Origin of the sequence: Streptomyces sp. DT224 (assembly GCF_049844595.1) — a bacterium.
Classification (GTDB): Bacteria; Actinomycetota; Actinomycetes; order Streptomycetales; family Streptomycetaceae; genus Streptomyces.
In genome coordinates, this window is sequence record NZ_JBNCLI010000009.1 from 273,997 (window position 1) to 329,485 (window position 55,489).

General features: G+C 71.4%; 54 protein-coding genes and 1 pseudogene (2 of these 55 running past the window's edge). 30 read left to right on the plus strand and 25 right to left on the minus strand.

Going from position 1 to position 55,489, the window contains the following annotated elements; genetic code table 11:
• Both mqnC and ACLQ2N_RS23865 read left to right on the plus strand, forming a co-directional pair.
• A protein-coding gene (gene mqnC, locus ACLQ2N_RS23860; RefSeq protein ID WP_425816173.1) for a cyclic dehypoxanthinyl futalosine synthase crosses the window boundary here: on the plus strand, nt 1-91 show its 3' end. Its footprint begins 1,109 nt before the window's first position; 91 of the gene's 1,200 nt are visible here — the last part of the coding sequence; the start codon falls outside the window, past its left edge; the stop codon is at nt 89-91.
• A 7-nt stretch (nt 92-98) separates the two neighbouring features.
• Nucleotides 99-563 carry an imidazolonepropionase-like domain-containing protein gene (locus tag ACLQ2N_RS23865; protein ID WP_425816174.1) on the plus strand — a complete coding sequence of 155 codons (465 nt, stop codon included), beginning with the start codon at nt 99-101 and terminating at the stop codon, nt 561-563.
• Between the two features lie 36 nt (nt 564-599).
• Here the strand turns inward: ACLQ2N_RS23865 and ACLQ2N_RS23870 are convergent, their stop codons facing one another.
• From ACLQ2N_RS23870 to ACLQ2N_RS23885, 4 genes are all read right to left on the minus strand, one after another.
• Entirely contained in the window at nt 600-1,274 is a 675-nt protein-coding gene (locus ACLQ2N_RS23870) for a DUF3152 domain-containing protein (RefSeq protein ID WP_425816175.1), read from the minus strand.
• Between the two features lie 113 nt (nt 1,275-1,387).
• Complete coding sequence (locus ACLQ2N_RS23875) at nt 1,388-2,134, minus strand: DUF3152 domain-containing protein (protein ID WP_425816285.1); 747 nt, start codon at nt 2,132-2,134, stop codon at nt 1,388-1,390.
• Nucleotides 2,135-2,246: 112 nt separating this feature from the next.
• On the minus strand, nt 2,247-3,140 hold the full coding sequence (locus tag ACLQ2N_RS23880) for a hypothetical protein (protein WP_425816176.1): 894 nt from the start codon (nt 3,138-3,140) through the stop codon (nt 2,247-2,249).
• A gap of 11 nt (nt 3,141-3,151) precedes the next feature.
• Nucleotides 3,152-3,661: a SigE family RNA polymerase sigma factor gene (locus tag ACLQ2N_RS23885; protein WP_425816177.1), complete on the minus strand. Its 510-nt coding sequence runs from the start codon at nt 3,659-3,661 to the stop codon at nt 3,152-3,154.
• A 134-nt stretch (nt 3,662-3,795) separates the two neighbouring features.
• Between ACLQ2N_RS23885 and ACLQ2N_RS23890 the strand changes: the two genes are divergently transcribed.
• Nucleotides 3,796-4,488, plus strand: coding sequence for a demethylmenaquinone methyltransferase (locus tag ACLQ2N_RS23890; protein ID WP_425816178.1), 693 nt, complete (start codon nt 3,796-3,798; stop codon nt 4,486-4,488).
• A 170-nt stretch (nt 4,489-4,658) separates the two neighbouring features.
• Nucleotides 4,659-6,962 (plus strand): zinc-ribbon domain-containing protein, encoded by a 2,304-nt coding sequence (locus ACLQ2N_RS23895; protein ID WP_425816179.1) that lies wholly within the window; start codon nt 4,659-4,661, stop codon nt 6,960-6,962.
• A gap of 3 nt (nt 6,963-6,965) precedes the next feature.
• Here the strand turns inward: ACLQ2N_RS23895 and ACLQ2N_RS23900 are convergent, their stop codons facing one another.
• A complete protein-coding gene (locus ACLQ2N_RS23900; protein WP_425816180.1) occupies nt 6,966-7,484 on the minus strand; it encodes a GNAT family N-acetyltransferase in 519 nt (172 codons plus the stop codon).
• A gap of 97 nt (nt 7,485-7,581) precedes the next feature.
• On the opposite strand from ACLQ2N_RS23900, the gene ACLQ2N_RS23905 reads away from it, so the two are divergent.
• On the plus strand, nt 7,582-8,865 hold the full coding sequence (locus tag ACLQ2N_RS23905) for a geranylgeranyl reductase family protein (protein WP_383297847.1): 1,284 nt from the start codon (nt 7,582-7,584) through the stop codon (nt 8,863-8,865).
• A 108-nt stretch (nt 8,866-8,973) separates the two neighbouring features.
• Here the strand turns inward: ACLQ2N_RS23905 and ACLQ2N_RS23910 are convergent, their stop codons facing one another.
• Nucleotides 8,974-9,807 carry a C40 family peptidase gene (locus tag ACLQ2N_RS23910; RefSeq protein WP_425816181.1) on the minus strand — a complete coding sequence of 278 codons (834 nt, stop codon included), beginning with the start codon at nt 9,805-9,807 and terminating at the stop codon, nt 8,974-8,976.
• Nucleotides 9,808-10,576: 769 nt separating this feature from the next.
• On the opposite strand from ACLQ2N_RS23910, the gene ACLQ2N_RS23915 reads away from it, so the two are divergent.
• From ACLQ2N_RS23915 to recQ, 15 genes are all read left to right on the plus strand, one after another.
• Nucleotides 10,577-10,936, plus strand: coding sequence for an NADH-quinone oxidoreductase subunit A (locus tag ACLQ2N_RS23915; protein ID WP_003967084.1), 360 nt, complete (start codon nt 10,577-10,579; stop codon nt 10,934-10,936).
• A gap of 18 nt (nt 10,937-10,954) precedes the next feature.
• Nucleotides 10,955-11,509 carry a NuoB/complex I 20 kDa subunit family protein gene (locus tag ACLQ2N_RS23920; protein ID WP_073964532.1) on the plus strand — a complete coding sequence of 185 codons (555 nt, stop codon included), beginning with the start codon at nt 10,955-10,957 and terminating at the stop codon, nt 11,507-11,509.
• Nucleotides 11,506-12,216, plus strand: a complete 711-nt coding sequence (locus tag ACLQ2N_RS23925) for an NADH-quinone oxidoreductase subunit C (RefSeq protein ID WP_425816182.1) — start codon at nt 11,506-11,508, stop codon at nt 12,214-12,216. The genes ACLQ2N_RS23920 and ACLQ2N_RS23925 overlap by 4 nt, the downstream gene beginning before the upstream one ends.
• Nucleotides 12,216-13,538 carry an NADH-quinone oxidoreductase subunit D gene (locus tag ACLQ2N_RS23930; RefSeq protein WP_425816183.1) on the plus strand — a complete coding sequence of 441 codons (1,323 nt, stop codon included), beginning with the start codon at nt 12,216-12,218 and terminating at the stop codon, nt 13,536-13,538. The genes ACLQ2N_RS23925 and ACLQ2N_RS23930 overlap by 1 nt, the downstream gene beginning before the upstream one ends.
• A gap of 29 nt (nt 13,539-13,567) precedes the next feature.
• On the plus strand, nt 13,568-14,383 hold the full coding sequence (gene nuoE, locus ACLQ2N_RS23935) for an NADH-quinone oxidoreductase subunit NuoE (protein ID WP_425816286.1): 816 nt from the start codon (nt 13,568-13,570) through the stop codon (nt 14,381-14,383).
• Nucleotides 14,383-15,747 carry an NADH-quinone oxidoreductase subunit NuoF gene (gene nuoF / locus ACLQ2N_RS23940; RefSeq protein ID WP_425816184.1) on the plus strand — a complete coding sequence of 455 codons (1,365 nt, stop codon included), beginning with the start codon at nt 14,383-14,385 and terminating at the stop codon, nt 15,745-15,747. The genes nuoE and nuoF overlap by 1 nt, the downstream gene beginning before the upstream one ends.
• The gene (locus tag ACLQ2N_RS23945) at nt 15,744-18,251 is read left to right on the plus strand and encodes an NADH-quinone oxidoreductase subunit G (protein WP_425816185.1); all 2,508 of its coding nucleotides are present in this window, start codon (nt 15,744-15,746) and stop codon (nt 18,249-18,251) included. The genes nuoF and ACLQ2N_RS23945 overlap by 4 nt, the downstream gene beginning before the upstream one ends.
• A complete protein-coding gene (gene nuoH, locus ACLQ2N_RS23950) occupies nt 18,248-19,651 on the plus strand; it encodes an NADH-quinone oxidoreductase subunit NuoH (protein ID WP_018101342.1) in 1,404 nt (467 codons plus the stop codon). Before ACLQ2N_RS23945 ends, nuoH begins: the two co-directional genes overlap by 4 nt.
• Entirely contained in the window at nt 19,644-20,342 is a 699-nt protein-coding gene (nuoI, locus tag ACLQ2N_RS23955; protein ID WP_425816186.1) for an NADH-quinone oxidoreductase subunit NuoI, read from the plus strand. The genes nuoH and nuoI overlap by 8 nt, the downstream gene beginning before the upstream one ends.
• Nucleotides 20,339-21,166: an NADH-quinone oxidoreductase subunit J gene (locus ACLQ2N_RS23960; protein ID WP_425816187.1), complete on the plus strand. Its 828-nt coding sequence runs from the start codon at nt 20,339-20,341 to the stop codon at nt 21,164-21,166. Before nuoI ends, ACLQ2N_RS23960 begins: the two co-directional genes overlap by 4 nt.
• Complete coding sequence (gene nuoK, locus ACLQ2N_RS23965; RefSeq protein WP_018101339.1) at nt 21,163-21,462, plus strand: NADH-quinone oxidoreductase subunit NuoK; 300 nt, start codon at nt 21,163-21,165, stop codon at nt 21,460-21,462. The genes ACLQ2N_RS23960 and nuoK overlap by 4 nt, the downstream gene beginning before the upstream one ends.
• A 14-nt stretch (nt 21,463-21,476) precedes the next feature.
• Nucleotides 21,477-23,423 (plus strand): NADH-quinone oxidoreductase subunit L, encoded by a 1,947-nt coding sequence (gene nuoL / locus ACLQ2N_RS23970; RefSeq protein ID WP_425816188.1) that lies wholly within the window; start codon nt 21,477-21,479, stop codon nt 23,421-23,423.
• A 4-nt stretch (nt 23,424-23,427) separates the two neighbouring features.
• Nucleotides 23,428-24,999, plus strand: coding sequence for an NADH-quinone oxidoreductase subunit M (locus tag ACLQ2N_RS23975; RefSeq protein WP_425816189.1), 1,572 nt, complete (start codon nt 23,428-23,430; stop codon nt 24,997-24,999).
• Entirely contained in the window at nt 24,996-26,660 is a 1,665-nt protein-coding gene (nuoN, locus tag ACLQ2N_RS23980; RefSeq protein WP_425816190.1) for an NADH-quinone oxidoreductase subunit NuoN, read from the plus strand. Before ACLQ2N_RS23975 ends, nuoN begins: the two co-directional genes overlap by 4 nt.
• Before the next feature lie 343 nt (nt 26,661-27,003).
• Nucleotides 27,004-29,088, plus strand: coding sequence for a DNA helicase RecQ (gene recQ / locus ACLQ2N_RS23985; protein ID WP_425816191.1), 2,085 nt, complete (start codon nt 27,004-27,006; stop codon nt 29,086-29,088).
• Nucleotides 29,089-29,107: 19 nt separating this feature from the next.
• Here recQ and ACLQ2N_RS23990 read toward each other — a convergent pair whose 3' ends face one another.
• The 10 genes from ACLQ2N_RS23990 to ACLQ2N_RS24035 form a co-directional block, all read right to left on the minus strand.
• Entirely contained in the window at nt 29,108-29,716 is a 609-nt protein-coding gene (locus ACLQ2N_RS23990) for a Uma2 family endonuclease (RefSeq protein WP_425816287.1), read from the minus strand.
• A gap of 85 nt (nt 29,717-29,801) precedes the next feature.
• Nucleotides 29,802-32,525, minus strand: coding sequence for a fumarate reductase/succinate dehydrogenase flavoprotein subunit (locus ACLQ2N_RS23995; protein ID WP_425816192.1), 2,724 nt, complete (start codon nt 32,523-32,525; stop codon nt 29,802-29,804).
• A gap of 22 nt (nt 32,526-32,547) precedes the next feature.
• Nucleotides 32,548-33,294: an ABC transporter ATP-binding protein gene (locus ACLQ2N_RS24000; protein ID WP_425816193.1), complete on the minus strand. Its 747-nt coding sequence runs from the start codon at nt 33,292-33,294 to the stop codon at nt 32,548-32,550.
• Nucleotides 33,291-34,151, minus strand: coding sequence for an ABC transporter permease (locus tag ACLQ2N_RS24005; RefSeq protein WP_425816194.1), 861 nt, complete (start codon nt 34,149-34,151; stop codon nt 33,291-33,293). The genes ACLQ2N_RS24000 and ACLQ2N_RS24005 overlap by 4 nt, the downstream gene beginning before the upstream one ends.
• Entirely contained in the window at nt 34,148-35,515 is a 1,368-nt protein-coding gene (locus ACLQ2N_RS24010; protein WP_425816195.1) for an ABC transporter substrate-binding protein, read from the minus strand. The genes ACLQ2N_RS24005 and ACLQ2N_RS24010 overlap by 4 nt, the downstream gene beginning before the upstream one ends.
• Before the next feature lie 15 nt (nt 35,516-35,530).
• Nucleotides 35,531-35,758 (minus strand): 4Fe-4S dicluster domain-containing protein, encoded by a 228-nt coding sequence (locus ACLQ2N_RS24015; protein WP_018101329.1) that lies wholly within the window; start codon nt 35,756-35,758, stop codon nt 35,531-35,533.
• A gap of 41 nt (nt 35,759-35,799) precedes the next feature.
• Complete coding sequence (locus ACLQ2N_RS24020; protein ID WP_425816196.1) at nt 35,800-36,570, minus strand: GntR family transcriptional regulator; 771 nt, start codon at nt 36,568-36,570, stop codon at nt 35,800-35,802.
• Between the two features lie 182 nt (nt 36,571-36,752).
• On the minus strand, nt 36,753-37,985 hold the full coding sequence (gene fahA / locus ACLQ2N_RS24025) for a fumarylacetoacetase (protein ID WP_425816197.1): 1,233 nt from the start codon (nt 37,983-37,985) through the stop codon (nt 36,753-36,755).
• 160 nt (nt 37,986-38,145) lie between these two features.
• Complete coding sequence (locus ACLQ2N_RS24030; RefSeq protein WP_425816198.1) at nt 38,146-40,140, minus strand: CocE/NonD family hydrolase; 1,995 nt, start codon at nt 40,138-40,140, stop codon at nt 38,146-38,148.
• 9 nt (nt 40,141-40,149) lie between these two features.
• A complete protein-coding gene (locus ACLQ2N_RS24035; RefSeq protein ID WP_425816199.1) occupies nt 40,150-41,649 on the minus strand; it encodes a peptide MFS transporter in 1,500 nt (499 codons plus the stop codon).
• Nucleotides 41,650-41,805: 156 nt separating this feature from the next.
• Between ACLQ2N_RS24035 and ACLQ2N_RS24040 the strand changes: the two genes are divergently transcribed.
• From ACLQ2N_RS24040 to ACLQ2N_RS24060, 5 genes are all read left to right on the plus strand, one after another.
• On the plus strand, nt 41,806-42,816 hold the full coding sequence (locus tag ACLQ2N_RS24040; RefSeq protein ID WP_425816200.1) for a polyprenyl synthetase family protein: 1,011 nt from the start codon (nt 41,806-41,808) through the stop codon (nt 42,814-42,816).
• 236 nt (nt 42,817-43,052) lie between these two features.
• Nucleotides 43,053-44,291 (plus strand): LolA family protein, encoded by a 1,239-nt coding sequence (locus tag ACLQ2N_RS24045; protein WP_425816201.1) that lies wholly within the window; start codon nt 43,053-43,055, stop codon nt 44,289-44,291.
• Nucleotides 44,292-44,370: 79 nt separating this feature from the next.
• The gene (locus ACLQ2N_RS24050) at nt 44,371-45,306 is read left to right on the plus strand and encodes an ATP-binding cassette domain-containing protein (protein WP_425816202.1); all 936 of its coding nucleotides are present in this window, start codon (nt 44,371-44,373) and stop codon (nt 45,304-45,306) included.
• Nucleotides 45,293-46,234 carry an ABC transporter permease gene (locus ACLQ2N_RS24055; RefSeq protein WP_425816203.1) on the plus strand — a complete coding sequence of 314 codons (942 nt, stop codon included), beginning with the start codon at nt 45,293-45,295 and terminating at the stop codon, nt 46,232-46,234. The genes ACLQ2N_RS24050 and ACLQ2N_RS24055 overlap by 14 nt, the downstream gene beginning before the upstream one ends.
• A 192-nt stretch (nt 46,235-46,426) precedes the next feature.
• Nucleotides 46,427-47,017: a TetR/AcrR family transcriptional regulator gene (locus tag ACLQ2N_RS24060; protein WP_425816204.1), complete on the plus strand. Its 591-nt coding sequence runs from the start codon at nt 46,427-46,429 to the stop codon at nt 47,015-47,017.
• 21 nt (nt 47,018-47,038) lie between these two features.
• Here the strand turns inward: ACLQ2N_RS24060 and ACLQ2N_RS24065 are convergent, their stop codons facing one another.
• From ACLQ2N_RS24065 to ACLQ2N_RS24075, 3 genes are all read right to left on the minus strand, one after another.
• Nucleotides 47,039-47,929 (minus strand): NmrA/HSCARG family protein, encoded by an 891-nt coding sequence (locus tag ACLQ2N_RS24065; protein WP_425816205.1) that lies wholly within the window; start codon nt 47,927-47,929, stop codon nt 47,039-47,041.
• A 120-nt stretch (nt 47,930-48,049) separates the two neighbouring features.
• Nucleotides 48,050-48,475: a MarR family winged helix-turn-helix transcriptional regulator gene (locus ACLQ2N_RS24070; protein ID WP_425816206.1), complete on the minus strand. Its 426-nt coding sequence runs from the start codon at nt 48,473-48,475 to the stop codon at nt 48,050-48,052.
• A gap of 233 nt (nt 48,476-48,708) precedes the next feature.
• A complete protein-coding gene (locus ACLQ2N_RS24075) occupies nt 48,709-49,539 on the minus strand; it encodes an HAD family hydrolase (RefSeq protein ID WP_425816207.1) in 831 nt (276 codons plus the stop codon).
• 130 nt (nt 49,540-49,669) lie between these two features.
• Here ACLQ2N_RS24075 and ACLQ2N_RS24080 point away from each other — a divergent pair, with 130 nt between their 5' ends.
• A complete protein-coding gene (locus tag ACLQ2N_RS24080; protein ID WP_425816208.1) occupies nt 49,670-50,206 on the plus strand; it encodes a hypothetical protein in 537 nt (178 codons plus the stop codon).
• Between the two features lie 71 nt (nt 50,207-50,277).
• On the opposite strand, the gene ACLQ2N_RS24085 is transcribed toward ACLQ2N_RS24080, so the two are convergent.
• Complete coding sequence (locus ACLQ2N_RS24085) at nt 50,278-50,931, minus strand: GNAT family N-acetyltransferase (RefSeq protein WP_425816209.1); 654 nt, start codon at nt 50,929-50,931, stop codon at nt 50,278-50,280.
• 221 nt (nt 50,932-51,152) lie between these two features.
• On the opposite strand from ACLQ2N_RS24085, the pseudogene ACLQ2N_RS24090 reads away from it, so the two are divergent.
• Nucleotides 51,153-51,875: pseudogene (locus ACLQ2N_RS24090) on the plus strand (IS200/IS605 family accessory protein TnpB-related protein); the annotation flags it as partial.
• 6 nt (nt 51,876-51,881) lie between these two features.
• On the opposite strand, the gene ACLQ2N_RS24095 reads toward ACLQ2N_RS24090, so the two are convergent.
• Nucleotides 51,882-52,091 (minus strand): DUF397 domain-containing protein, encoded by a 210-nt coding sequence (locus tag ACLQ2N_RS24095; RefSeq protein WP_425816210.1) that lies wholly within the window; start codon nt 52,089-52,091, stop codon nt 51,882-51,884.
• A complete protein-coding gene (locus tag ACLQ2N_RS24100; protein WP_425816211.1) occupies nt 52,088-52,924 on the minus strand; it encodes a helix-turn-helix domain-containing protein in 837 nt (278 codons plus the stop codon). The genes ACLQ2N_RS24095 and ACLQ2N_RS24100 overlap by 4 nt, the downstream gene beginning before the upstream one ends.
• Nucleotides 52,925-53,029: 105 nt before the next feature.
• On the opposite strand from ACLQ2N_RS24100, the gene ACLQ2N_RS24105 reads away from it, so the two are divergent.
• Both ACLQ2N_RS24105 and ACLQ2N_RS24110 read left to right on the plus strand, forming a co-directional pair.
• Entirely contained in the window at nt 53,030-53,269 is a 240-nt protein-coding gene (locus tag ACLQ2N_RS24105; protein ID WP_425816212.1) for a hypothetical protein, read from the plus strand.
• Nucleotides 53,266-53,430 carry a hypothetical protein gene (locus ACLQ2N_RS24110; RefSeq protein WP_425816213.1) on the plus strand — a complete coding sequence of 55 codons (165 nt, stop codon included), beginning with the start codon at nt 53,266-53,268 and terminating at the stop codon, nt 53,428-53,430. The genes ACLQ2N_RS24105 and ACLQ2N_RS24110 overlap by 4 nt, the downstream gene beginning before the upstream one ends.
• A gap of 183 nt (nt 53,431-53,613) precedes the next feature.
• Here the strand turns inward: ACLQ2N_RS24110 and ACLQ2N_RS24115 are convergent, their stop codons facing one another.
• From ACLQ2N_RS24115 to ACLQ2N_RS24125, 3 genes are all read right to left on the minus strand, one after another.
• The gene (locus ACLQ2N_RS24115; protein WP_425816214.1) at nt 53,614-53,919 is read right to left on the minus strand and encodes a hypothetical protein; all 306 of its coding nucleotides are present in this window, start codon (nt 53,917-53,919) and stop codon (nt 53,614-53,616) included.
• Between the two features lie 37 nt (nt 53,920-53,956).
• Nucleotides 53,957-54,280, minus strand: coding sequence for a hypothetical protein (locus tag ACLQ2N_RS24120; RefSeq protein WP_425816215.1), 324 nt, complete (start codon nt 54,278-54,280; stop codon nt 53,957-53,959).
• 407 nt (nt 54,281-54,687) lie between these two features.
• Nucleotides 54,688-55,146, minus strand: coding sequence for a carboxymuconolactone decarboxylase family protein (locus ACLQ2N_RS24125; protein ID WP_425816216.1), 459 nt, complete (start codon nt 55,144-55,146; stop codon nt 54,688-54,690).
• Nucleotides 55,147-55,233: 87 nt separating this feature from the next.
• On the opposite strand from ACLQ2N_RS24125, the gene ACLQ2N_RS24130 reads away from it, so the two are divergent.
• Nucleotides 55,234-55,489, plus strand: the beginning of a protein-coding gene (locus ACLQ2N_RS24130) for a sigma-70 family RNA polymerase sigma factor (protein WP_425816217.1). The gene runs 596 nt beyond the window's last position; 256 of the gene's 852 nt are visible here — the first part of the coding sequence; its start codon is at nt 55,234-55,236; its stop codon lies off the right edge, out of view.

Here is a 55,489-nt window from a genome sequence, read left to right on the forward strand (position 1 = left end):
GGTCGACGAGCGCGTCGTCTCGCACATCTCGTCCGTCGCGATCGAGGGCGGCACCGCGCACCCGGAGCTCAAGCTCCTCGGCGCCAACTAGCCTGCCGATGCTCACCCTCCACACGGCCGCGACCGGCCCCGCCGTCCTCGTCGAGGGCCGGCTGGTCGCGGCCGTCGGCGGGTACGAGGACCTGTCCGCCGCGCATCCGTCCGCCCGGGTACGGAGCTGGCCCGGCGAGATCCTGCCCGGCCGGGTGCGGCACGGGGTGCGGGCCCTGCTGGAGGACACCTTCCACCCGGACGCGTATCTGCCGGAACGTCCGGACGACCGGGGCGAATCCCTGCGGCGCGGCATCCACACGCTGCTGGGCGACGGGGTCACCGCCGTCGTCGACGACCTGACGGACCCGGCCGCACGCGCCGCGGTCGACCGGAGCGGCCTCGTCCGGGTGGCCGCCGGCCACCGTCCGGCCCTGACGGTGGGCGGCCGGGCGGATCTGGCCGTGATCGACGCGGACGGCGTGTGCGTGGCGACCGTGCTGGCCGGTCGACTGGTGCACCGGCGGCGGTGACGTACCGCCCCGGGGCCGGCGGCGCCCGGCCGTGCGTCAGGGGACCGAAGGCCCGCCCAGGTAGTGCCCCTCGGAGTCGTACGGCCACGCATTGGCGACGCAGCCCTTCAGGCCGTAGATCTGCTGCATCATCGCGGGCGCGGGGCGGCCCTTGCCGGGGCAGGTCTCGTGGCCGTGTCCGAGCCAGTGGCCGACCTCGTGGTTGATGATCAGGGCCCGGTACTCGGCCAGCGGGCCGTCGAACTCGGGCGAACCCGTCTGCCAGCGCTTCAGGTTGACCATCACGACCGTACCGACCCGGCAGTTCACCTCGCCGTGCGTGTCGAGCCCGCTCTCGCCGCAGACGCGGTCGGTGGTCTCCGGCGTGGCGATCCGTATGACCAGCCCCGCCGGGCCCTTCGCCACCTGGCGGAACCGGTGCTGCCCGTGGTGCGCCCAGCCCCGGGGCGCGGCCAGGATGCGGGCGACGACGGCGGCGGCCTGGTCCGCGTCGAGCCCGGATCCCTCCTCCACCTCCACCCGGTAGGCGCTCCCCGCCCCGCCGTCGGTGGCGGCGGCGCGGGCCACGGTGAAGGCGGCGGGTGCCGGCCCGCGCGCGTCGTTCCAGCGGAGGCCGACGACGGCGGCGGCCGCGAGTACGACGGGGACGACGGCCAGCGTGAGCAGCCTGCTCCGGCCGCTCTCCCGCCGGCGCCCTTTCCTTCCGGGCATCCGTAACCCTCCCCAGCGATCGGTGATCCGTCCCCCGCTGTAGGACCGGTGATCGAGGCGATTGGTTCAGTCCACATCCCTATGGAGTCGTGGTGAGGCCGCCCGGAGAATCGTTACGGCACTGAGGGGCCGCCCAGGTACGCCCCGTTCTCGGCGTACGGCCAGGCGTTGGCGACACACCCCTTGAGCCCGTAGATCTGCTGCATCATCGCGGGCGCGGGGCGGCCCTTGCCGGGGCAGGTCTCGTGGCCGTGGCCGAGCCAGTGGCCGACCTCGTGGTTGATGATCAGGGCGCGGTAGTCGTTCAGCGGGCCGTCGAACTCGGGCGAACCGGTCTGCCAGCGCTTGAGGTTGACCATCACCTTCTCGCCGATCCGGCAGTTCACCTCGCCGTGCGTGTTCATCCCGCCCTGCCCGCAGATCCGGTCCGTCGTGGCCGCCGTCGCGATGCGGACGACCAGTCCGGCCGGGCCCGAGGCCACCCGGTGGAACGTGCGCTTCCCGCCCTCCCCCCAGCCGCGCGGCGCGGCGAGGATGTCGGCGATCCGGTCGGCGGCCTCCTCCGGGGCGACGCCCGAGCCGTCCTCGACTTCGACGCGGTACGCGTACTGCCCGGAGGACGACGTGTCGGCGCGGGCGACCGTGAAGGTGCCGGGGCCGGAGGCGGGGACGCGTACGCGGGTGGGGCTGGGGGAGGGAGAAGGGGAGGCGGACGGGGAGCGGGACGGCTTCGGGCTCCGGCTGGGCTTCGCGGCGGGCGTGGGCGAGGCGGGGGACGCGGCGGAGGCCGAGGGGGTACGTGCGGCGGCGGACGCCGGGGCCCCGTCACCGCCCGCCCAGCGGGGCGCGAGGACCACCACCACGCCGATCAGCGCCGCCGGTACGGCGACGGCGGCCCCTATCCGTACGCGGCTGCGCCGCGCCCGTCTCGCGCGCCGGCGCCCGCCTCCGCCATGTCGTCCCCGCCTGCTCTCAGCCCCCACGGACAGAGCCCTCCTTCGATTCCATCGGACGTTCGTCCGCGTACGCGACCATTTCGATGAACTGCGCGTCCCGGGCGACGGCCAGCAGGTCGTCGGCGGTGACCGGGGCCGACACCATCGCGTCGGTGTCGCCCCCCACGGCGAGCGTGACGCGGCTGTGCCCGTACCTGAAACGCACGGTGACCCCAGTGATCGTCTTTCCCCCCTCGGCGTTCCCGGCCGCAGTGATCGCCTGGGCCATGATGCCCCCTGGCAGTGACACCTCGTCGCACCGGAGGTGCTTCACCGCGACATCGAGGCAGGCGCGGTCCGCCCGGGCCGCCTTGCCGGTGGCCAGCGGGCGGACCGAGAAGGTGAGGGGGAAGACGGGGCTTTCCGCCCCGCCCTGGTACCGGTTGACGGCGATGTCGACCGGACGGACCGGGGCGAGCGCCTTGGGCAGCAGCGTTTCCAGCACCCCCGCCGCCTCGTTCTGGAAGACCTGCTGCCGTGACCGCTCGTCGTCCGGCAGGTCCGCCATGGAGGTCTCGCCGGCGCTCGGCTCGATGTGTACGGGGGGACGGACCGGGACGGCCGTGAACGTGGGGTCCGGGGTCGGCGAGGTCTGCGAGGCGGCCGACCACTGGCGCACCGGCTCCCCGCCCCCGTTCCACACCGGCAGGGCGGCGCCGAGGACCCCCAGGCCGACGACCGCGGCCGCCGCCGCACCCATGGCGGCGCGGGCCCGGACGCGTCGGCGGTGGCCCTGGACCAGGGCGCCGGGGACGAGATCGGGCAGCGGCGGCGCCCCGTCGGTGGCCCGCTCCATGGCGGTCCGGACCAGCAGCTCCTCGTCGTCCCGGACGGGCTCGTCGCCCGGAGCGGGGTCCATGAACACGTACACGGCGTAACTCCTCAGCTTCTGGCGGTGTAGAGGTGGGCGTCGCCCAGGCGGGCGCGCAGCGTGGCCAGCGAGCGCGAGCACTGGCTCTTGACGGTGGACGGGCTGCACCGCAGCAGCCCCGCGACGGTCTCCACGCTCAGGTCCTCCCAGTAGCGCAGGACGACCATCGCCCGGGCACGGGGCGGCAGTTCGGCGAGGGCGGCGAGCAGCGTGACGGTGAGCTCGGGGCCCACCACCGGGGCGGGCGCGGCGATCGGCGTGTGGGCGAGGAGGTCGCGCAGCCGGCGGCGCCGCTCGGCGATGTAGGTGCGGGTGAGCACGGTCCGGGCGTAGGCGTCCGGATGGTCGGCGGCGCCCGCCCGGTGCCAGTGCTGGAACAGCTTGGCCAGCGTCGTCTGGGTCAGGTCGCGCGCGGCGTCGGCGTCACCGCAGAGCAGATAGGCGGTGCGGTAGAGCCGGTGCTGACCGGCGCGGGCGAATTCCTCGAAGCCGTCGGCACCCCGGCTCGCTCCCGTGAACATCTGCCCCCTTCCCTGTTCTCCTCGAAGGTCTCTCCGTGACTACTGAGTGCCGCCGGGCGGAAAAGGTTGAAGCCGATTTCCGCCGGGGGCGTCCGCCGCGAGCCGCCGGGGACCGGGCTGCTTGAATGGGATGCGTGACCCGAGCCTCCCTGGACAAGCAGCCGCACGAAGTCGCCTCGATGTTCGACGGCGTGGCGGCGAACTACGACCTGACCAACGACGTGCTCTCGCTCGGCCAGGACCGGCTGTGGCGCAAGGAGGTCGCCAGGGCGGTGAACGCCCGGCCCGCCGAGAAGGTCCTCGACCTGGCGGCCGGCACGGCGACGTCCTCGCTGCCGTTCGCCGCGACCGGGGCGTACGTCGTGCCGTGCGACTTCTCCATCGGCATGCTCCGCGAGGGCAAGAAGCGCCACGCCTGGCTGCCCTTCACCGCCGGGGACGCCACGAAACTCCCCTTCCGCGACGAGACCTTCGACGCGGTGACCATCTCCTTCGGCCTGCGCAACGTCCAGGACACGGACACGGCCCTGCGCGAGCTGTACCGGGTCACCAAGCCGGGGGGCCGGGTCGTCATCTGCGAGTTCTCCCAGCCCGTCTGGACCCCGTTCCGCACGGTCTACATCGAATACCTGATGCGCGCCCTGCCCCCGGTGGCCCGCGCGGTCTCCTCCAACCCGGACGCCTACGTCTACCTCGCCGAGTCCATCCGCGCCTGGCCCGACCAGTCCGGCCTGGCGAAGAAGCTCCAGGCCGCCGGCTGGTCCGAGGTCGCCTGGCGCAACCTCACGGGCGGCGTGGTGGCCCTGCACCGGGGTGTGCGCCACTGACGTCTGCGGCGGGCTCCGGACGGGAACCGCGCGTCCGCGAAAGCGGTTGGCGGGATTCCGAGTTGACGGGAACCGGTGGGCGGGGAAGATGTGTCCGTTGATACGGCACGCGTCTTCCCCGTTTCCGTGTGTCACGGTCTCGCCCGTCCCCGGCCCGCTGCGGAGCTCTCATGCCCTCGTACTGCCCGTTCTGTGGAACCCAGGCGCCCGACGAGGCGCGCTTCTGCATGAAGTGCGGGCGGGAACGCCCCGCCGCGCCCGCCGCGCCTCCTCGGCCCGCCGCCCCGCCACCGCCGGCCGGGACGCCGCCCGTCGAGCCGCCCGCGGTGCCGGCCTACATGACGCGGCCCGCCGCCCCGCCGCCCGGGTACGCACCGGTCCCGGCCGGGCCCTCGCCGGCCGGGATCTTCTTCGGGCGGGTGATGCGCGGGGACTGGGCGGGCTCGCTCAAGGCGGCCCTCTGGCCGACCGGGCTGATCGTCGGGCTCGCCGTGGCGCTCGCCATCCCGGACTACGGGCAGGGGGACGACGTCGTCGTCGGGTGGAGCGACCGGCTGCGGATCGCGCTCGCGATGCTGCTCCAGGCGTTCGGCGGCGGTTTCGAGGTCCGGGCCGTCATGCCGGGCGGAGGCGGATACGGGGGTGCTTCGCCGTACGGGAACACGTACAGCGACTTCGATCCGGGCGGGCAGAGCCAGACGACGCTCTCCCTGATCCCGCTCACCGTCACCGTGCTGTGGATCGGCGCCCTCGTCCTCGGCGCCCGGGCCGTCCGCCGGCAGGGCGGCGGCCTCGACGCGGCGGTCCGGATCAGCGTCGTGGCCACCGCCGCGGTCCTGGTCCTCGGGCTCTACGCCCAGCCCGAGATCGAGGGCTACTCGCTCCACTCCTCGCCGGTCCTGGCGGCCCTCGGCGCCCTCGGCATCGCGCTCGTCACCACCTGCGCCGTTCTGCAACGCGACGTCGCGGCCGCCTGGCTGGCCCAGCGGCCGGGCGCGCAGAGCTTCGTGCGCGCCGCCGGCACCGCCGTCCGCGCGCTCGGCGCCGTCCTCCTGCTCTGCGGCCTGATCGGCTACATCACCTACGCCACCCTGGACGACGTCAACGGCACCGCCCTGCTGATGGCCCTGCCGCTGCTGCCCAACATCGCGCTGATGGTGCTCTCGGTGAGCTGGGGCGGCTCCGTCGAGTACGACGCGCGGGGACAGGCGGACATCATCGGCTCCGGTATGGACCACGGCTCGTTCGGGCTCGGTGAGCTGAGTGACGCGGCCAACGACTGGGCGCTCGTCGGTGCGCTCGCCGCCGGCCTCGTCTGCGCGCTCCTCGTCGGGCTGCTCGCCGGGCGCCGCTCCGCCGACCGGCGCGAACAGGTCACCGCCGGCGGCCTGTTCCTGCTCGGGTTCCTCGCGCTCACCGCGATGAGCGGCCTGTCCGCCGAGTTCTCCGGCAACGTCGCCGACATCGGCGGCTCGGGCACCCTGGACGTCTCGCCCAGCGTCGCCGACGCGCTGCTGTTCGGGCTGCTGTGGGTCGGCGGCGCGGTGCTCGTCGCGCCCTACCTGGCGCGGATGGCGGGCGGCGGGGGCCCCGGCGGCGGCTCCCCGGCGTATCCGGCCCCGCCGAGCCCGTACGGCCCGCAGAACCCGGGTCCCTACACCCCCGCCCCCGGCCACACCCCGCCCCCCGGCCCGTACCCCCCGAAGCCCGGGCCGCAGGGCCCCGGGCCGTACGCCCCGCCCGCGCGGTTCACGGTGCCCGGGAGCCCCGCGCCCGAAGCCGCCGCCCCCGCGCAACCCCCCGCGCCCCGGCGCCGGCGGGCCGTCCTCGTCTGGGGCGCCACGCTCACCGCCGCCCTGATCCTCGGCGGCGGGGCCACCGCGGGCGCCCTCGCCCTGCTGGACCGCCACGACGACGACCCGGGGACCTCGGAGAACAACGACAAGGGCAAGGGCGGCGGCCGGGCGACGCCCGCCCAGGACCGGACGGACGAGGCCACCACCGACCCGGCCGAACTCGTCTTCCCGGACGGCTACAGCGTCGTCGCCGACACCGCCGGCTTCTCGCTCGCCCTGCCGGACGACTGGGAGCGGCAGGGCGAGGAGAACCACCAGGTCACCTACGCCAGGTCGCCGGGCGACACCGGGCTGCTGAAGGTGGGGGTCATCGCGGACGCCCCCTCCACCTCGTACGAGAACTTCAAGGCCCTGGAGAAGACCGCCTCCGCCAACCAGCGGAACTACCAGCAGGTCCAGCTGTCGGCCAACACCTTCCAGGGCCGCCCGGGCGCCCGGTGGGAGTACACCTACGAGGACGAGAGCGGACAGACGGTCCACGCGATCGACCAGAGCTACATCGCCGAGGACGGCACCGAGTACGCCGTCTACGTCACCGAGCGGGACGTGGACTGGGTCGGTGCCCGCGAGGTCTTCGACACCGCCCTGTCCACGTGGATGCTCAACGACGTGGACTGACCGTCACAGCTCCAGCCGGAAGCACCGCACCTCCTGGCCCGGCAGCGAGGTCGTGAAGGTCTCGGCCGGTTCCATGCCCAGGCGCCGGGCCACCGCGGCCGACCGCTCGTTGAGCACGTCGACCACCGCCACCACCCGTTCCACCCCCGCCGCGCGCACCCGCTCCAGCGTGAGGCGCGCGGCGGTCGTCGCGTAACCCAGGCCCCAGGCCGGCCGCGCCAGCCGCCAGCCGATCTCGGTCTCGCCCACCGGGCCGTAGGCGGTCGGCCCCCACGGCTGCGCGCCCGTGAAGCCGACGACCCGCCCCTCCCCGTCGAGCACGGTCCACAGGCAGTACCCGAGTTCGGCGTCGTGTCTGCGCTGCCGCGCGGTCCACTCCTCGTACATCGACAGCTCCTCCGGCCGTCCGCCGAAGAACCGCATCACCTCCGGGTCGGCGAAGGCCCGGTGCCAGGCCACGGCGTCCTCGTCGGTCGGGACACGCAGCTGTACGACGGGCGGAGCGGCAGGCGCGATTGACATGAGGCAGCCCTTCGGAGGGTTGATCGGCAGGCCCCCATAGACTGCCTTGGACCTGTGCCGCGCGGCACGCGAATTCGAGTCTTCGGGAGAACCGACCGTGACCGAACCCCTGTCCGAACACAGCGCGGACGTCATCGTCGTCGGGGCGGGCCCCGCCGGCTCCACGACCGCGTACTACCTGGCCAAGGCCGGACTCGACGTCCTCCTCCTGGAGAAGACCGCGTTCCCGCGCGAGAAGGTCTGCGGCGACGGGCTCACCCCGCGCGCCACCAAGCAGCTCGTGGCCATGGGCATCGACATCTCCGAAGAGGCCGGCTGGCTGCGCAACAAGGGCCTGCGCATCATCGGCGGCGGCGTCCGGCTGCAGCTGGACTGGCCGGATCTGGCCTCCTACCCGGACTACGGACTCGTCCGCAAGCGCGACGACTTCGACGAGCAGCTGGCCCGCAACGCGCAGAAGGCCGGTGCCCGGCTGTACGAGCGGTGCAACGTCGGCGCCCCGGTCACCGACGAGCGCACCGGCCGGATCACCGGGGTGCACGCCAAGCTCGGCGAGGAGAAGACCCCGGTCACCTTCCACGCCCCGCTCGTGGTCGCCGCCGACGGCAACTCCACCCGGCTCTCCCTCGCGATGGGCCTGCACCGCCGCGAGGACCGCCCCATGGGCGTCGCCGTGCGGACGTACTTCACCTCGCCCCGGCACGACGACGACTACCTGGAGTCCTGGCTGGAGCTGTGGGACCGGCGCGGCCCCCAGGAGAAGCTGCTGCCCGGCTACGGCTGGATCTTCGGCATGGGCGACGGCACGTCCAACGTCGGCCTCGGCATCCTCAACTCCTCGTCCGCGTTCAAGGAGCTGGACTGGCGCGAGGTCCTGAAGGCGTGGTGCGCGTCCATGCCGGAGGACTGGGGGTACACCCCGGAGAACATGACGATGCCCATCCGGGGCGCCGCCCTGCCGATGGCCTTCAACCGCCAGCCGCACTACACCAAGGGCCTGCTGCTCGTCGGTGACGCGGGCGGCATGGTCAACCCGTTCAACGGCGAGGGCATCGCGTACGCCATGGAGTCCGGTCAGATCGCGGCCGACGTCATCGTCCAGGCGCACGCCCGCGCGACCCCGGCCCAGCGGGAGCTGGCGCTGAACAACTACCCGAAGGTGCTCAAGGAGACCTACGGGGGCTACTACACGATGGGCCGCGCCTTCGTGAAGCTGATCGGCAACCCGAAGGTCATGAAGGTCGCGACCCAGCGCGGCCTGACGCACCCGCTGCTGATGAAGTTCACGCTGAAGATGCTCGCCAACCTCACCGACCCGACGGGCGGCGACGCGATGGACCGCGTCATCAACGGCCTGGCGAAGGTGGCGCCGCGCTCGTAGCGTCCGTTCACAAACGAAGGAGCCGTCACTCCCGAGCGGGGGAGTGACGGCTCCTTCGTGTGCCTCACGTGCGGATCAGGCTTGTGAATCCGTGAACACGCGGATGTCTCAGAGGACGCGGACCGCGCCGGTCGGCATGTCGTAGTCCAGCGGGCGCTGCACCACACCGGTCGAGGAGTTCTGCGCACCGACGAACTGGCCGCCGCCCACGTAGATCCCGACGTGGTACGCGCTGCCCGCGCCGCCCCAGTACAGGATGTCGCCGGGCTGGAGGTTGCTCAGCGAGACCTGGGTGCCGGCGGTGGACTGGCTCTGCGAGACGCGCGGCAGGTCGACGCCCACCGTGCGGAACGCGGCCTGGACCAGGCCCGAGCAGTCCCACGAGTTCGGGCCGGTGCCGCCGGACACATACGCGTCGCCGACCTGCGCCTGGGCGAACGCGACGACGGAGGCCGCGGAGCCGGTGGCGTTGGTGGAGTACGAGGTCGTGGCGGCGCTGGTGGAGCCGGACGACGAGGAACCGGTGCTCTTCTGGAGCGTGGTGCGCGCGGCGTCGCGGGAGGCGCGCTCGGCGGCCTCCGCCTTGGCCTTGGCGGCCGCGGCGGCCTTCTTCTTCGCCTCGGCCTTGCGGACGGCCTCGGCCTTGGCCTTCTTGGCGTCCTTGGCGGCGCTGCTGGCCGCCGCGTCCTCCTGGGCCTGCGTCTCCAGGTCCAGGGCGACCTGCTGCGTCGCCTCGGCGGAGGCGGCGACGGTGGTGGAGAGTCCCGCCGTGATGGTGGGCATCTCGATCGTCTGGGTCACCGGTTCGGCCTGGGCCGGGCCCGCGGCACCCGCGACCGCGATGGTGCTGAGGACGCCACCGGCAACTCCGGCACGCAGCGCCGTCGTCGAGGCATTCCGGCGGGGCTTCCGGTGGCTGGGTATGAGAGCGGTGTGGGACATGGGTACTAGCGCTATCAGGGCGCGCGGGCTCCCATCAAGAAACGTGTGTTGCGACACAGTTACGTCCGGAATCTGTGAATCCGCTTTCTGGGGGCCTTTATTGACGCCGTAACGGGCAAAACGGGCACCCGTGATCATGGCTGTGATCACGGGTTATCTGCAATACGCCCGAATTGCCCGCCGCTTACCACCCGTTCACACAGTTGGCCAAGCCCGCTTCTATAACGGCTGATGTGAAGTGATGCAGCTCACAGCATGGTCTTGCTGTGACGGGCATACGAGGGTTCGGCACGGGCGGCGGCGGTCCGTGTCCACTTCGTGCCGCGTGAGCCCCCGCGCGAGTGACCCCTTTCCGGTCCCCGCGTCCGGCGTCACGTCCGGCATCCCGTCCGGCCGCCATGACCCCAGAGTGGGGCAGATCCCTTTATCACCCCATCGTGTCCATCGCCAATTTTGCGCGCAGCGCCGTGGCTTGATAGTGCGACACCTCTTTGACCAGCGCCAACGGTAGGAGATGTCACCTCTCGTGATCACTCGGCCGCTTCGTGTACGAAGATCACCGCTCATCCGACTTCATGATCGTTCGTCAGGTGGTGGAGATCACAAAGACGTTGGTGACCCCCGTGTCGCAGATCACAGGACGGCGGGCATAGGATGCGGGGCAGTCGGGCTTGTGAACTGCCTCACATGTGCACGATCTTGGTGAGGCGGGGAGCCGGTTCGCCCGATGCGGTCCAACGGTCAAGGACGACTGGAAGGAGCGAGGAGCGTGAATGCCTACGCGCCCATCCTCGTGCTCGGCGCCCTCGGGGCAGGGTTTGCGATCTTCTCCGTGGTCATGGCCACGCTTATCGGCCCCAAGCGGTACAACCGGGCAAAGCTCGAAGCGTACGAGTGCGGTATCGAACCGACACCCACGCCGGCCGGAGGCGGCCGCTTTCCCATCAAGTACTACCTGACGGCGATGCTCTTCATCGTCTTCGACATCGAGATCGTCTTCCTCTATCCCTGGGCGGTCAGCTTCGACGCCCTGGGGATCTTCGGGCTCGTGGAGATGCTGCTCTTCGTGCTCACCGTCTTCGTCGCCTACGCGTATGTGTGGCGGCGCGGCGGTCTGGAATGGGACTGAGGGGCTGAGGGGCACACCATGGGACTCGAAGAGAAGCTGCCGAGCGGCTTCGTTCTGACCACCGTCGAGCAGGCGGCCGGCTGGGTGCGGAAGTCCTCCGTCTTCCCGGCGACCTTCGGCCTCGCCTGTTGCGCCATCGAGATGATGACCACCGGCGCGGGCCGCTACGACCTGGCCCGCTTCGGCATGGAGGTCTTCCGCGGCTCGCCGCGGCAGGCGGACCTGATGATCGTGGCCGGGCGGGTGAGCCAGAAGATGGCGCCCGTCCTGCGGCAGGTCTACGACCAGATGCCGAACCCCAAGTGGGTCATCTCCATGGGCGTTTGCGCGTCATCGGGCGGTATGTTCAACAATTACGCCATTGTTCAGGGTGTTGATCATATTGTCCCGGTTGATATTTATTTGCCGGGCTGCCCGCCGCGGCCCGAGATGCTGATGGACGCGATCCTCAAGCTGCACCAGAAGATCCAGGGCTCCAAGCTCGGGGTCAACGCCGAGGAAGCCGCCCGCGAGGCCGAGGAAGCGGCGCTCAACGCCCTGCCCCTCATCGAGATGAAGGGGCTCCTGCGATGAGCGACGAGCTGGGCGGCTCCGCCGTCCCCGCCCCGCGCGACGAGCACGGCGAGGTCATCGGCGTACGCAGGGGCATGTTCGGCGCCGACAACGGCGGCGACACCTCCGGCTACGGCGGCCTCGTCCGTACCGTCGCCCTCCCCGGCGCCTCCTCCCGCCCCTACGGCGGCTGGTTCGACGAGGTCGCCGACGAACTGGAAGGCGCCCTGGAGGAACAGGGACTCGTCCCCGAGAACGCCATCGAGAAGACGGTCGTCGACCGGGACGAACTCACCTTCCACATCGCCCGCGAGCACCTGGTCACCGTCGCGAGGACCCTGCGCGACGACCCGGCCCTGCGCTTCGAGCTGTGCACCGGCGTCTGCGGCGTCCACTTCCCCGGCGACAAGGGCCGCGAGCTGCACGCGGTCTACCACCTGCGCTCGCTCACCCACGGCCGGCTGATCCGGCTGGAGGTCTCCACGCCGGACGACGACCGGCACCTGCCGTCCCTCGTCCCGGTCTACCCGACCAACGACTGGCACGAGCGCGAGGCGTACGACTTCTTCGGGCTCGTCTTCGACGGGCACCCCGCCCTCACCCGGATCATGATGCCGGACGACTGGCAGGGCTTCCCGCAGCGCAAGGACTACCCGCTCGGCGGCATCCCCGTCGAGTACAAGGGCGCCCAGATCCCGGCTCCGGACCAGCGGAGGTCGTACTCCTGATGACCACTCCCCACGCAACGCCTCGCGCCACGACCGAGGGGACTGTATATACAGTCACCGGCGGCGACTGGGACGAGGTCGTCGAGAACGCGGCCGCGTCCGACGACGAGCGCATCATCGTCAACATGGGCCCGCAGCACCCGTCCACGCACGGCGTGCTCCGGCTCATCCTGGAGATCGACGGCGAGACCGTCACCGAGGCCCGCTGCGGCATCGGCTACCTCCACACCGGCATCGAGAAGAACCTCGAATTCCGCAACTGGACGCAGGGCACCACCTTCGTCACGCGCATGGACTACCTGACGCCGTTCTTCAACGAGACGGCGTACTGCCTCGGAGTCGAGAAGCTCCTCGGCATCGAGGACCAGATCCCCGACCGGGCCACCGTCCTGCGCGTGCTCCTGATGGAGCTCAACCGGCTCTCCTCGCACCTGGTGTGCATCGCCACCGGCGGCATGGAGCTCGGCGCCACCACGATCATGATCTACGGCTTCCGCGACCGGGAGCTGGTGCTCGATCTCTTCGAGCTGATCACCGGGCTCCGGATGAACCACGCGTTCATCCGGCCCGGCGGCCTCGCCCAGGACCTGCCCCCGGGCGCGGTCGACCAGCTGCGCGAGTTCGTGAAGACCATGAAGAAGAACCTGCCGGAGTACGACGCGCTCGCCACCGGCAACCCCATCTTCAAGGCCCGCATGCAGGACGTCGGCTACCTCGACCTCACCGGCTGCATGGCCCTCGGCGCCACCGGCCCGATCCTGCGCTCGGCGGGCCTCCCGCACGACCTGCGCAAGACCGACCCGTACTGCGGCTACGAGACCTACGACTTCGAGGTCCCCACCGCCGACAGCTGCGACGCCTACGGTCGCTTCCTCATCCGCCTGGAGGAGATGCGCCAGTCGCTGCGGATCGTCGAGCAGTGCATCGACCGGCTCGAACCCGGACCGGTCATGGTCGCCGACAAGAAGATCGCCTGGCCCGCGCAGCTCGCGCTCGGCCCGGACGGCCTGGGCAACTCGCTGGACCACATCAAGAAGATCATGGGCACCTCCATGGAGGCCCTGATCCACCACTTCAAGCTGGTGACCGAGGGCTTCCGGGTCCCCGTCGGACAGGCGTACACCGCCGTCGAGTCCCCCAAGGGCGAACTCGGCGTGCACGTCGTCTCGGACGGCGGAACCCGCCCCTACCGGGTCCACTTCCGCGACCCGTCCTTCACCAACCTCCAGGCCATGGCGGCGATGTGCGAGGGCGGCCAGGTCGCCGACGTCATCGTCGCCGTCGCATCCATCGACCCCGTGATGGGAGGCGTCGACCGGTGACCGAAGCACGTCAGGAAGTCAGTCTGGGGATGCCGCAGCTCCCCGCCCCCGCCTACCCGGCCGAGGTGCGCGCCAGGCTCGAAGCGGATGCGAAGGAGGTGATCGCCCGCTACCCCGGCAGCCGCTCCGCGCTGCTGCCGCTGCTGCACCTCGTGCAGTCCGAGGAGGGGTACGTCTCGCGTACGGGCATGGCCTTCTGCGCCGACATGCTCGGCCTCACCACCGCCGAGGTCACCGCGGTCGCCACCTTCTACACGATGTACCGGCGCAAGGCCGGCGGCGACTACCAGGTCGGCGTCTGCACCAACACGCTCTGCGCGGTGATGGGCGGCGACGCGATCTTCGACCGGCTCAAGGAGCACCTCGGCGTCGGCAACGACGAGACGACCGACGACGGCAAGGTCACCCTCGAACACATCGAGTGCAACGCTGCCTGCGACTTCGCGCCCGTCGTGATGGTCAACTGGGAGTTCTTCGACAACCAGACCCCGGAGAGCGCCACCCGATTGGTGGACGACCTGATCGCCGGCCGCACCGTCGAGCCCACCCGCGGCGCGCCCCTGTGCACGTACAAGGAGACCGCGCGCATCCTGGCCGGCTTCCCCGACGAGCGCCCCGGCGCCGTCGCGGCGACCGGCGGCGCCGGCCACGCCTCGCTCATCGGTCTCAAGCTGGCCAAGGGCGAGGCCGCACCGCAGGCCCGCGTGGTCGGCCCGCGCGGCGAGGCGCCCACCGACCAGCCGCAGAAGGGCGCCGAGCACCTCAGCTCGCACGACGCGCCGCAGCAGACCTCGGCATCCGACCCGGACCACCCGGCAGGACCCGCGGCCGAGGAGGGGGAGTGATGACGTTGGCCACCGAGCTCGATCACAACGGGACCAGCCCCGAGAAGCTGCTCGCGCCCGTCCTGTCCGCCTTCTGGGACCAGCCGGAATCCTGGACCCTGGACACCTACCGCCGCCACGAGGGCTACGAAGGGCTGCGCAAGGCCCTCACCATGTCCCCGGACGACCTCATCGCGTACGTCAAGGACTCCGGTCTGCGCGGCCGCGGCGGCGCCGGCTTCCCCACCGGCATGAAGTGGCAGTTCATCCCGCAGGGGGACGGCAAGCCTCACTATCTTGTTGTCAACGCCGACGAGTCGGAGCCGGGGACCTGCAAGGACATCCCGCTCCTCTTCGCCAACCCGCACAGCCTCATCGAGGGCATCGTGATCGCCTGTTACGCGATCCGGTCGTCGCACGCGTTCATCTACTTGCGCGGTGAGGTCGTCCCCGTGCTGCGACGGTTGCACGAGGCCGTTCGAGAGGCGTACGAGGCGGGATATCTGGGGACGAACATCCTGGGTTCAGGGCTCGATCTGGAACTCACGGTGCACGCGGGAGCCGGTGCGTACATCTGTGGTGAGGAAACCGCGCTGCTCGACTCTCTCGAAGGACGGCGTGGCCAGCCCCGGCTGCGGCCTCCCTTCCCTGCGGTCGCCGGTCTGTACGCCTGCCCCACTGTGGTGAACAACGTCGAGTCCATCGCCTCGGTTCCCGCGATCCTGAACAGGGGCAAGGACTGGTTCAAGTCGATGGGCAGCGAGAAGTCCCCCGGCTTCACGCTCTACTCGCTCAGCGGCCATGTCGCGGGCCCCGGCCAGTACGAGGCGCCGCTCGGCATCACGCTGCGCCAGCTCCTCGACATGAGCGGCGGCATGCGCCCCGGCCACCGCCTCAAGTTCTGGACCCCCGGCGGCTCCTCCACGCCGATGTTCACCGACGAACACCTCGACGTGCCCCTCGACTACGAGGGCGTCGGCGCGGCCGGGTCCATGCTCGGCACCAAGGCGCTCCAGTGCTTCGACGAGACGACCTGCGTGGTGCGGGCCGTCACCCGCTGGACCGAGTTCTACGCCCACGAGTCCTGCGGCAAGTGCACTCCCTGCCGCGAGGGCACCTACTGGCTCGTCCAGCTGCTCCGCGACATCGAGGCCGGCAAGGGCCGGATGTCCGACCTCGACAAGCTCAACGACATCGCCGACAACATCAACGGCAAGTCGTTCTGCGCCCTCGGCGACGGCGCCGCCTCGCCGATCTTCTCCTCGCTGAAGTACTTCCGCGAGGAGTACGAGCAGCACATCACCGGCAAGGGCTGCCCCTTCGATCCCGCCAAATCGACCCTCTGGGCCGACGACAAGAACGCTCACCAGGGGGTGAACGCATGACAGTCACCACGAGTGCGCCCTCCGGGGGCGGCGAAGCGGCGATCCCGCCCGAGGACCTGGTCACGCTGACCATCGACGGCATCGAGATCAGCGTGCCCAAGGGCACCCTGGTCATCCGCGCCGCCGAGCTCCTCGGCATCGAGATCCCCCGGTTCTGCGACCACCCGCTCCTCGACCCGGCCGGCGCCTGCCGGCAGTGCATCGTCGAGGTCGAGGGCCAGCGCAAGCCGATGGCGTCCTGCACCATCACCTGCACCGACGGCATGGTCGTCAAGTCGCAGATCACCTCGCCCGTCGCCGACAAGGCGCAGCGCGGTGTGATGGAGCTGCTGCTCATCAACCACCCGCTGGACTGCCCGGTCTGCGACAAGGGCGGCGAGTGCCCGCTCCAGAACCAGGCGATGTCGCACGGCGACCCGGACTCCCGCTTCGACGGCAGGAAGCGGACGTACGAGAAGCCCGTGCCGATCTCCACCCAGGTGCTGCTGGACCGTGAGCGGTGCGTGCTCTGCGCGCGCTGCACGCGGTTCTCCAACCAGGTGGCCGGCGACCCGATGATCGAGCTGATCGAGCGCGGCGCGCTCCAGCAGGTCGGCATCGGCGAGGGCGACCCGTTCCAGTCGTACTTCTCCGGGAACACCATCCAGATCTGCCCGGTCGGGGCGCTCACCTCGGCGGCGTACCGGTTCCGCTCCCGCCCCTTCGACCTGGTGTCGACGCCCTCCGTGTGCGAGCACTGCTCCGGCGGCTGCGCCACCCGCACCGACCACCGGCGCGGCAAGGTCATGCGCCGCCTCGCGGCCAACGACCCCGAGGTCAACGAGGAGTGGCTCTGCGACAAGGGCCGCTTCGGCTTCCGCTACGCCCAGCAGCGCGACCGCCTCACCACCCCGCTCGTCCGGGGCGGGTCGGGTGAGCTGGAACCGGCGAGCTGGCCCGAGGCCCTGGCCGCCGCGGCCGAGGGCCTGTCCGCGGCGCGCGGCCGGACCGGCGTCCTCACCGGCGGCCGGCTGACCGTCGAGGACGCCTACGCGTACAGCAAGTTCGCGCGGATCGCCCTGGACACCAACGACATCGACTTCCGGGCCCGCGTCCACAGCGACGAGGAGGCCGACTTCCTGGCCTCGCGCGTCGCCGGGCGCGGCAAGGACCTCGACGGGTCGGGTGTCACGTACACCTCACTGGAGAAGGCCCCGGCCGTGCTGCTGGTCGGGTTCGAGTCGGAGGAGGAGGCCCCCGGCGTCTTCCTGCGGCTGCGCAAGGCCCACCGCAAGCACGGCCAGCGCACGTTCTCCGTCGCCTCGCACGCCAGCCGGGGCCTGGTGAAGGCCGGCGGCGCACTGCTTCCCGCCGCGCCCGGCACCGAAACCGAATGGCTGGACGCCATCGCGGGCGGTGTCGGCCTGGAGGGCGAGGGCGCCGTCGCGGCCGAGGCGCTGCGCGGCGAGGGCGCGCTGATCGTGGTCGGCGAGCGGCTGGCCGGGGTGCCCGGCGGGCTGACCGCCGCGGTCCGGGCCGCGACCGCGACCGGAGCCCGGCTGGTGTGGATCCCGCGCCGGGCGGGCGAACGCGGCGCGGTGGAGGCGGGCGCGCTCCCGTCGCTGCTGCCCGGCGGCCGGCCAGCCACCGACCCGCGCGCCCGGGGCGAGGTGGCCGCCGTGTGGGGCGTCGCCGAACTCCCGTCCCGCTTCGGCCGCGACACCGGCCAGATCATCGAGGCCGCGTCCTCCGGTGAGCTGGGCGCGCTGGTCGTCGCCGGCGTGGGGACCGAGGACCTGCCGGACCCGGCGCGGGCCCTGGAGGCCCTGGACCGGGTCGGCTTCCTGGTCTCCTTCGAGCTGCGGCCGAGCGAGGTCACCGACCGCGCCGACGTGGTGTTCCCGGTGGCCGCGGTCGCCGAGAAGTCCGGGACCTTCCTCAACTGGGAGGGCCGGGCGCGGATGTTCGAGGCCGCGCTGAAGCCCGACCAGATGACGCGGAACCTCGCCCCGGGCGACGCCCGCGTCCTGCACATGCTGGCCGACGCGATGGACGCGCATCTCGCGCTGCCGGACCTGCGGGCCGCCCGCCGCGAGCTGGACCGGCTCGGCGGCTGGCAGGGCGGGTACGCGGACGACCCCCGCGTCTCCGCGCAGCCGCTGCCCCGGCCCGGCGACGGCGAGGCGATCCTGGCCGGCCACCGGATGCTGCTCGACCTGGGCCGCCTCCAGGAGGGCGACACCGCGCTCGCCGGGACCCGGCACGAGGCGGTGGCCCGGCTTTCGGCCGCCACGGCCGCGGAGAGCGGGGTCAAGGACGGCGACCTGCTGGCGGTGTCCGGCCCGGCGGGCAGCGTCGAACTCCCGCTCCGGGTCACCGACATGCCGGACCGCGTGGTCTGGGTCCCGCTGAACTCCACCGGGCGGGGCGTGCCGGCGACGACCGGGGCCCGCCCCGGCGGCCTGGTCCGGATCGGCCCCGCCGCTCCCGGTACTCCCGACGTCACACCGGAGGTGCGGGCGTGACCGCCTTCGCTCAACTGGCCGCGGCACCGCACGGTTCGGTGCTCGCCGCCGAGGACCTGTCGATGTTCGGCAACGACCCCTGGTGGCTCGTCGTCATCAAGGCCGTCTTCTGCTTCGCGTTCCTGATGGTGACCGTGCTCTTCTCCATCGTGTGGGAGCGCAAGGTCGTCGCCTGGATGCAGCTGCGCATCGGCCCCAACCGGCACGGCCCCTGGGGCATGCTCCAGTCGCTCGCCGACGGCATCAAGCTGATGCTCAAGGAAGACGTCATCGTCAAGCGGGCGGACAAGGTCGTCTACGTCCTCGCCCCGATCGTCGCCGCGATCCCCGCGTTCATGGCCATCGCGGTGATCCCCTTCGGGCCCTCGGACAACGAGGTCTCGATCTTCGGGCACCGTACGGCGATGCAGCTCACCGACCTGCCGATCGCGATGCTGTACATCCTCGCGGTCGCCTCGGTCGGGATCTACGGCATCGTGCTGGCCGGCTGGTCGTCCGGCTCGACGTACCCGCTGCTCGGCGGGCTCCGCTCGTGCGCGCAGATGATCTCGTACGAGATCGCCATGGGCGCCGCGTTCGCCTCGGTGTTCCTCTACTCGGGGTCGATGTCGACGTCGAAGATCGTGGAGGCGCAGCAGGACCGCTGGTTCATCATCCTGCTCCCGGTCTCCTTCATCATCTACATCGTCACGATGGTCGGTGAGACCAACCGCGCCCCCTTCGACATGCCGGAGTCCGAGGGCGACCTCGTGGGCGGCTTCAACACCGAGTACTCGTCCATCAAGTTCGCGATGTTCATGCTCGCCGAGTACGTCAACATGGTCACCGTCTCCGCGGTCTCCACGACCCTGTTCCTGGGCGGCTGGCGGGCCCCGTGGCCGATCAGCACCTTCTGGGAGGGCGCGAACCACGGCTGGTGGCCGATGCTCTGGTTCGTCCTCAAGGTCCAGCTGCTGCTGTTCTTCTTCATCTGGCTGCGCGGCACGCTGCCCCGTGTCCGCTACGACCAGCTGATGAAGCTCGGCTGGAAGGTCCTGATCCCGGTCTCCGTCGTCTGGCTGATGCTGGTGGCGACCGTACGGGCGCTGCGCAACGAGGGCTACGACTTCTCCAAGATCCTGCTCTACGTGGCGGGTGCCGTGATCGCGGTGCTGCTGATCTCCTTCGTCGCCGACATCTTCCGCGACAAGAAGGAGAAGGCCGCGGCCGAGCAGGCCGGGCCCGAGCCGGCGTTCGACCCGATGGCGGGCGGATTCCCGGTCCCGCCGCTGCCCGGACAGACCCTGCCGCCCGTGCCGAGGCGCAGGCCGCGCCGCGAGCGGGAGCTCGTTGTCAGTGGCGGGGTGGATACTCAGAGTGACGGAAATCCGAGTGACGGAAAGGAGGCCGACGGTGTCTGAACTGCCAGATCTGCCGGGGTCCAAGAGGCCGGCGAAGTCCACCGGGCCGACGGGGTCGACGGCGTCCTCGCAGTCCTCCCCGAACTCGGAGGACAAGTTCCTCAACCCGGTGGCCGGCTTCGGCGTGACCTTCAAGGCCATGTTCAAGAAGCGGCTCACCGAGCAGTATCCGGAGACGCCGAAGGTGACGGCGCCGCGCTTCCACGGCCGCCACCAGCTCAACCGCCATCCGGACGGGCTGGAGAAGTGCGTCGGCTGCGAGCTGTGCGCCTGGGCCTGTCCCGCCGACGCGATCTACGTGGAGGGCGCGGACAACACCGACGAGGAGCGCTACTCCCCGGGTGAGCGCTACGGCCGCGTCTACCAGATCAACTACGCGCGCTGCATCCTCTGCGGACTGTGCATCGAGGCGTGCCCGACCCGGGCGCTCACGATGACCAACGAGTTCGAGCTCGCCAACACCACCCGCGAGAGCCTCATCTACACCAAGGACGAGCTGCTCGCGGGCCTGGAGGAAGGCATGGTCGACAGCCCGCACGCGATCTTCCCCGGCATGGACGAACAGGACTACTACCGGGGCCTGGTCACCGAGGCCGCCCCCGGTACGGAGCGCCAGCTCGCCGTGTCCAAGGGCGAGAAGCCGTCCGACGAGGCCGAGAGCAACGGCGCTTCGCAGGAGGTGGACGCATGACCGGCCTGGCCGCAGCGGCCTCGCAGACCTCGACCGGCGAGGCGTTCCAGTTCTGGGTGCTCGGCACGGTCGCCGTGATCGGCGCCCTGTCCACGGTGCTCATGAAGAAGGCCGTGCACAGCGCACTGAGCCTCGCCGGGACGATGATCATCCTCGCGGTGTTCTACCTCGCCAACGGCGCCTACTTCCTCGGCATCGTCCAGATCGTCGTCTACACCGGCGCGATCATGATGCTGTTCCTCTTCGTGGTCATGCTCGTCGGCGTCACGGCGGCGGACTCGCTGAAGGAGACCATCAAGGGCCAGCGCTGGCTGGCCGCCGGATGCGGCATCGGCTTCGGCGTCCTCCTCATCGCCGGTATCGGCAACGCCTCGCTGAAGACCTTCAACGGCCTGGGCACCGCCAACACCGCGCACGGCGGGAACGTGGAGGGGCTCGCCAGCCTCATCTTCACCAAGTACGTCTTCGCCTTCGAGATCACCGGCGCCCTGCTGATCACCGCGACGGTCGGCGCGATGGTGCTCACGCACCGCGAGCGCACCGAACGGGCCAAGACCCAGCGGGAGCTGTCCGAGGAGCGCGTGCGCAGCAACCACGTGCCGCCGCTGCCCGCCCCCGGCGTCTACGCCCGGCACAACGCGGTGGACATCGCGGGCCTGCTCCCCGACGGCACCCCGTCCGAGCTGACCGTCATGAACACGCTGCGCAAGCGCGGCCAGATGCGTGACGTGTCCCAGGAATCGCTGGCCGGCCTCAAGGCACTGGAGCAGCGCTCCGGTGAGCGGCTGGGCCGGGACACCGAAGAAGAGGAGGTCGCCAAGTGAATCCGGTCAACTACCTCTATCTCGCCGCCCTGCTGTTCACCATCGGCGCGGCCGGTGTGCTGATCCGGCGGAACGCGATCGTGGTGTTCATGTGCGTCGAGCTGATGCTCAACGCCTGCAACCTCGCGTTCGTCACCTTCTCCCGGATGCACGGCAACCTCGACGGCCAGATCATCGCCTTCTTCACGATGGTCGTCGCCGCCGCGGAGGTCGTGGTCGGGCTCGCGATCATCGTGTCGCTGTTCCGTTCCCGCCACTCGGCCTCGGTCGATGACGCCAGCCTGATGAAGCTGTAAGGGGCGTTTGCACTGTGGAGAACCTGATTGCGCTGCTCGTCGCGGCGCCCCTGCTCGGAGCGGCGGTGCTGCTGTGCGGCGGCCGGCGCCTCGACCGTGCCGGGCACTGGCTCGGCACCCTGCTCGCCGCCGCCTCGTTCGTCGTGGCCGTGGTGCTCTTCACCGACATGCTGGGGAAGAGCGCCGACGACCGGGCGCTGCACCAGAAGCTGTTCAGCTGGATCCCGGTCGAGGGCTTCCAGGCCGATGTGGCCTTCCAGCTCGACCAGCTGTCGATGACCTTCGTCCTGCTGATCACCGGTGTGGGCACGCTGATCCACATCTACTCGATCGGCTACATGGAGCACGACGAGCGCCGGCGCCGCTTCTTCGGCTATCTGAACCTGTTCCTGGCGGCGATGCTGATCCTGGTCATCGCCGACAACTACCTGCTGCTGTATGTCGGGTGGGAGGGCGTCGGTCTGGCGTCGTACCTGCTCATCGGCTTCTGGCAGCACAAGCCCAGCGCGGCGACCGCCGCGAAGAAGGCGTTCCTGGTCAACCGCGTCGGCGACATGGGCCTGTCGATCGCGATCATGCTGATGTTCACCACCTTCGGCACGTTCGCGTACGGCCCCGTCCTGGAGGCGACCGGCGAGACCAGCGAGGGCAAGCTGACGGCGATCGGCCTGATGCTGCTGCTCGCCGCCTGCGGCAAGTCCGCCCAGGTGCCGCTGCAGTCCTGGCTCGGCGACGCGATGGAGGGCCCGACCCCGGTCTCCGCCCTCATCCACGCCGCGACCATGGTCACCGCCGGTGTCTACCTGATCGTCCGCTCCGGTGCGATCTTCAACGCCGCCCCGGACGCCCAGATGGTCGTCGTGGTCGTCGGCGCGGTCACGCTGCTGTTCGGTGCGATCGTCGGTTGTGCGAAGGACGACATCAAGAAGGCCCTCGCCGGGTCCACGATGTCGCAGATCGGCTACATGATCCTGGCCGCCGGGCTCGGCCCCATCGGCTACGTCTTCGCCATCATGCACCTGGTGACGCACGGCTTCTTCAAGGCCGGGCTCTTCCTCGGCGCCGGTTCGGTCATGCACGGCATGAACGACGAGGTGGACATGCGGAAGTTCGGCGGCCTGCGGAAGTACATGCCGGTCACCTTCGTCACCTTCGGCCTCGGCTACCTCGCGATCATCGGCTTCCCCGGCCTCTCCGGCTTCTTCTCCAAGGACAAGATCATCGAGGCGGCGTTCGCCAAGGGCGGCACCGAGGGCTGGATCCTCGGCTCCGTGGCCCTGCTCGGCGCCGCGATCACCGCGTTCTACATGACGCGCGTGATGCTGATGACCTTCTTCGGCGAGGAGCGCTGGCGCCGCACGGCGACGCCGTCCCCGGACGCGCCGGACGTCGAGCCCGCCGCGGAGACGCGCGGCGAGCACGCGGAGCCCCACCCGCACGAGTCCCCGAAGTCCATGACGATCCCGATGATCGTGCTGGCCTTCGGCTCGGTCTTCGCCGGTGGCTTCTTCTCGATCGGCGACCGCTTCCTGCACTGGCTGGAGCCCGTCACCGGGCACGACCACGGCGACGCCCCGATCGGTGCCTCCACCGTCACCGCGGCCACCATGGTCGCCCTGGTCGTCGGTGTCGCCGTCGCCTGGGCGATGTACGGCCGCAAGCCGGTGCCGGTGACCGCCCCGCGCGGGTCGCTGCTCACCCGGGCCGCGCGCCGCGACCTCCTCCAGGACGACTTCAACCACGTGGTCCTGGTCCGCGGCGGCGAGCACCTGACCCGCTCCCTGGTGTACGTCGACCACAGCCTGGTCGACGGCGTCGTCAACGGCACGGCCGCGTCCATGGGCGGGCTCTCCGGCCGGCTGCGCAAGCTGCAGAACGGCTACGCCCGCTCCTACGCGGTCTCGATGTTCGGCGGTACGGCGGTTCTCATCGCCGCGACCCTGCTGATGAGGGCGGTCTGATCACATGTCCTTTCCCCTCCTGACAGCGACGGCGGCGCTCCCCGCGATCGGCGCGGTGGCCACCGCCGCCGTCCCGGCCGCCCGGCGCACCGCCGCCAAATGGCTGGCGCTGGCCTTCTCGCTGGCCACGCTCGTCCTGGCGGGCATCGCGCTCGCCCGCTTCGAGCCCGGCGGCGCCCGCTTCCAGCTCACCGAATCGCACGCCTGGATCGCGGACTTCGGCGTCCGCTACGAACTGGGTGTGGACGGCATCGGCGTCGCGCTCATGGCGCTCACCGCCCTGCTGATCCCGTTCGTCATCCTGGCCGGCTGGCACGACGCCGATCCCCTGGAGACGAACTCCTCGCGCTGGCGCCCCACCCAGGGCTTCTTCGCCCTGATCCTGATGGTCGAAGCGATGGTGATCCTCTCCTTCGAGGCCACCGACGTCTTCCTCTTCTACATCCTGTTCGAAGCCATGCTCATCCCGATGTACTTCCTCATCGGCGGCTTCGGGGACCGGGCGCACACCGGCAGCGACGAGAACGCGGCGGCGCAGCGTTCGTACGCCGCCGTGAAGTTCCTCCTCTACAACCTGGTCGGCGGCCTCATCATGCTGGCCGCGGTGATCGGCCTGTACGTGGTCGCCGGCTCGTTCTCGCTCTCCGAGATCGCCGAGGCCCGGGCCAACGGCACGTTCTCCATGGCGACCGGCACCGAGCGGTGGCTGTTCCTCGGGTTCTTCTTCGCCTTCGCGGTGAAGGCCCCGCTGTGGCCGCTGCACACCTGGCTGCCCAACGCCATGGGTGAGGCGACCGCGCCGGTCGCCGTGCTGATCACCGCCGTGGTCGACAAGGTCGGCACGTTCGCGATGCTCCGCTTCTGCCTCCAGCTCTTCCCGGAGGCCAGCAAGTGGGCGACGCCGGTGATCCTGGTCCTGGCGCTGATCAGCATCGTGTACGGGGCGCTGCTCGCGGTCGGCCAGCGCGACATCAAGCGGCTGATCGCCTACGCGTCCATCTCGCACTTCGGCTTCATCATCCTGGGCATCTTCGCGATGACCAGTCAGGGCCAGTCGGGCGCGACGCTGTACATGGTCAACCACGGCATCTCGACGGCCGCGCTGATGCTGGTCGCGGGCTTCCTGATCAGCCGGCGCGGCTCGCGCCTCATCGCCGACTACGGCGGGGTGCAGAAGGTGGCCCCGGTCCTGGCCGGCACCTTCCTGATCGGCGGCCTGGCCACGCTGTCGCTCCCGGGGCTCGCCCCGTTCGTCAGCGAGTTCCTGGTCCTGGTCGGCGCGTTCGCCGCGTATCCGGCGGCCGGCATCATCGCCACCACCGGCATCGTGCTCGCCGCGATCTACGTCCTGGTCCTCTACCAGCGCACCATGACCGGCCCGGTCAAGGCCGAGGTGCAGGGCATGGCGGACCTCAAGGTCCGTGAGCTCGTGGTGGTCGTCCCGCTGATCGCGCTGCTGCTCTTCCTGGGTGTCTACCCGAAGCCGTTGACGGACATCGTCAACCCGGCGGTGCAGCACACCATGTCGGACGTACAGAAGAAGGACCCCCAGCCCGAGGTGGAGGCCGCCAAGTGAGCGCAACAGCTGTCCACAGCCTGTGGACGACGGCGAGCGGGGTGACATCCGCCGCCCCGGACGAGAAGTTCACGGCCCCGGTCATCGAGTACACCCAGCTGACCCCGGTCCTGATCGTGATCGGCGTCGCCGTCGTCGGCGTCCTGGTCGAGGCGTTCGTGCCGCGCCGGGCCCGGTACCACACGCAGGTGTTCCTGACCGTCGTCGCGCTGGTCGCCGCGTTCGCCGCGGTGGTCGGCCTCGCGGCCGGCGGTTACGGGACGACCAAGGCGCACATCGCCGCGATGGGAGCCATCGCGGTCGACGGACCGGCCCTCTTCCTCCAGGGCGTCATCCTGCTGACGTCCCTGGTCGCGGTCTTCACGTTCGCCGAGCGGCGGCTCGACCCCGAGTCCCACGGCAACAGGGTCGACTCCTTCGCCGCGCAGGCCGCGTCGGTGCCCGGCAGCGACAGTGAGAAGGCCGCGGTCAAGGCCGGGTTCACCACCACCGAGGTCTTCCCGCTCGTCCTCTTCTCGGTGGCGGGCATGCTCGTCTTCCCGGCGGCCAACGACCTGCTGACGCTGTTCGTGGCCCTGGAGGTCTTCTCCCTCCCGCTGTACCTCCTGTGCGCCGTCGCCCGCCGCAAGCGGCTGATGTCGCAGGAGTCGGCCGTGAAGTACTTCCTGCTCGGCGCGTTCTCCTCGGCGTTCCTGCTGTTCGGGATCGCCCTCCTCTACGGCTACGCGGGCTCCGTCTCGTACGCGCGGATCGCGACCGTGGTCGACGGCTCGATCCAGAAGATCGACCCGGCGCTCGCGGACACCATGGGCAACGACGCGCTGCTGCTCATCGGCGGCGCGATGATCCTCACCGGACTGCTCTTCAAGGTCGGCGCCGTCCCGTTCCACATGTGGACGCCGGACGTCTACCAGGGTGCGCCGACCCCGGTCACCGGCTTCATGGCCGCCGCGACGAAGGTCGCCGCGTTCGGCGCGCTGCTGCGCCTGCTGTACGTGGTGCTGCCCGGGCTCACCTGGGACCTGCGGCCGGTCATGTGGGGCGTCGCGATCGTCACGATGGTGGGCGGCGCGGTCGTCGCGATCACGCAGACCGACATCAAGCGGCTGCTGGCCTACTCCTCGATCGCGCACGCCGGGTTCATCCTGGCCGGTGTGATCGCGGCCACCCCCGACGGCATCTCGTCCGTCCTCTTCTACCTCGGCACGTACTCCTTCGTGACGGTCGGCGCCTTCGCCGTCGTCACGCTGGTGCGGGACGCGGGCGGCGAGGCGACCCACCTGTCGAAGTGGGCCGGGCTCGGCCGGCGCTCGCCGCTGGTGGCCGCGGTCTTCGCGGTGTTCCTGCTGGCCTTCGCCGGTATTCCGCTGACCTCGGGCTTCTCCGGGAAGTTCGCGGTGTTCAAGGCGGCGGCGGACGGCGGCGCGGGCGGCCTGGTCGTGGTCGGTGTGATCTCCTCGGCGATCGCCGCGTTCTTCTACATCCGGGTCATCGTGCTGATGTTCTTCAGCGAGCCGAAGGCGGACGGCCCCACGGTCGCCGTCCCGTCCCCGCTGACGATGACCACCATCGCGATCGGCGTCGCCGTGACCGTGGTCCTGGGCGTGGCCCCGCAGTACTTCCTGGACCTGGCGGGCCAGGCCGGGACGTTCGTGAGGTAGCCGGAAACGGCTGTACGGCAACGCCGGACGGGCTTGGCCTTCCCTCGGGAAGTCAAGCCCGTCCGGCGTTGTCACAGGCGGCGCCCAGGGTCTGTCCGGTGGATCAGGGCCGGGTGGGGCGCGGCGTCTGGTGCGGTGCATCGCAAGGCGCCGGAGCGTCGCGAATGGGGTCTCCCCTGCTCGAACGAAGCTGAGAGCTTGGGGAAGGAGCTATCGGGGCGGTTCGGTAACGCGGCGAGGTGCCGTGCCGGGCGTCGCGACCCCGGTCATGATCCACCGGACAGGCCCTATGGTGGCAGGGGAGCGCTGGGACGCAGCGGGACCGGTATCGGGGGACAGAGCGATGAGCGGGACGGGCGTGACGGGCATGACCACGGATGTGAGCACGGGCGGGACCGCCGCCGCGACCGAGAGCGAGGCGCGGCGCACGCTGCACCGCGTCTTCGGTTACGAGGCGTTCCGCGGTGAGCAGGAGGCGATCGTCGACCACGTGGTGGCCGGCGGGGACGCCGTCGTGCTCATGCCCACCGGCGGCGGCAAGTCCCTCTGCTACCAGATCCCGGCCCTGGTCCGGCGGGGCACCGGCGTCGTGATCTCCCCGCTGATCGCCCTCATGCAGGACCAGGTCGACGCGCTGCGGGCGCTCGGTGTGCGGGCCGGCTTCATCAACTCCACGCAGGACTTCGACGAGCGCCGCTCGATGGAGGCCCAGTTCGCCGCGGGCGAGCTGGACCTCCTCTACCTGGCCCCGGAGCGGCTGCGGCTGGACTCCACGCTGGCGCTGCTGGCCCGGGGCGAGGTCTCCGTCTTCGCGATCGACGAGGCGCACTGCGTCGCCCAGTGGGGCCACGACTTCCGTCCCGACTACCTCACCCTCTCCGTGCTCGGCGAGCGCTGGCAGGACGTGCCGCGCATCGCCCTGACGGCCACGGCGACGGACGCCACGCACCGCGAGATCACCCAGCGGCTGTCCATGCCCGACGCCAAGCACTTCGTGGCCAGCTTCGACCGGCCCAACATCCAGTACCGGATCGTGGGCAAGGCCGACCCGAAGAAGCAGCTGCTCGCCTTCCTCAAGGAGGAGCACGCCGGAGACGCGGGCATCGTCTACTGCCTCTCCCGGGCGTCCACGGAGAAGACCGCCGAATTCCTCTGCCGCAACGGCATCGAGGCCGTCCCGTACCACGCGGGGCTCGACGCGGGGACGCGTGCGGCCCACCAGTCGCGCTTCCTGCGCGAGGAGGGCCTGGTCGTCGTCGCGACGATCGCCTTCGGCATGGGCATCGACAAGCCGGACGTCCGTTTCGTCGCCCACCTGGACCTCCCGAAGTCCGTCGAGGGCTACTACCAGGAGACCGGCCGCGCCGGCCGCGACGGCGCCCCCTCCACCGCGTGGATGGCGTACGGCCTCCAGGACGTCGTCCAGCAGCGCAAGCTCATCCAGGGCGGCGAGGGCGACGAGGCGTTCCGCCGCCGGGCCGCCTCCCACCTGGACTCGATGCTCGCCCTGTGCGAGACCGCCCAGTGCCGCCGCGCCCAGCTCCTCACGTACTTCGGCCAGGAGCCCACGGCCGAGTCCTGCGGCAACTGCGACACCTGCCTCACCCCGCCGGAGACCTGGGACGGCACGGTGGCCGCCCAGAAGCTGCTGTCCACGGTGGTCCGGCTGAAGCGGGAGCGCGGCCAGAAGTTCGGCGCGGGCCAGATCATCGACATCCTGCTCGGCCGCCGCACGGCCAAGGTCATCCAGTTCGACCACGACCAGCTGTCGGTCTTCGGCATCGGCGAGGAGCTGGCCGAGGCGGAGTGGCGCGGCGTGGTCCGCCAGCTCCTGGCCCAGGGCCTGATCGCCGTCGAGGGCGAGTACGGCACGCTGGTCCTGACCGAGGAGAGCGGCAAGGTCCTCGGCCGCGAGCGCGAGGTCCAGCTCCGCAAGGAGCCGAAGAAGCCGACGACCTCCCGGTCCTCGTCCGGCCGGGCCGAGCGCAAGCCGAAGGCGGCCGCCGCCGACCTCCCCGAGACGGCCGTCCCGGTCTTCGAGGCCCTGCGCGCCTGGCGGGCCGCCCAGGCGAAGGAGCTGGGCCTCCCGGCGTACGTGATCTTCCACGACGCGACCCTGCGCGAGATCGCCACGGTCCGCCCGGCGACGCTGGGGGAGCTGGGCGGCGTCAACGGCCTGGGCGAGAAGAAGCTGGCGACGTACGGGGAGGAGGTGCTGGAGGTCCTGGCGGGGCTCGACACGACCGCCCCGGCGGCTGCGGAAACCCCGGCCGCCCCGGCCCCGGCCCCCGCCGGAAAGCCCGCCCCGGAGGCCCCGGTCGCCCCGACCGAGGTGCCCTCCGCGCCGCCCACCCCGGCGGCCCAGCCCGCCGCCGCTCACGACGACGCCGCATTCGGCTGGGACGAGGAGCCCCCGGAGTACGAGTGAGAGGGCCGGCCGGGCGGGCCTATTGCGGGTCCGCCACCCGGCGGCGCGGCATGATCGCGGTGAGGTCCAGCTCGACCGGAAAGGGCACGGAGACCTTCATGCGGTCGTGGAAGATCCCGGTGGAGGTGTAGGCCCCGGTCGCAGGCTCCAGCTCGAAGACGTACACGACCGTGCGCCCGTCCTGATCCTCCACCCGCCAGTAGTGCGGGATCTTCGCCCGCGCGTACTTCACGGGCTTGGTCTCCCGGTCGCGGGTGACGGAGTCGTCGGAGACGACTTCGATGGCGAGCAGGACGCTGCTGGCGGGGAAGCGGGTCTGGCGCCGCCCCCCCACCGCGTCGGCGCGGACGACGACCACATCCGGTTCGGGGCGGTTCTGGAAGTCGACGTCGATGGTGAACTCCCGGAACACCTCCAGGTCGAGGGGCGCGACGGACTGCAACTGCCACTTGAGGTAGTCGATCGCGCGCTCGTGGAACACGGTCTGCGGACTCACGAAAACAAGGCTCCCGTCGATCAGCTCCGTATGCGGAGGCAGATTCGGGAGTGTGTCCAGGTCATCGGCGGTCCAGCCGCCCACGGGCGGGACCGCCCACCGCGGCTCCGGGGCCTCGGGGTCGACGCTCATTAGTGCTCCCATGGACGGAGTCTCGCCGGAGCTTTCAGCGTATCCGCCGGAAACCGGAAGCGGCTCCCCTGAACGTGTGAACGACTCACGTGCCCTTGACCGCCCCCACCCCCCGCCCCGCATAAGCCCGCACATCCGCGTCCGGGTCCGCCACCGCCCCCGCCAGCGCCTCCCGCGCCCCAGGGGCGTCCCCGTGACGCAGCAGCGCCAGCACCGCCGCCTTGCGGACGTCCGCGTTCGGATCGGACAGGGCGGCGGCCAGCGGGGGCACCGCGTGGGCCGGTGAAGCCGAGGCCAGCCCCCTCGCCGCGCCCGCGCGGACCTGCCAGGCCGGGTCCGTCAGGGCGGCCACCGCCCGCTCGGCGTACGGCGCCGGGCAGCCCGTCTCCGCCAGCGCGCCCAGGGCCGCCGCGCGGACCAGCGCGTCCCGGTCCTCCAGGAGCGGGGCGAGCGGGTCCGGGGCGGGGGAGCGGACGGCGGCCAGGCCCTTCGCCACCGCGACGCGGACCTCGCGGGCCGGGTCGGCCGCCGCGCGGGACAGGCCCTCCACCGCGTCCACCGAGACCAGCGCCCGCACGGTCTCCACCCGGACGCCGAGGTCCGGGTCGGCCAGCGTGCCCGCGTACAGCTCCGCGTCGCCCAGCCGCAGCGCCCGCAGGGTGTCCAGCGCGGCGGCGCGGACCACCGCGTCGGCCGAGGAGAGCGCGGCGACCAGCGGGGTGCGGAGCTCCGGGGACGGGGGCAGGACCTCGACCAGTTCGCGCAGGGACGCCGCGACGGCGGCGCGCACGGCGGCGGACGGGTCGCCCAGGGCCGTGGCGAGCGCGGGGCCCGCGCCCGGCGGGGTGGACTCCGTGAGCGCGGCGACGGCGGCCCGGCGCACGGCGGGGTCCGGGTCGTCCAGGTACGGGGCGAGCGACGCCAGGTCCGGTTCGCCCTCGCTCAGCGCCAGCAGCTCCAGGATGCGCGGCGAGGTGGAGACGGCCGGTTCGGAGGCCGCCGGCGCGGGAACCCGCGCCGACACCGACACCGGCGCGGCCTCCCGCGCCCCCGCCGTCCCCACCCCCACCGGCTCCACCGCGCCGATCCGCCGCACCGGCCCCCCGGCCGGCGCGAACCCCTCCACCGGGACCAGGTACGGCGCCACCGGGCGCGCCGTGAACTCCATCGCCCCGGAGGCCGACTTGTACAGGTCCAGGTGGTGGAACCAGTCCGCGTCGTCCCGCTCCGGGTGGTCCGTGCGCTCGTGGTAGAGCCCCCAGCGGGACTCCGTACGGGCGAGCGAGGAGCGCGCGGCCATCTCCGCGCAGTCCCGGATGAACGACACCTCCGCGCACCGCATCAGCTCGTGCGGGGTCTTCGCGCCCATCTCCGCGAGGTCCGTCCGCATCCGCTCGAAGGATTCCAGGGCGATCGACAGCCGGGCCCCGGACTTCGGCGGGGCCACGTAATCGTTCACGAAGCGGCGCAGCTTGTACTCGACCTGGGGCTGCGGCGGCCCGTCCGGATTGCGCAGCGGCCGGTAGACCAACTCGTGCGCCGCCCGCAGCTGGTCGGCCGGCAACTCGCCCTCGTACGCCGTGAAACGGGCCGCGTCCTCGCCCGCCAGGTCACCGAAGACGAACGCGCCGATCATGTAGTTGTGCGGGACGCACGCCAGGTCACCGGCCGCGTAGAGGCGGTCCACCGTGGTGCGGGCGTGGTCGTCCACGCGGACGCCGGACGCCGAGTGGCCGCCGCAGAGGCCGATCTCGGAGATGTGCATCTCGATGTCATGGGTGCGGTAGTCGTGACCGCGCCCCGCGTGGAACGTGCCGCGCGTCGGACGTTCCGTGGAGTGCAGGATCGTTTCCAGCGCACTGACGGACTCCTCCGGCAGATGGCTGAGCTTGAGGTAGACGGGACCCCGGTCGGAGGCCACCTCGGCCGCGAACTCCGCCATCATCTGCCCCGACCAGTAGTCGGAGTCCACGAAGCGCTCGCCGTGCCGGTTGACCTGGTAGCCGCCGAACGGATTGGCGACGTACGCGCAGGCCGGGCCGTTGTAGTCCTTGATCAGCGGGTTGATCTGGAAGCACTCGATGCCGGTCAGCTCGGCGCCCGCGTGGTACGCCATGGCATAGCCGTCGCCCGCGTTGGTCGGGTTCTCGTACGTACCGTAGAGGTAGCCGGAGGCCGGCAGGCCGAGCCGGCCGCAGGCGCCCGTGGCGAGGATGACGGCACCCGCGCGGACCGTGACGAACTGTCCGGTGCGGGTGTTGAATCCGGCCGCGCCGATCGCCCGGCCGTCGTCGCCGGTCAGCACGCGCACCGGCATGACCCGGTTCTCGATGCGGATGCGCTCCCGCATCTCGCGCCGCCGCAGCTGCCGGTAGAGGACCTTCTTGACGTCCTTGCCCTCGGGCATCGGCAGGACGTACGAGCCGGAGCGGTGGACCTGCCGCACCGCGTACTCGCCGTGCTCGTCCTTCTCGAACTTCACTCCGTACGACTCCAGGCGCCGCACCATGGCGAAGCCGCGCGTCGCGGTCTGCCGGACGGTGGACTGGTCCACGATGCCGTCATTGGCGCGGGTGATCTCCGCGACGTAGTCGTCGGGTTCGGCGCGGCCGGGGATCACCGCGTTGTTCACGCCGTCCATGCCCATGGCGAGCGCGCCGGAGTGGCGGACGTGTGCCTTCTCCAGGAGGAGGACGGAGGCGCCGTGCTCGGCGGCGGTGAGGGCCGCCATCGTGCCGGCCGTGCCGCCGCCGACGACCAGCACGTCGCAGGAGAGTTCCTCGGCGTCCGCGAGGGCGGGGATCTGCACGGGGGTGCCTTTCGGTGGGAGTTCAGGGGGTGAGGGATTCCAGGACCTCGCGGCGCAGCGCGACCGTCGCCGGATCGGTGTGCGCGGCCCGTTCGCGCGGACGCGACACCGGCAGCACCCGCCCGCCCGGCAGCAGGGCCACCCGGTCGCCGAGGAACAGCGCCTCGTCCACGTCGTGCGTCACGAAGACGACCGTGGCGCCGCTGCCCCGGAGCACATCGACCAGGAGCTGCTGCATACCGGCCCTGGTCTGGGCGTCCAGCGCCCCGAACGGCTCGTCCATCAGGACCGCCCGGGGCCCCGCCGCGAGCGCCCGGGCCAGCTGGACGCGCTGGCGCTGCCCGCCGGAGATTTGGTGCGGCAGCCTCCCCGCGTGCTCGGCGAGCCCGACCCGGGCCAGCCACTCCTCGGCGCGGGTCCGCCGCTCGGCGCGTCCCACGCCCCGGATGGCCAGGGGCAGTTCGACGTTGGCCCGCACCGTGCGCCAGGGCAGCAGCGCGTCGTCCTGGAAGACGAGGGCCCGTTCGGCGCGGGGCCCGGTGACGGGTGCGCCGTCCTCCGCGACCTCGCCGCCGAGCGCGGGCAGCAGCCCGGCCAGGGTCCGCAGCAGCGTGGACTTGCCGCAGCCGGACGGGCCGACGACGGCCAGGATCTCGCCGGGCACGACATCGAGGTCGATGCCGTCGAGCACGGGCGACCCGGCCCGGCCGAGCGTGGCGCCGCGCAGCGTGAGCCGCAGCCCGTGCGTGGTCGTCGTGCCAGTCGTCATGAGCGCACCCGTTCCTGTGCCGTACGGACCGAGGGGGCGGCGGGGGCCGCCGGGGCGGGGCGGCGGCGCGCGGGGGAGGCCGGGCGGCTCTCCGCGCGCGGCAGCCAGCGGGTCAGCCGGCGCCCCAGGAGCTCCACCGCCGTAGAGGTGAGCCAGCCGAGCAGGCCGATGGTGGCCATGCCGACGAAGACCCCGGGGTAGTCGACCACCGTGTAGTCCTGCCAGGTCCGGTAGCCGACCCCGTACTCGCCGGAGATCATCTCGGCGGAGATCACGCAGATCCACGACACCCCGATCCCGACGGACAGGCCGCCGAGGATGCCGGGGAGCGCGCCGGGCAGCACCACGGACCACAGCACGCGCCGCCGCCCGCCGCCCATCGTCAGGACGGCCTCCTCCCACACCGGGGTCAGCGCCCGCACCGCGTGCCGGGTGGAGACCATGACCGGGAAGAACGCCGCCGTGCACGTGATGAAGACGATGCCCTGCTCGTTGCTCGGGAAGAGCAGGATCGCGACCGGGACGAGCGCGATGGCCGGGACGGGCCGCAGCACTTCGAGGACCGGGCCCAGCAGGTCGGCGGCGATCCGGGAGCGGGCCACGGCCGTGCCGACGGTGACCCCGAGGACGGCGGCCAGCGCGAAGCCGGTGACGATCCGGGTCAGGCTGTCGGTCAGGTCCTGCCAGTACGCGTCGCCCGCGACCCGGTCCGCGAAGGCGCGGGCGACCTCGGTGACCGTCGGGAACTGCTCGAAGCGCAGCCACAGATTGATGTCGTAGGTGGTCAGCGCCTGCCACAGTCCGAGCACCGCCACCAGCGAGAGCACCCGCCGCACGGGCGACCACCGCCCGCTCATGACGCGGTCCCGGCGCGTTTCAGCGCGTCGGCGTACGGGACGGTCCGGGCGCCGGGGTGCGCCGCCACATCGGCGCGGGCCGCCGACCCGGTGACGTAAGGCCGCAGCTCCCCGCCCTCCGCGACCCACACCGCGCGGTCCGCGAACCACAGCGTGCCGCTCGAAGCGTCGGGGACGTACGCCACCCGGACGGCGTCCCGGTGCGCGGCCACGTACCGCAGCAGTTCCGCGGAGGTGGCGAAGGCCGTGGTGGCGTCCTTGCCCTTCAGCCACACCTCTCCGCCGCGCCGCGCGGGCGGTCCCGCCGCGAGGGCCTTCGCGTAGCCGGAGCCGTACACCCGCTTGATGTACCGGTCGTCCACGAAGGCGTCCACGTCGACGTCGCCGACGAGCTTCGCCGAGGCCAGCACCGGGACGTCCTTCTTCAGGGCGGCGATGAGCGCGGGCTTCAGCGTGGTGTCGAAGGTGGCGATGCCCTGGGCGCCGTTGTAGAGGTGGACGACCTCCGCCGGCAGCCCGGTGGCCTTCGCGACGGACTCCGAGGCGGCGACCGGGTGCTCGTGGAGATAGGCCGTCGCCCGGCCCTGGGCGCGCAGGAAGTCCTCCACCACCGCGGACCGCTTCTTCGCGAAGTCCTCGGTGACCGTGACGCCGTGGAAAGTCGGCAGGTTCAGTTCGGCGCCGTCGTACAGCGCCTTGGCCCGGCCCTGGAAGGCGAGCAGCCCCGGCCAGGCCACGAACTGCGACAAGGCGTCCGCGCTGCCCGCCTGGAGCGCCGAAGCGCCCACGGCGGGCTGCTGGTTGAGCTTGCGGATGTCCTTCTCCGGGTCGAGCCCGGCCTGTTGCAGGGCCCGTACGAGGGTGCCGTCGGCGGCTGATCCGACGCTTGTGGAGACCTTCTTGCCGCGCAGGTCGGTGAGCGTGCGCAGCGTGGAACCGGGCCCGGTGACCACGGTGTTGAGTCCGCCCGACAGGTTGTAGCCGGTGACGGAGACGAGCTTGGTGGGGCGCTTCAGCTGGACGCCCCGGGCCGCGTTGATCAGCAGCGGGAAGTCGCCCATCGAGCCGATGTCGATCTTCCCGGCGGTCATCTGGGCGGTGATCGGGGCGCCGGTGGCGTAGTCCTGCCACTTCACCGCGTACGTGACACCGTCCCGCTTGCCGCGCTTGCGCAGCTCGTCCTCGAAATAGCCGAGTGACCGCAGCAGGGTGCCGGCGGTGACGGTGTTGATGGTCCGGGACTGGTAGCCCACGGTCACCGTGACCGTACCGCTGTCGTCCGCGCTCGCCCCGCCGCCGCAGCCCGTGGTGAGCGTGAGGAGCAGCGCGGCGCCGGCCAGGGCGCCGGGTGCTGTGCGTCGCATGGGAGTCGGGGCCTTTCAGCGCAGGAGATAGGGCATGTTGACGGTGACCGCCCCGGTGGGGCAGCGGGCGGCGCACGGGCCGCAGTACCAGCACTCGTCCACGTGCATGTACGCCTTGCCGCTGTCCTGGTGGATGGCCAGGGAGTCGAGCGGGCACATGTCGACGCACAGGGTGCAGCCGTCGATGCACTTCGACTCGTCGATGGTCACGGGCACGTCGGCCCGCTGGGGCGCCAGAGGCATGGCGGGGCTCCAGGGAAGGGGTTACGGAAGGGTGGGGTGCTTCAACAGGCCCGGTGCAGCACGCCGTTCATGCTGATGCGGTCACCGCGGAAGCGGATGAACTCCAGGTCCACGGGCCGGCCGTCGGCGAGCCGGGTCAGCCGCTCCAGCATCAGGACCGCGGATCCGCGCGGGACCTCCAGGACGGCGGCGGAGTGCGCGTCGGCGTTGACGGCCTCCAGGGTGATGTCGGCGTCGCCCAGCCGCTGCCCGGTCAGGGACTCCAGCAGCCGGAACACGTCGGTGTTCTCCAGGTCGGCACCGAGCAGCCCGGCGCCGACGTCCATCGGGACGTAGGTGAGGTCGAGGGAGAGCGGCAGCCCGTTCAGCAGGCGGCGGCGCTCGATGTAGAGCACGTCGGTGTGCTCGGCGAGCCCGAGCCGCCGGGCGACCGGGGCCGGAGCGGGGACGGGCCCGACCGTACGGACCTCGTTGGTGACCCGGCCGTGCTCGCGCAGGGTCTCCGCCAGGCCCTGGAGCCGGTCGAGCGCGTGCGGGTACTTCTCGGCGACGACGACCGTGCCGACGCCCGGCTGCCGTTCGACCATCCCCTCGCCGCGCAGCAGGTCGAGGGCCTGGCGGACGGTGTTGCGCGAGACGCGGTAGTCGTGCGCGATCGTGTCCTCGTACGGCAGGACACCGCCGGGGAACGCACCCGTGCGCACCTGGTGGCGCAGCAGGTCGGCGAGGAGCCGGGCGCCGTCCGCACGCAGTCGGCGCCGGCGGGCGGCGGCGACGGGCACGGTGTGCTCGCGGGTGCGTTCGGCTGGCATGCGGTGGACCATACCGACGGGGTACGGGAGTTGGTGTTGCCGCAGTGTTGCGCCATCAACGGACCCCGCCGGGGCGCCCCTGACCTGCGGTGACGCGGGCGGCCGGGGAAGATCCGCCACCGGGCGGTCCGCCATGCGGACTCCGCCCGGCCGGAGTCCGCCCCGCCGCGCCCCGCCCGGGGTCAGCCGGTCGGGACGACCCGCCCCGACACCTCGCCCAGGCCCACCCGCGTGCCGTCCGGCCCCGGTGCCCAGGCGGTGATCGTCACCGTGTCGCCGTCCTCCAGGAACGTCCGCTTGCCCTCGGGCAGCTCCAGCGGGTCGCGGCCGTTCCAGGTCAGCTCCAGGAGGCAGCCGCGCTGGGACGGCTCCGCGCCGCTGACGGTGCCGGAGGCGTAGAGGTCTCCGGTGCGCAGCGAGGCGCCGTTGACCGTCATCTGGGCGAGCTGCTGGGCGGCGGTCCAGTACATCGTGGAGAACGGCGGCTCCGCGACGACGTGCCCGTTGACCGCGACGGAGATCCGCAGGTCGTACCCGCCGGGCTCGTCCTCGTCCGCGTCGTCCAGATAGGGGAGGAGGGGGAGGTCGCGGGCGGGCGGGGCGGTGCGGGCGGCGTCCAGGGCCTCCAGCGGGGTGACCCAGGCGGAGACCGAGGTCGCGAAGGACTTGCCGAGGAACGGGCCGAGCGGCACGTACTCCCACGCCTGGATGTCGCGCGCCGACCAGTCGTTGAGCAGCGAGAGCCCGAAGACGTGCTCGCGGAAGTCCGCGAGGGCGACGGGCTTCCCCTGCTCGGACGGGGTGCCGACGACGAAGCCGACCTCCGCCTCGATGTCGAGCTTCACGGACGGGCCGAAGACGGGCGCCGGGTCGGCCGGTGCCTTGCGCTGGCCCGCCGGGCGCACCACATCGGTGCCGGAGACCACGACGGTCCCCGCGCGGCCGTGGTAACCGATCGGCAGGTGCTTCCAGTTGGGGGTGAGCGGCGCGTCGGCGTCGGGCCGGAAGATCCGGCCCACGTTGGTGGCGTGGTGCTCGCTCGCGTAGAAGTCGACGTAGTCCGCGACCTGGTAGGGAAGATGCAGCGTGACCGCGTCCAGCGGGTGCAGCAGCGGCTCCATGTCCGCGCGGTGTGCGGGGACCGTGACCCACGCGGTCAGCGCCCGGCGCACATCGCGCCAGGCGGTGCGCCCGGCTCCGAGCAGGGCCGTCAGGTCGGGCTGGGCCAGCAGCCGGGCGTAGGGCGAACCGAGGGCGAGCGCGGCGGCCCCGGCGTCCAGGACGTGGTCGCCGATGCGGACGCCGACGCGCCGCTCGCCCGGGCGGTCGGGGGTGGAGAACACGCCGTACGGCAGGTTGTGCGGGCCGAAGGGGTCGCCCTCGGCCACGTCGAGCGGACTGCTCTGCTCGGGCATCGGTCGCTGCCTCGCTTTCCGGGTCGCTTGGGGACAACGTTACGACCTCACCCGCGATCGTCAGCGGCGTCGCGGGGGGAGGTCGTCACGTCGGAGGACTGCCGGGCGGCAGTGCCCCAACCCTCCCCAGTGCCCCGGAAAGTACGCCTCACGTGCGACGTCACCCGGACGTGCGCGGGATGCTCTTCTCCCAGGTCCGGTGGAAGACGACCTCGCCGCCCTCGGTGCAGACGACCTCGTTGACGGTGTGGAAGTCGTCCGCGTCGGCGGTGATCTCGGAGCGGGTGTCGATCTGCACGTCCCAGGACATCTCCGGCCGGTGCAGCCGGATCGTCCAGTCGGACCGGGTCCGCGCGGAGAGCGGGTCGCCCTCCTGGGCGGTATACGTCTCCACCGCGTCCTCGGTGAACTCCAGCCCGTCCGGATAGACGCGCGTGCCGCCGTAGCGCGGGTCCACCTCAAGCCGCCATTCGCCCTTCGCGACATCGCGGACGACCAGCCGTTCGGGGCGCGGCGCGTTCAGGGTCTCCGGGTATACGACGCCCAGCGGCTCGGACTGCTCGGGTTCCTCGAAGCGGATGGCGGGGTCCTCGGTGTGCCGCCGCACCGGGAGTTCGACGAGACTGCCGTTCGCCTCCAGGGTGAAGCCGGCCGAGCCCGCCTGCGGCCAGATCCAGGGCCAGTACGCGGACGAGACGGCGAGCCGGATGCGGTGGCCGGGCGCGAAGGTGTGCCCGATGCCGTTCAGCTCGAAGGTCACGTCCTCGGTGGTGCCGGGGGTCCAGTCCTCGGTGCGGTCGCGGCCGTTCCGGGCGGCGAGGTTGAGGGCGCCGCGCGTGACGAGGGTGGAGGAGCCGTCGGGGGCGACGTCGCAGAGCCGGGCGACGGCCTGGCCGCGCGGCACGTCCATCCGGATGCGCAGGCTCACCCGGGGCCGGCCCAGGATCTCGATCGGGGCGTCGGTGACCGGGAATTCGAAGCAGAGCGACTTGGCGTCCTCGTCGCGCTGGTCGGGCGGCAGGTCGGCGTCGTTGCCGAAGGGGAAGAACCGCCCGGCGTCCAGCCCGGTGTGCTGCGGCGAGTGGACGATCTGCGGCCCGCCCTGGAGGGCGTACGCCACCGGGGTGACGTTCTCCGACGGCCAGCTGGTCTCCCCGACCCAGCGGCCGGGCAGCGTCTCGTACACCGTGGCGGGCCGGTGCGACTCGCTGATCCAGGACCGCAGCAGCGGCTCCTCCATCACCCCGGTGTCCTCGTTCTTCAGGTGCTGGTCCCACCAGCGCAGGGTCTCCTGGAGGAAGCCGATGCCCGGTCCGGGCGGCAGCTCCCGGTCGGGGTACTGGTGCGACCAGGGGCCGATGATCCCGCGCACCTTCGCCGGGTCCAGGTGCTCGACCAGCCGCAGGACGGTGTCCCGGTACGGGTCGTGCCAGCCGCCGACCGCGAGGACGTTCGCCTTGATGGCGGAGTAGTCCTCGCAGACGCTGCCGTGCTTCCAGTAGGCGTCCCGGGTCTGGTGGGAGAGCCAGGTGTGGATGAAGGGGTCCACCGCTTCCAGCCGGTCCAGCCACATCTGCCGCCAGTCGTCGCCGACGTCCGCCGGGTCGGGCGGCCGGCAGACGAAGGCCAGCATGGTCGCCGCCCAGGCGTGCATGTCCACGGCGAGGACCGAGCCGCCCATGTAGTGGACGTCGTTGTCGTAGCGGTCGTCCGCCGAGCACACGGTCACGATCGCCTTCAGCGGCTCCGGGGCCAGCGCGGCGATCTGGAGCGAGTTGAAGCCGCCCCAGGAGATCCCGAACATGCCGACCCGGCCCGAGCACCACTCCTGCTGGGCCAGCCAGTGCACGACCGCGACCCCGTCCGCCAGCTCCGTCGCGTCGTACTCGTCGCCCGGCATGCCCTCGCTGTTGCCGTGGCCGCGTACGTCCACCCGGACGGAGGCGTAGCCGTGTCCGGCGTACCAGGGGTGGCGCTGCCAGTCGCGCGGCGCGGTCCAGTCGCTCAGCCGGTACGGCAGGTACTCCAGCAGGGCGGGCACGGGTTCGTCCGTGACCGGCCGCCAGATCCGGGCGTACAGCTGGGTGCCGTCGGGCAGCGGGATATAGAGGTCCTCGCGGGTCGTCTCGTACGGGAACGCGGTCTGGATGTGCATGGGCGTACCTCAGTGGACGGGGTGCATCGTGCGCCTGAGCCAGGGGGCGGCGGCGATGACGGCCACACCGGCCACCACCGCCACGGCGCCGTTGACACCGAAGTAGGCGGGGTTGGACACCTCGCCGTACAGCTTCACGATCTGGGCCTGGATGCCGTTGGCGAGGGCCAGCGAGAGGAACCAGAGGGCCATGGTCTGGCTGGCGAACGCCTTCGGGGCGAGCTTGGTCGTCGCCGACATGCCGGAGGTCTCCAGCAGGATGTCGCCGAGGCCGAGCAGCAGATAGGAGCCGACGATCCACCAGGCGGCCATCTTGTACGTGTCGCCGGTGTGCCCGGAGGTGGGCAGGACCATCAGCAGGAACGAGAGACCGCCGAGGATCACCCCGATCGCGATCTTGTTGGACGCGTGCGGCTGGCGCGGCCCCATTTTCGCCCAGACGGCCGCGACCACCGGGGCCAGCAGCACCTCGAAGGCGCCGAGCGCGGAGGCGTACCAGCTCGCCGGGAAGTGGAAGCCGAAGATCTCCGTACGGGCGTTGGTCGACGCGAGCAGCATCATCGTCGAGTACGCCTGGAAGAGGATGAAGTTGAACACCACGGACGCCAGGAACAGCACCACGTACGGGCGCAGCCTCCCGCGCTCCTCGGCGGTGACCCGGGGGCTGCGGAACATCACCGCGAAGTAGACGACGGGCGCGATCACCGAGATGAGCGTGAGCACGTCCACGAACCGGTCCATCGTCAGCCAGCCCGCCAGGGCCAGCGCGGTCGCGACCGCGGCCACCACCACCGCCCCGACGGCGATGAGCAGGACCGCCCGCCGCATGGGCCCCGGGGCCAGCGCATATTCGGCGGTGTGCTTTCGCCCGGCCAGGTGACGGCGGCCCGCCACGTACTGGATGAGGCCCAGCGTCATGCCGAAGGCGGCGGCCGAGAAGCCCCAGTGCCAGCTCGCGTGGTCACCGAGCCAGCCGGTGATCAGCGGGCCGAGGAACGCGCCGATGTTGATGCCCATGTAATAGAGGGCGAAGCCCGCGTCCCGCCGCTCGTCGTCCGTGCGGTAGAGCTTGCCGACCATCGTCGCCACATTGGGCTTCAGCAGGCCCGTACCGGCACTGATCAGGCCGAGGCCGACCCAGGTCATCGCGTCGGTGGGCACCGCCATGGCGTAATGCCCGCAGGCGATCAGGATGCCGCCGTACAGCACCGCCCGGTAGGAGCCCAGGATGCGGTCGGCCAGCCAGCCGCCCGCCACCGACACCAGATAGACGAGCGTGCCGTAGGCGGCGGAGACGGAGGCGGCGGTACCGGCCTCCATGCCCATGCCGCCGTTGGCGACCGTGTCCGCGAAATAGAGGACCAGGATCGCCTGCATGCCGAGGAACGAGAAACGTTCCCAGACCTCCAGGCCGGACAGGGTCATCAGACCCCGTGGCTGGCCGAAAAAGGCATGGTCGTCAGCCGGGGGCGGCTGCGCCGGTTCGGTGTCTGCTGCTGCGTGGGACAAAGCGGCAACTCCTGATCGTATGAGCTGATCCCGAACATACCGGCGGAGGCGGGAAGGCGCCCACGGTGATCCAAAGGGGACCGGATACGCTGACTTGAGTGGTGACAACGACACATCGACATTCCGTGTGATCGTCAGCAGACAGGAGATCCCCTCGTGACCGTCGTCGGGCCGTTCGGACTGAGCGTGCGGGACCAGGCTCTTGAGGCCGGTGTCCAGGCCGGTTTGGCTGCTGTCGAGTCGGGCCTGCTCGATGCCACCAAGAGCGACGTGCCCTTCATCACGGAAGCCGCCCAGCACCTGGTGCGCGCGGGCGGCAAGCGGTTCCGGCCGCTCCTCGCGATGCTCGCCGCCCAGTTCGGCGACGCCGACGCGCCGGGCGTGGTGCCCGCGGCCGTCGTGGTCGAGCTGACCCACCTGGCGACGCTGTACCACGACGACGTCATGGACGAGGCCGAGGTGCGGCGCGGCGTGGACAGCGCCAATTCCCGCTGGGGCAACTCGGTTGCCGTACTGACCGGCGACTTCCTCTTCGCGCGCGCGTCGCACATACTGGCCGACCTCGGCCCCGAGGCCGTCCGCATCCAGGCGGAAGCGTTCGAGCGCCTGGTCACCGGCCAGATCCTGGAGACCGCGGGCCCGCGCGACGGCCGCGATCCGGTCGACCACTACCTCGAAGTGATGCGCGGCAAGACCGGCTCCCTGATCGCCGTCGCCTGCCGGTTCGGCGCGCTGATGTCCGGCGCCGACGAGTCCGCGGTGGACATCCTCACCCAGTACGGTGAACGGCTCGGCGTGGCCTTCCAGCTCGCCGACGACGTCCTGGACATCGCGTCGGACTCCCACGAGTCCGGCAAGACCCCCGGCACGGACCTCCTGGAGGGCATCCCGACCCTCCCCGTCCTCCACCTCAGGGCGCAGGCCGCGGCGGACGGCAAGCCGGACGACCTGGCCCTCGTGGAACTGCTCGACGGCGACCTCGGCGACCCGGACCGGCTGGCGGAGGCCCTGCGCCTGCTGCGCGCCCACCCGGCGCTGGCCCGGGCCCGGCAGGACACCGTCCGGTACGCCCAGGAGGCGCGCGCCGTGCTGAAGCCGCTGCCCGAGTGCTACGCGAAGCTCGCCCTGGAAGAGATGTGCGACGCGGTGGTCCACCGCGCCGGCTGACGGGCGCCGGGCCCGCAACGCCTATGAGGGCCCAACCCCTACTGGACGGCGGAGAAAAGGCCCTCCGCAGTCATACCGAAGAGGTACGCGAGGTTGCTCCCGGGGGCTGACGCTTCGGGCCGCCCGATTTGGTCAGATGGAGAACAACCACTCCTGACCACAACGGGTGAGAATGGCGGCACGGAGTGGACCAGTGCATCCCGACGGAAGCCGCCGACCACGGAGGTAGGGCACACATGGCACCGAACGACAGCGCGGAGACCAACGGCACGGCCGCCCGGAGGCCCGCAGGCCGCCGCAAGGCCGCGCGCTACATCGTCCCCGTCGCGGTGGCGGGGGTGGCGGCCGCGACCATCGGCCTGGTCCCGGCGCTCGCCAGCTCGGGCGATCCCGATCTGCCGAAGACCACCGCTCAGGAACTCATCGAGAAGATCGCCGCGTCGGACACCGAGCAGTTCTCCGGCACGGTGAAGATCAGCACCGACCTGGGCATCCCGTCCATGGGCGGCCTGGCCGGCTCCTTCCTGTCCGGCGCGGCCGAGGGCGGCGACGGCGGCAAGGACACGTCGAGCGCCGACCCGCAGAGCAAGCTCACCGAGCTGGCCTCCGGCACGCACACCCTCCGGGTGGCCGCCGACGGCCCCGACAAGCAGCGCCTGTCCGTCCTGGACAAGGCGTCCGAGTACAGCCTCATCCACAACGGCGACGAGGTCTGGGCGTACGACAGCGGCTCCAACGCCGTTTACCACGCGGATGGCAAGGGCGCGGGCAAGGCGCCCCACGGCAAGGACCGGGCCGCCCCCGAGGGCGTCCCGTCCACGCCGAAGGAGCTCGCCGAGGAAGCGCTGAAGGCCGCCGACGGCACCACGTCCGTCACTGTGGACGGCACCGCGCGGATCGCCGGGCGCGACGCGTACCGCTTGGTCCTGAAGCCCGAGCAGAAGGGCTCCACGATCGGCTCGGTCACCATCGCCGTGGACGCGGAGAACGGCGTGCCGCTGAAGTTCACGCTTCAGCCCAGCAGTGGCGGCAAGGCGGTCGTGGACGCCGGTTTCACCTCCGTCGACTTCGGGAAGCCCGCCGCCTCCTCGTTCGCCTTCACCCCGCCCAAGGGTGCGAAGGTCACCGAGGCCGACGACGCCGAGGCCGGGGGCCACGAGAAGGCGCGGGGCGACCTGGGCGAGTTCAAGGACGCGGAGGGGGCCGCCGCCCCGAAGATCATCGGCACGGGCTGGAACAGCATCGCCGAGTTCAAGACCCCCGGCGGCGCGGCCCTGCCGTCCGAGGCGTCGAAGGACGTCCCGGCCGAGGCCCGGCAGTTCCTGGACGCGCTCGGCGACAAGGTCAGCGGAAAGTTCGGCTCCGGGACGGTCTTCAAGACCCGCCTGATCAACGCGCTGATGACGGACGACGGCCGCGTCTATGTGGGCGCGGTCACCAAGGACGCGCTGGTCGCCGCCGCGAACGCGGGCTGACGCCCAGGTCCCTCGCCCGCCCCGCCGTGTGCTTCGCGGCGGGGCGGGCGCGGGCGTACGACCCAGTGGGGAGCACACCATGGCAGTGCCCGTCATCGAGACGCGCGGGCTGACCAAGCGCTACCGGGGCGGTCAGCTCGCCGTGGACGGCCTGGACCTCACCGTCCCCGGCGGCAGCGTCTTCGGCTTCCTCGGGCCCAACGGCTCCGGCAAGACCACCACCATCCGGATGCTCATGGGCCTCATCGCCCCGACCTCCGGCAACGCCAGTGTCCTCGGCCGCCCCATGCCGGACGCCTCGCGCACCGTGCTCCCCGAGGTCGGCGCGCTGATCGAGGGGCCCGCGCTCTACGGGTTCCTGAGCGGCCGGGACAACCTCCTGCGGTTCGACCGGGCCGACCCGACCGCCGACCCGCGCACCCGCACCGCCCGGGTCGGCGACGCGCTGGAGCGGGTCGGGCTCGCCCCGGCGGCCGGCAAGAAGGCGCGCGCGTACTCGCTCGGCATGAAGCAGCGCCTCGGCCTCGCCGCCGCGCTGCTCAGGCCGCGCCGGCTGCTCGTCCTGGACGAGCCGACCAACGGCCTGGACCCGCAGGGCATGCGCGAGATCCGCGCCCTGGTCCGCGAGCTGGCGGCGGACGGCACCACGGTCTTCCTGTCCTCCCACCTCCTGGACGAGATCGAGCAGGTCTGCACGCACGCCGCGGTGATGGCCCGGGGCCGGCTCCTCACCCAGGGCCCGGTCGCGGGCCTGGCCACGGGGGGCCGGCTGGCCGTCACCACACCGGACCCGGCGGACGCGGCGCGCGTGCTGAAGGTGCAGGGCGTCACGGGCATCACGGTGGACGGCGACCGGGTCCGCGCCGACGCGCCGCCGGGCACGGTGGAGCCGGCCGATCTCAACGCGGCGCTGGTGCGGGCGGGCGTCCGGGTGCGCGCGTTCGGCGTGGAACGGGCTTCGCTGGAGGACGCGTTCGTGGCCCTGACGGGAGAAGGATTCGATGTCGCAGGATGAAGGGGCGGCCGAGGCCGCCGGGGAGCCGGAAGCGGGGGCCGCCCGTGCGGGGGCCGAGGGGCCCGTCCGCGCGGACGCCGTCCGCAACCCCCTCTGGACCCTCGGCATCCTCCGCTCCGAGTTCGCCACCACCCTGCGCCGCTGGCGCACCCTCGCGCTGCTCGGCGTGCTGGCCGCCGTTCCCGTCCTCATCGGGATCGCCGTGCGCATCGAGACGGCCGACGGCTCATCGGCGGGAGCGGGCGGCGGGGGCGGCGGTCCGGCCTTCCTCTCCCAGGTGACCAACAACGGGCTCTTCCTGGTCTTCGCCGCGCTTGCCGCGACGCTCCCCGTCTTCCTGCCGATGGCGGTCGGCGTGATCGCGGGCGACGCGGTCGCGGGCGAAGCCAACGCGGGCACCCTGCGCTATCTGCTGGTCGCCCCGGCCGGGCGGACGCGGCTGCTGCTCGCGAAGTACGCCGCGACGCTCGGCTTCTGCCTGGTCGCGACGCTCGTCGTGGCCGCGTCCGCGCTGGCGGTGGGCGCGCTGCTGTTCCCGGTGGGCGAGGTCACGACGATCTCGGGGACGACGATCGGCTTCGGCGAGGGTCTGGTGCGGGCGGGGGTCGTCGCGGTCTTCGTAGCGGTGTCCCTGACCGGCTTCGCGGCCCTCGGGCTGTTCATCTCGACCCTCACGAACAGCGGCATCGCGGCCATGGCGGCGACGGTCGGGGTGCTGATCACCGTCCAGATCGTGGACACCATCCCGCAGCTGAGCGGGGTCCACCCCTACCTCTTCCCGCACTACTGGCTGTCCTTCGCGGACCTGCTGCGCGAGCCCGTCTACTGGGACGGGCTGGTGAAGAATCTCGAACTTCAGGCGCTGTACGCGGCGGTGTTCGGCTCTGCGGCCTGGGCGCGGTTCACGACGAAGGACATCACGGCCTGACCGGGAGCCGCGCCCGTGCCGTCGGCCGGCGAGCCGTCCCCCGATCGGCTCGTCGCGGCACGAACGGCACGAACGGCGCGGAAACAGAGGGAACGAGCCGACACGGTACGTTCCGTTTCCGCGAGAGCATTGTTCGACTTGTAGCGACGCACTGTCAATAACGTTTGGCTCAAACAGACCTATGCTCACCGAATGAACACATCGCCGAGCTCGCTGCGCCGGAGCGAGAGCTCACGCAGGGCGACCCTGCAAGCCGCCCTCGACCTCTGCACGGAGCGGGGCTACGGGCGGGTCACGGTGGAGGCGATCGCGGCCCGGGCGGGCGTGAGCAAGAAGACGATCTACCGCTGGTGGCCGTCGAAGAGCGCGGTGCTGCTGGAAGCCTTTACGGAGATGCTGGTCTCGGCGACCCCGTTCGTGGACACCGGGGACATCGCGAAGGACCTGCGCACCCACCTCACGGGCGCGGTGAACGTCCTCGCCGTCCCCCCGTTCGGCCCGGCCTACGCGGGCATCCTCTCGGAACTCCACCACGACGACCAACTGGCCGAAACGGTTCGCACGCAGCTCATCGACCCCCGCTTCCAGGAGGCGGTCGGCCGCCTCCGCAGCGCTCAGGGCCGGGGCCAGATCCCGCCGGACGCGGACCTCGACCTCGCGGTGGAGATGCTCTACGGCCCGCTGTACTACCGCCATGTGCTCCGAAAGCCGATGCAGGACGCGGAGGACGTGGGGAAGCTCGTGGACCACGTGCTGCGAGGGCTGGGGGCGACGTCGGACTGAGACCGTGGATGCCCGGAGCCGTCAGGAACGGGTCCGGTCCGCGGGCGCGGTCCAGCCGGTGGAGCGGATCCACTCGGCCAGGTCCCAGAGGGCCGGCTCGATCGCCTTCACCGCTGCGAGGTCCGACGGGTGTTCGGACCCCTTGGCGAACTGGCGGAACATCACCTGGTCGAGTTCGTTGCCCAGCACGCTCAGCGGCAGGGCCTCGTAGCGTGACGGCAGTCCGGCGCGCGCGCCGAACGCGGCGGCGATCTGGGGGCCCGTCGGCTCGTCGCCGATGACGTCGACGGCTCCGCCGGGCACGTCCGCGGCGTCGAGCAGGATGGTGGCGGCGACCCGGCCGATGTCCTTGACCGAGATCATCTTCAGGGCGACGTCGTCCGGCAGCGGCAGCCTCAGCACGATCGTTCCGTCCTCCAGGCTCGGCGCCATCACGGTCGCGAAGTTCTCCATGAAGGCGGCCGGGCGGACCATCGTGGCCCGCAGGCCGGAAAGCTTCAGGTACTCCTCGATCCGGTGCTTCGAGTCGTGGTGCGGCACGCCCGTCACACGATCTGCTCCGAAGACCGAGTTGAACACGACGTGCGGCACGCGCGCCGCGGCCGCCGCATCGACGAGGGCGGTGCCCACGCGGACCTCCTCCTCGATCTCCTGGAGACTGTTCGCCTCCGGGGTCATGAAGTAAAAGGCGTCGACCGCCTCCAGCGCGGCGACCGTCGACGCCGGGGTGTCGATCCGGATGGCCGCCAGCTCGACGCCCCGGGCGGCCAGCGCCTGTGCTCGATCGGACTCGGGGGTGCGGACGAGGGCCCGCACCCGCGCTCCTCGGGCCAGGAGTGCGTCGACGACCGCCCCGCCCTGCTGTCCCGTCGCACCGAAGACCGCGATCGCACCGTTCTCACGCGTGACCATGTCGTCACCTCTCGCTGGGGCACGCCGTGAACCCCGATTGGTTCACGGCGTGAACAACATTAGTTCACGCCGTGAACTGATGCAAGGCATGAGGGTGCCGGGGAAGGGCTGCGCGGTAGGTCAGGAAGAGGCGGACGCCGAGACGCCCGAGGCGTCCACGACGGCGGTGGCCAGGCGTTCGAGGGCGCGCCGGTCGTCGGCGTCGAGGTGCTCCGCGACGGCGGGCAGGCGCTTGGTGGTCTCGGCGAACACCGCCTCGGCGAGCACCTTCCCGGTGGGCGTCACGCTGAGCATGATGACCCGCCGGTCCTGCTCCGAACTCGCCCGGCTGACCAGGTGGCGCCGTTCGGTGCGATCGACGAGCTGGCTCAGGGCGTTCTTGGTCATGCCGAGCGCGGTGGCGAGGTACGCCATCTGCCGCGGCTCGTCCTTGACCGCGCACAGCAGAGTGGCCTGCAAGGAGGTCAGGTCGTACTCGGCGCAGATCTGCGCGTACCTCCGCTGGATCAGGACCGAGAGCCAGAAGAGCTTGTCACCGTAGTCCACGCTCGCCGCCCCTCGTCCGATGCCAAACGCCCAGTCTACCGACGCCGACCGGCGTGCCCGACCGTCCGGCTGCCGGGGAGAACCGGCCTGCCTTGCCCGGTCCGGGGGTGCTGCGGCCCCCTCGGCGCCCGGCGGGATCCGGCCGGATGCGACGGCGCACCAGTCCGGCCGCCGGACCTTCTGGCGGCTCCCGCGCCCACCGCTGCCGACGCCGGGAAGCGGCATCTCACTCGCTATGACGATCCACGGCCGGCGTGGTGGCCGAAGAGACGTTCGAGGACCACCGCTATCCCGTCCTCCTCGTTGGAGAGGGTCACCTCGTCGGCCGCCGCGCGCAGCTCGGGGTGCGCGTTGCCCATGGCGACGCCGTAGCCGCAGCTGCGGAACATCGGCAGGTCGTTGGGCATGTCACCGAAGGCGATGGCCGTGCCCGGGTCCACGCCCAGCTCCTCGGCGGCGAGCGCGATCCCGGCGCCCTTGTCGACGCCGTACGGCTGGAGCTCGACGGTCCCGGGCCCGGAGTGCGTCACCGTGGCGAGGTCCCCGACGACCGCGCGGGCCTCGGCGGTCAGCGCCTCGTCGCTCAGCTCGGGGTGCCGGATGAGCACCTTGATCACGGGCTCGGCCCACAGCTCGTCCCGGTGCCGGGTCCGCTGCGCGGGCAGCGTGGCGTGCGGCAGCCGGTAGCCGGGCTCGATGAGCGTGCGCCCCTCGGCCCCGTCCTGGTCGACGGCGGCGAAGACCTGCCCCACCTGGGCCTCGATCTTCCCGAGCGCGGTGTCGGCCGCCTCCCGGTCGAGCGTGACGGCCCGGACCGTGCGCCGCGCCCCGGCGTCGTACACCTGCGTCCCCTGCCCGCAGACGGCCAACCCCTCGTACCCGAGCCCGTCCAGCAGATCCCGCACGCCGGGCACGGGGCGCCCGGTGACGACGAGGTGGCGGGCGCCGGCCGCGCGGGCCAGGGCGAGCGAGGCGCGGGTGCGGGGGCTGACGGTGTCGTCGCCGCGCAACAGGGTGCCGTCGAGGTCGGTGGCCACGAGGGCATATGCGGGAGGGGTCGGCATGCGGCAAGGGTAGGTGCTGGTCATCCGGAGCCCGGCTGGAGTTGTGGCGTGGTGGGGGCGTGAGGTAGAGCGGAGCACGTTCGACAACAAGGGTTGTCGATAACCGTCTCGACAACTAAAGTTGCGAGGTGTGGGGAACTCTGGGGAGATCGAGAACGCGGTGACGGGCCAGGACGTGGACCGGGTGGCGCTGGACGCGGCGCTGCTGGAGGCGCTGAATCCGGTGGCCGCGTCGCTCCGGGCGCGGACGACGGGGCTGCCGCCGGACCGGATGTGGGCGGCGGACCCGGTGGAGGTGTCGCTGTCCGTCCTGGCCGCGTGGAAGGTCGTGGACGAGGAGGTCAAGCGGCTGACGGCGATAGCCGCGCGGACGGCCGGCTCCTACGGCGCCACCTACGAGCGGCTGGGGGCGGCCTGGGGAATCACGCGGCAAGGCGCCCGCAAGAAGTGGCCGGACGCGGTGGGGAAGCGGCGCGAGCCGAGCACGCTGGAACTGTTCGGCGGCCGGGCCGAGTTGAGCTGGGGGGAGGTGCCGGGCGGCTGGTGCTGGTCGGGCCGGGGCGCGGACGGTACGCACAGCGCGGCGGAGGACGCGGGGCGCTCGTTCCCGACGAAGGAGGAGGCGGCGGCCCATGCGGGGGCGTTCCTGAAGGAGCACGCGGAGTAGGGGCGCACCCTGGCGGCGAGCCCAGTTCCCGGACCTGCTGCGCCAGGTCGGCGGGGCCGGGCCCGCCTGGCTCACTGGTCGGCGGCCGACGGCTCGTACCAGAGGCTCGCCATCGGGGAGCGTGTGGTCCAGCCCAGCGAGGAGTAGAGCGCCTGGCCCTCGGGCGTCCCGACCAGGAGACCGGTCCGTGCGCCGGCTTCGTACGCGGAGCTCTGCAGCGTGCGCATCACCAGGCCGCCGAGGCCCTTGCGCCGGTGCTCGGCGGCGGTCTCGATCTGGTCGGCCACGGCATGGCTGCCCGCCTGCGCCATCTGTCCACGGGCGGCGAAGTGCCCGGCCTGGGTGCGGACCAGCACACGGATGACGCCGCCCCGGGTCCAGCTGGTGAGCGTGTAGCCGGCCGGCGCCTCATGGGGCTCCGGCGCCAGGTGGCGGGTCATCAGGTACCCGGGGACGTCGCGCTGCCAGCCCGGCCCGAGCCAGGGCAGAACGGTCCGGTCCTCGGCGAACAGCTTCAGCCATGTCCCGGGCGCGCTCGTTCCGGCGACGATCTTGCGCACATCGGCCTCGGTGGGCTCCGGCACCACGTGCCGGGCGACGTGACGGGGCTGTCCGACGTCGATCGTCCACCCCCACGGCTCGTCGATCGGGTCCGAGGTGCCCCGGGACACGATCCAGCCGTCGATCCACATCCGCACAAGCTCGCTGATCCCGTTGTCCGGCATCGCCGACCGCCCCTCTGAGCTGTAATAGGTAATAGCGTCGAGTGAACCTTACGCAATGAGGGCGTGGCTCGCCACGGAGGGGGTAGGCGATCTCAGCTCAGAGCAGATCCCGTGCCGGGCTGAACCCGGCACGCTTGAGGCCCGCGACGAAGGATCAGTGGGCGCTGGCTAGGCGCTGCCTGGCCGCGCACATCCGTAGTCTTGAGGCCGGGATCAGGACCCTGCGGCACTGCGTGATCGGGGTGGACACCAACGCCGGCCATTTCGCCGCCTACCGCCTGGACCCCCACGGCAGCCCCGTCGGCGAACCCCACCGCTTCCCCTACGACCTCAGCGGATCGGCAGGGCACCGTGACGCGCAGGTCCGCCACGCCCTCACCCGCCTCCTGCACTGGGCCCGGCAGACCGGCGTCACCGCGATCGCCATCGAAGATCTCGACTTCGGAGCGGAGAAGACGCGGGAGAAGCACGGGCGGAAGAAGCGATTCCGGCAGCTGATCTCCGGCCTGCCCACCGGCAAACTCAAGGCCCGCCTCGTCTCCATGGCCGCCGAACAGGGTCTCGCGATCATCGCGGTCGACCCGGCCTACACCTCACGGTGGGGTGCTCAGCACTGGCAGAAGCCACTGACCACCCCGCACCGGACAATGTCCCGTCACGATGCCGCCGGTATCGCGATCGGGCGACGCGCCCTCGGACACCCGATCCGGCGTCCGACGACACCGCCCTCACACGACCGGAGCGATCGTGCGAGGCATCGGACCGTCCAGGCCGCACCAGGTGCCCCGGGGCGTGAGGGACCCCGCCCCCGCATCCCCGGACCACGGACACGATCCGTGCCACCGGACGCGGCGAGAACGCGGGCAGCCAGGACACCCAAAACCGTTCGGGATATCCGCAGTGCCAGGACGTGGGTCCAAGACTCACTCCTGCTCACTGAATAGGAACGGTCAGACGGTGTCGAACCTGCTGCCCTTGACGCCTGCGACGAAGGCGGCGTACGCGTCGGCGCGGAGCCCGAGGGCGGGGCCGGTGGGGTTCTTGGAGTCGCGGACCGGGACGGTGCCGGTGGTGGTGACGAGGTTGGTGGCGACCTGGACGCACTGGCCGCCGTTGTCGCTGTACGAGGACGTGTACCAGCGGGGGGATTCGGTCGTCACGATGTGCCCTTTCGTAATTGCCTGATCATGGCCACGGACGCTCTCTGGGACAGCGATTCGGCCTGTAGCTGATGGTAGGCCGTCAACACGGGCAGCACCGACGTGCTTTCACGGTCGAGGTGACCTTGGGTCTGGGACTCGGCGTAGCAGACCACGGAGCGATCCGAAAGGGTCAGGAGAGTGACGGGAAGGTTGAAGGTCCGCCGTTCCCCTATCTCGTACGGGGCGATCTGGAGCAGCGTGTTTGGCATCTCGGCGAACTCGATCAGTCGTTCCAGCTGGGCTTCCATGACCGCTGAACCACCCACGGGGCGACGGATGCAGCTCTCGTCCAGGGTGACGAAGAGCATCGGCGGCTTGGGGCGTACGAGGGCCGCCTGCCGTTCCGCCAGGACCGCGACGCGCTCGTCGGCCTGCTCCTGTGCGATCGCTCCGCGCGCTACCGCGCTGTCGGCCAGCACCCGTGCGTACTCCGGGGTTTGCAGCAGTCCCGGGATGATCCCGATCTCGTACAGGCGGAGTTCGACCGCGCGACCCTCGAACCCCACGTATTGAGGGAACCCCTCCAGCAGCGAACCGTGCCGGATCTCCCGCCACTCGCGCTCGAACGTGTCAGCGGTTTCCTCGATGCCGAAGGCCCTGTCAGCTTGGCGCGAGAAACGAAGCGTTGGGTTCTTGCGACCAGTTTCCACGGCCGAGATGTGCGTACTGGAGTAGCCCGTGCGTTCGGCCAGGTCCTCCTGCTTCCAGCCTCTGGCCTCCCGCAAGCTGCGGATACGCGCGCCGAAGGCGGCCTGCGGGCTGCTGTCGGGCTCCAACTCCTTGCGGTTCAAGGGGCGTCACCGACCTTTCGTTCGCAAGTGACACGTTGAACGGTCCCTGACTCTAAGCCACGCTGAGTCCGCTTGGTAGTGGAATGACTACGGAGAGGAACGGCTATGCCCGCTGAGGAGCAGGTTCCGGCCATCGGAACGATCGTCGTGGACGTGGGGCGGTGGGATCAGCCGCTGGTCGGGGAGTTCCGAGGGGTCGCCGGCCCCTACTGGACGCTCCGGTCGCCGAAGGGCGGTACGGAGTGGGAGGTGCGGCCCGAGCACACCCGGGACGCGACCCCCGCCGAACGGCTCGCCGCGCGTACCGCGAGGGAGAACGCCCGCAGCCGGGGCGAGGTCGCGTGAGCGCCCCGGAGGGCCCGGAGGGGCCCGAACCGTGCCGTAAGTGCCAGGAGTTGGACCTCGAAGAGGCCGTCGCCCGGAGCGAGCGGGACGGGAGCCGGGAGACGGACGCCCGGGTGCTGCGCAGGCGGCACACGGCGGCGGAACACGGCAAGCGCACATGAGTTCGCGACAGGAGGGGGCTGTGCCGGTGGAGGCCACGGAGCGTACGACGCTTGGTGTGTTCTTCGCCCCGGTGGGACGCCCGTGCCCGCTGTGGACGGAATGACGCGACTGCGCGCCCCTGGTGGCAGGCCGAGAGGCCGGGCTCGGGGAGAGCTCGGCCTCTCGGGTGGTGACGTGGGCGCCTACCAATAGGTACGCGTGATGTCGTCAGGCAGTCGCCCCTGCCGCTCCCCTTCCTGGAAGATCACCGATGCCGCGATCAGGAAAGCGCGGCGGAGTTTCGTGTCCGGGTCGGGATTTTCCACATTCCCGATTCTTTTGTCGAGGAGCATGTCGCCGAGGGTTATTCCCTCCGGCGTGCAGGGGCGGGCGACTGATCCATCCCGGTCGATCAGAATGTGTCCGGTGACACCTTCCGCGGTTTCCCAGGCGTAGACGTATCCCGCTTCCAGAGAGTGAGTCTTCCTGCACGTCAGTGATGCTGTCACGGGGATTCCCACCAGTTCGCTCGCGCCAGGAATTTGATCATCTGCAGCCTATACCGTCCGCCGCGGGTGCGTGTTCGTCCCAGGTGTGACCGGCGTCCAGGGTCGCCTGGTGGGCGCGGCGGTAGTTCTGGTCGCCGTGCTGGCGCATCCAGTTCGACTCGTACAGTTCATGTGCGAGCAGATCGAAATCGCTGGGGTGTGGATTTCCGTTCTGCAGGCGTTCCCAGGCCCTGGCGATACGCGGATTGGCGTCGAAGCGGAGCATTCCCGCGTCGAGCTGATGCGTTTCGATGAACAGGTGGTTGTAGATCTGATTGATGTCGGCCGCGGAATAGCCGTGCGACGCCGCGGTCCGCGCCACCCGGTCGAGCTGGGCGTCGGGCGGATCGCGTTATAGGCGTGGTCCGCCCATTCCAGCTCGACGTCCATTTCGCTGCGCGGACGCCGGAAGGACGAACCGCCGGACTGCAGCTCACGCTCCGTGGCCACCGCGGTGCGCCGCCACCCGGCCAGCCCGCCGATCCCGGTGAGGACCAGCTGCTGGGCGAGTTCGTCGGCGGTCTCCGCGTACAGATCGGCGAGCGCGTCGCAGCCCTGCTGCCGGAGCATGTACTCGGCGCGGTAGAGCCGGTAGGCGGGGCGGACGGGGAGGCACGTGTCGATGAACGCGCCCGCGCCGCCGTTCTCACCGGTGAACGCGTCCTCCAAGTCCCCGAGGTCGGTGTGCGGGCGGCACGTGGCGGCGGAACACGGCCGCGCGGCCCGGGCTCAGCCCCACGTCTTGCCGGCGGGCTCCTTGATCGTGCGGTTGATGCGGTTGAAGAAGTTGGTCATGGCGATCTCCAGGTTGAGGGCGCCGATCTCCTCCTCGGTGAAATGGGCGTTGGCCTCGTCCCAGATCTCGTCGGTGACGCCGGGCGCACCGTCCTGAAGCCGGGTGGCGCCCTCGGCGAGGGCGAGGGCCGCGCGCTCGGCGTCGGTGAAGAAGGGGGCCTCGCGCCAGGCCGCGACATTGTGCAGTCGCTCGTCGGTGTCGCCGGCCTTCTTCCCGGCGGCCACGGCGGCGTAGACGCAGGCCGAGCAGCCGTTGATCTGGCTGACGCGCAGATGGACGAGGGCGAGCAGCTGAGGGTCCACGCCGCCGGCGGCGATGGCCTGGTGGAGGTGCCGGACGGCGGTCCACAGGTCGGGGTTGGCGGCGTTCTTGTCCTTCAGGCGGTTTTCCATGAGAGGGGAGAGCTCCTTCGTAGGGTTACCTTGCGGCGCTGGTGTGCGTCACCCCTATGACGGAGCTGCTGCCACGGAGGTAACAAAATGACGCTCGCCGACGCTTTCGAGTCCCACCGGGACCGGCTGAGGGCGGTCGCGTACCGGATGCTCGGGTCGCACGCGGACGCGGAGGACGTGGTGCAGGAGGCGTGGCTGCGGCTGTCGCGCCAGGAGCCCGGCACGATCGACAACCTGGGCGGCTGGCTGACCACGGTGGTGGGGCGCATCTGCCTCGACGTGCTGAGGTCGGGCCGGACCCGGCCGGAGGTTTCGTACGACGACGGGCCGGAGTACACCGCGA

Excerpts from the sequence above, each read along its gene's own strand:
- ACLQ2N_RS23975 (WP_425816189.1), top strand. The coding sequence starts at position 23,428 with ATGTCCTTTCCCCTCCTGACAGCGACGGCGGCGCTCCCCGCGATCGGC.
- ACLQ2N_RS24045 (WP_425816201.1), top strand. The coding sequence starts at position 43,053 with ATGGCACCGAACGACAGCGCGGAGACCAACGGCACGGCCGCCCGGAGG.
- nuoF (WP_425816184.1), top strand. The coding sequence starts at position 14,383 with ATGACGTTGGCCACCGAGCTCGATCACAACGGGACCAGCCCCGAGAAG.
- fahA (WP_425816197.1), bottom strand. The coding sequence starts at position 37,985 with ATGCCCGAGCAGAGCAGTCCGCTCGACGTGGCCGAGGGCGACCCCTTC.
- nuoE (WP_425816286.1), top strand. The coding sequence starts at position 13,568 with ATGCCGCAGCTCCCCGCCCCCGCCTACCCGGCCGAGGTGCGCGCCAGG.
- ACLQ2N_RS23920 (WP_073964532.1), top strand. The coding sequence starts at position 10,955 with ATGGGACTCGAAGAGAAGCTGCCGAGCGGCTTCGTTCTGACCACCGTC.
- ACLQ2N_RS24030 (WP_425816198.1), bottom strand. The coding sequence starts at position 40,140 with ATGCACATCCAGACCGCGTTCCCGTACGAGACGACCCGCGAGGACCTC.
- ACLQ2N_RS23960 (WP_425816187.1), top strand. The coding sequence starts at position 20,339 with ATGACCGGCCTGGCCGCAGCGGCCTCGCAGACCTCGACCGGCGAGGCG.
- ACLQ2N_RS24075 (WP_425816207.1), bottom strand. The coding sequence starts at position 49,539 with ATGCCGACCCCTCCCGCATATGCCCTCGTGGCCACCGACCTCGACGGC.
- ACLQ2N_RS23870 (WP_425816175.1), bottom strand. The coding sequence starts at position 1,274 with ATGCCCGGAAGGAAAGGGCGCCGGCGGGAGAGCGGCCGGAGCAGGCTG.
- ACLQ2N_RS23945 (WP_425816185.1), top strand. The coding sequence starts at position 15,744 with ATGACAGTCACCACGAGTGCGCCCTCCGGGGGCGGCGAAGCGGCGATC.
- ACLQ2N_RS24125 (WP_425816216.1), bottom strand. The coding sequence starts at position 55,146 with ATGGAAAACCGCCTGAAGGACAAGAACGCCGCCAACCCCGACCTGTGG.
- ACLQ2N_RS23910 (WP_425816181.1), bottom strand. The coding sequence starts at position 9,807 with ATGTCCCACACCGCTCTCATACCCAGCCACCGGAAGCCCCGCCGGAAT.
- ACLQ2N_RS24010 (WP_425816195.1), bottom strand. The coding sequence starts at position 35,515 with ATGCGACGCACAGCACCCGGCGCCCTGGCCGGCGCCGCGCTGCTCCTC.
- ACLQ2N_RS24060 (WP_425816204.1), top strand. The coding sequence starts at position 46,427 with ATGAACACATCGCCGAGCTCGCTGCGCCGGAGCGAGAGCTCACGCAGG.
- ACLQ2N_RS24050 (WP_425816202.1), top strand. The coding sequence starts at position 44,371 with ATGGCAGTGCCCGTCATCGAGACGCGCGGGCTGACCAAGCGCTACCGG.
- ACLQ2N_RS24085 (WP_425816209.1), bottom strand. The coding sequence starts at position 50,931 with ATGCCGGACAACGGGATCAGCGAGCTTGTGCGGATGTGGATCGACGGC.
- ACLQ2N_RS23990 (WP_425816287.1), bottom strand. The coding sequence starts at position 29,716 with ATGAGCGTCGACCCCGAGGCCCCGGAGCCGCGGTGGGCGGTCCCGCCC.
- ACLQ2N_RS23925 (WP_425816182.1), top strand. The coding sequence starts at position 11,506 with ATGAGCGACGAGCTGGGCGGCTCCGCCGTCCCCGCCCCGCGCGACGAG.
- recQ (WP_425816191.1), top strand. The coding sequence starts at position 27,004 with ATGAGCGGGACGGGCGTGACGGGCATGACCACGGATGTGAGCACGGGC.
- ACLQ2N_RS23885 (WP_425816177.1), bottom strand. The coding sequence starts at position 3,661 with ATGTTCACGGGAGCGAGCCGGGGTGCCGACGGCTTCGAGGAATTCGCC.
- ACLQ2N_RS24000 (WP_425816193.1), bottom strand. The coding sequence starts at position 33,294 with ATGACGACTGGCACGACGACCACGCACGGGCTGCGGCTCACGCTGCGC.
- ACLQ2N_RS23930 (WP_425816183.1), top strand. The coding sequence starts at position 12,216 with ATGACCACTCCCCACGCAACGCCTCGCGCCACGACCGAGGGGACTGTA.
- ACLQ2N_RS24020 (WP_425816196.1), bottom strand. The coding sequence starts at position 36,570 with ATGCCAGCCGAACGCACCCGCGAGCACACCGTGCCCGTCGCCGCCGCC.
- ACLQ2N_RS23895 (WP_425816179.1), top strand. The coding sequence starts at position 4,659 with ATGCCCTCGTACTGCCCGTTCTGTGGAACCCAGGCGCCCGACGAGGCG.
- ACLQ2N_RS24055 (WP_425816203.1), top strand. The coding sequence starts at position 45,293 with ATGTCGCAGGATGAAGGGGCGGCCGAGGCCGCCGGGGAGCCGGAAGCG.
- ACLQ2N_RS24065 (WP_425816205.1), bottom strand. The coding sequence starts at position 47,929 with ATGGTCACGCGTGAGAACGGTGCGATCGCGGTCTTCGGTGCGACGGGA.
- ACLQ2N_RS24015 (WP_018101329.1), bottom strand. The coding sequence starts at position 35,758 with ATGCCTCTGGCGCCCCAGCGGGCCGACGTGCCCGTGACCATCGACGAG.
- ACLQ2N_RS23865 (WP_425816174.1), top strand. The coding sequence starts at position 99 with ATGCTCACCCTCCACACGGCCGCGACCGGCCCCGCCGTCCTCGTCGAG.
- ACLQ2N_RS23900 (WP_425816180.1), bottom strand. The coding sequence starts at position 7,484 with ATGTCAATCGCGCCTGCCGCTCCGCCCGTCGTACAGCTGCGTGTCCCG.
- ACLQ2N_RS24005 (WP_425816194.1), bottom strand. The coding sequence starts at position 34,151 with ATGAGCGGGCGGTGGTCGCCCGTGCGGCGGGTGCTCTCGCTGGTGGCG.
- ACLQ2N_RS24105 (WP_425816212.1), top strand. The coding sequence starts at position 53,030 with ATGCCCGCTGAGGAGCAGGTTCCGGCCATCGGAACGATCGTCGTGGAC.